The organism is Pseudovibrio sp. JE062 (genome assembly GCF_000156235.1).
Taxonomy (GTDB): Bacteria; Pseudomonadota; Alphaproteobacteria; order Rhizobiales; family Stappiaceae; genus Pseudovibrio.
Genome location: NZ_DS996813.1, coordinates 147,735 through 205,405, shown reverse-complemented (window position 1 = coordinate 205,405; position 57,671 = coordinate 147,735). Strand labels below are relative to the sequence as shown.

Sequence of the window (57,671 nt, the reverse complement as noted above, 5' to 3'; positions counted from 1 at the left end):
GCAGACTTCCGGTAACCGAGCCGTTCAACTGGAAACCGCCGCTACCGCCAAAGCCCAGTTCGATCAGTTTTGCTCCAACAACGTCTAGCGGGATGTTGCCGTTTGCAGTCAGTGAAACATTCTGAGCGCCGGCAATGCCGACTTTTCCGTTCGCTTGAAGGTTCAGTCCGGCGCCATTTGTAACCGCTGTTTTTTGATTGACCTCGTTCCCCGCAAAAGAGCCTGTGCTCGTGATTTGCAGCGGCAAAATTCTGTTATCTTTGAGCGGTTTTGCAGAGAAGTCATTCAGTGCAAGGTTCCAGCTGACTTCTGGCGTATCCACCTTGCCAAAAGCCCGTGCTTCTCCGTTGAGCGTACCGTCCAGTTCCAGAGACGGAACAAATGCATTGGCCAGCGAAAGCGGCAGTTGGTTCATCCTGGCGGTAATGTTCAGCTCAGTGCTGTCGGTGCCCGAAACTTGCAGTGATCCGCTACCGAGTTCTAGTTCAAAGGACGTGACAGTACGCCGATCTTCCAACAACGAGATGGTGGTAGGCTGCTTGAGATTGGCTTGAATGCCTTTGTAAAGTCCTTGCAATTTGCTGACTTTGATCTGAAGTCCGTTAGGTACAGCCTGCAGTACACCGCTGCTTTTTAAATTGTCATTGTTTTCCGCAAAAGCCGCATCAATCGTGAAACCAGTAGCAATGGCTGAGCTGGTTGAACCTTCAACCGGCGTTGCCTCAACAGTGAGAGCATTCAAAGCCACACCTTCAACCTCAACGCCTTCCAGCTTGATACTGGCATTGGCAGAAGGGCGTGTGAAAGCTTTGTCGATCCATCCCTTGGCCATGAAAGAGCCAACGGAGCTTTCAGCAAAACGAAGGCCTTCGCTGCTAAGATCAAACTCAACCTGAGTGTGGCCATCTTTTTGCTGGATATCGATCTCCCCTTGGGCCCGGCCTTCCATCTCAGTCAAGGCCAGCGGGGAAAGTGTGCTCAGATCATTTGCTGCAATTGAGAAGTGCCCCACCAATCCCAATGGAAGCTGGGCAAGATCATCCGCATGCGCATTACCGGAAACCTTGTTACCACCCAGATCGAACTCAAGTGTTGGAACTGAGAGTTTGCTATCTTCACTCACCAGCTTGAACTGACCGGCCAGTTCTTCTCCCTTGAAGCGCCCGCTCAGATTGATGTCCGCATTGGGGGAGGTCTCAGAGAGTTTAGCGTCTGCGGATAGCTTCAACTGCTCAAGAGGCACGCCATCCATTTCAATCCGCTCAGACTGAACCTGTAACGTCACATTTGGTGCATTGGCACTGCCTGATATTGTGCCGTTTGCAGAGAGCATACCTTGGACACGTGGCTCCAGAAGCTCAAGTTCGCGGATTAGAGCAGAGAAGGCACCTTCTGTTTGCCTATCTTGTAAGCTGCCATGGGCTTCAATCTGGCCAAAGGCATTCTCAAAGCGGAGTGTCTCCAACTGTCCATAAGACGCCAGCAAATCATTGCTATTGAGTGTGGCTGAAAGCTTAGCTGCAAACCGGCTTGGAGAAACAAGAACACGGTCCAAACTCTCATTTTGCAGGCGCACCCGGCTGCTGGTGCCTTCTAGATTTATATCACCTGATTGCTTAGTGAAATCTGCCAGAACTGCGAGTTGAGCTTCCACAGAACCAGCAAACTCTTGCTGCACAAAGCTCGAGATAAATCCGAGATCTGAAATTGAGATACTTCCCTGTGCCTGCCCGTTGCTTGGAGTAACTTCGACCAAGTTAAACCGTGCAGTCGCTCCAGCTGTCTCCGCATGAAGCTCGCTCAGCTCCAGTTTTTGCTGGTTGGGAAGAGCGGTTCCTTTCATGGAAACCGTAAAGCTCTCAAGCACTTTATTTTGTGCTGCCGCAAAGTGAGACCCGTTGACCTGAAGGTCGGCTTCCAAAGGAATGGAGATCAGCTGTTCAGATATCTTCGCTCCATCGCCTTTTGCTCTAAGAGTAATCTGGTCTACATCGACATCTTGTGTGGTCAACTGATTTGCGTTTGCAAACAAATCCCAGTTCAGGTTCTCCAGAGGCCCGGAAGCGGAAGCATTGAGAGCGAATGATCCTAGCCCAACAACTTGACCATCAGTGACGAATTGTAGAGGACGGTTGCTGCCTTCTATAGTCTGAGCCTGCATTTTTGCGATTAAGGCACCGCCATCAGCCGAGTAGTCATTTTCCACCTGCAACACAATGGTTCCGGTCGAAAGCTTAGCTTGAGCCGACAGAGGCAGATAACTCTCATTCAACGTAGCTGTTGCAAACCATGATGTTTGTCCGGCAAAGAGGCTAGAGGCCGCTGCCGGGAGAAACTGAGCCAGTTCACCTGATAGGTTCGTGGTCAGCTTTTTTTGCGTCCCGCTTTGTGAGAGCGAAACATCGCCTTCAATCGCACGGGCATTGTTCAGATCGACCTGAAGGGAGGAGGCCCAATCTGACAGAGGTCCGCCGCCTTCCATACGAAGAGCAAAGCTAGGTGCCCCTTGGAGATCCAGGAGATGTGCGGCCAAACCGTTTGCTGCCTCTGAAACAATCGCCTTGAAGTTGAAGACACTGTCAGCTGGAGCAAAGTCTACATCTAAGCTCGCCGAACCCTGTATCTCTCCAAACCGAGTGATGCTGATCTGGCCTGTAATTTTTTCTGGTGTGCTGGAATAGGCTGCTGAACCAGCGATCATAAATTGCGCAGGCATCCCGGCAATCTCTGCAGGAAGTGTAACCTCTGAGATCTGAAGCTGCTTAAGCTCAATAGAGCTGAAGGGAAGGGAGATACCCGTCTCTGCTGAGGTGGTCGGCTCTTCAGTGGTCGTTTCTGTCGCTTCAGGAAGACGTGCGAGCATCACCTGCTGTGCTGCAATCTCTTGTACATCGAGTGACCCGACCAAAAGAGCAAGAGGGGACCAGCGTATGGCAGCCTGCTGCACCGCCAGCCATTCCCCCTTCGTATCTTCAAGTGTCACGCGTTCAGCATAGATGTTACCTGCTGCAGTCAGCTGAGGTTGATCGATTGTTATGTCAGGCAGGAAAGAGCTGAGTGTTGATCCAAGAAACTGTCGTCCGGCACTAAAACTAGTCGTCACCACAAGTCCGGCATAAATCACCAGTACCAGCACAAGAAGAAGGGCCAGCAGTTTGCCAAACAGGGCAGTGATATGTCGAACCAGTTGCATTCGTTCTTTGATCTTTCTTTATTGCTGTGCGCCAGACACAGGCGCACCTATTAGAAGGCCTGACTTAAACCAATATAGACCGCAAAGGGCGGGTCATTGCGTTGAGGCTCCAACGGAACGCCCACATCCAGCCGCAGCGGACCAACAGGTGTGAAATAACGTACACCGCCACCAACGCCGACACTCAGCGGCTCATCAAAGTTTGGGAATTGTGTTGAATAGGCTGCTCCTGCATCAACAAACCCAACCAGCCCGATGGTTTCAGTAATACGTGTTCTGACTTCACCATTGAACAACACAAAGCTGCGGCCCCCGGTGACTTCATCATTGATGCGAGGCCCAACGTTTTTATAGGCATAGCCGCGAATGGTACCACCACCACCAAGGAAGAAGCGTCGTGCAGCAGGCACATCCTGAACGGCTGGCGCAATGATTGCACCAGCTGAAACCCGTCCAGCTAAAACAACACGATCTGTGCCAACAATCGGCAGATAGCTTGCAATGGAGCCTTGAGAATATAGGTTCTCAGTATCGCCAAGTACGTCATAGGCCGGTTCAAAGAACAGCTTAGCTTCAATGCCGTGGGTCGGGTTCAGCGTATCATTGCGTGTATCATAGGTCAGATCCGCAGGGATACCGAGCAGGAAGTAATCATTGTTGCCAAACACATCCCGTTCGTTGGCAAAGTAAACCTCAGCTCCAATCCGTCCACTTAAGGCCGGGGTGAAGTCGCGTGAGAGATAAGCGTCATAAGCAAATGATGTACTGCGATAGTTGTCTGGGTTTTCCTGAACAGCTGCCACGCTCGTTGAAAACGCTGTTAAAGGTCCGATTGCACCTGGTTTTTCAAAGGTGATGCGAGCCGCATATTCAATCTGCTCATTGTTAACAGCAAGCAATTGCCCGACAGCGCCAGTAACTGAAAGCCTCTCCGCTTTGCCAAATAAGTTGCGATGACGCCAGTAACCTTCAACACCAACGCCTTCGTTGCTGGAGTAATTTGCACCAAGCCCGAAGACCTTTCGAGGTCGTTCAGCGACAACAATTGTAACTGGTAACTCTCCGTTTGAATCAAGTTGGTCAGCGGGCTCAAAACGAATGCTGGAAAAGACCTCCAGATCGCGTAACCGGCGTTGTGCTTTAGATATGACATTAGCGTCCCACTGCGCACCCTGAGGAAGGTTTGCATACGTGCGAACAAACTCCGGATCCATATTGACTGTGCCTGAGACTGAAACCGGACCAAACTTGGCATAGGGACCGCTGTTAACACGCAGTTTGACCTTGAGTGCACGATTGGCATGATTGGCCAGCAACTGTCGGTCAGCAACCTTCGCAAACGGATAGCCCTCATCTTTAAGGAAACTGACGGCCTGACTTTCTGCAGTAAGCACTTTGGCAGAAAGCGCGGGTGTACCCTCTACCAAGCCAAGTGTCTGAGCATCTGGTAAATCGAGACCGTTTTTCGTAGCAGGACCTTCGTAAGAGACTTCAGCTGAGCCAAAGTGGAACTGCGGTCCGCGATTAACAACCACGAGAACAGGGATGGGGCGCTCAGTTATCTTTTCGGGATGCAAAATCGCCTGATTAAGGGGCATGCCAGCAACGTCGATCTCAACAAGCGCACCATAGTAGCCGTCTTCATAGAGCTTACCGATCAGGCGCTCAAAATCTTTTGTCGCACGAGCAAGAACACCACTTGCACCAGAAGGCAGTTTTTTGACATCCTGAACCAGTAGGCTGACGGATTGCAGCTCTTCTTCAACGTCACTTGGGGCTTCCTCATCCTCACCAGTGACGCGAAACTCTACAGTGTAGGGAGTTGGGTCTGGAACGCCCACATTCTGATCTTCGTCAGTCTCGGCTTTTTCGCCCCATAAATGATATCCAAAAAGCTCAAAGGCATGAGTTGGAGAGGCGGAACTCAGAGCAAGGAACAGGCACGCAAACAGCACAGAAAGCCGTGGCATTTTAAAAGGCCACGCCAAACTAGAGGCAAAACTGCCTCGCTTACTTGTTTGCTTGTAAAGCAACTAGGAAAAGCTCCCACAACCTTCAAATATGCAGATTGTTCTCAGTTCAAAAGCTCTTGGGATTAGCTCTGAGAGAATCTGCCCACGCGATAATTAAAATTCGCATGACTTGCCCATTGAAAGCAAACCGCAATTGTCACCTCTGTGGTAACAGCACTGAAAAATGGGGCAAGGATTTGGAGAGCTGGAAAAGTCCCGGTGAAAAAGTGCTTCACCGGGACAAATCGATCAGATTTCTTCGTCAGGACGACCAATACAGGTGTAGGAGAAGCCGTGTTTTTCAACTTCTTCTTTACCATAGATATTCCGAAGGTCGACAAGGACCGGTGAAGCCATCTCTTCTTTCAGGCGACCAAAGTCGAGAACGCGGAAGGCATCCCACTCAGTCACAATCACGAGGGCATGCGCATTCTTGGCAATCTCATAGGCGTTGCTTCCGAAAGTCACATCATCCATGAGCTCAACGGCAGCTTCCATGCCTTCTGGGTCGTAAGCGTGAATATCCGCGCCTTTGTCCTGAAGCGCCTGCACAATAGAAAGGGCAGGGCTGTCACGCATGTCATCTGTGTTTGGCTTAAAGGTTAGGCCAAGAACAGCGATCTTCTTGCCACGCACATCACCGCCAACAGCTGCAGCCACTTTCTTGGACATGGAGCGTTTGCGCTGGTCATTGATAGAACAAGTGGTCTCAATCAGACGAACAGGGCTGGAGTTGTCCTGTGCGGTTTTAACGAGAGCGAGTGTATCTTTCGGGAAGCAGGAGCCACCATAGCCAGGACCGGCATTCAGGAATTTGGAACCAATGCGGTTATCAAGGCCGATACCCCGAGCTACATCCTGAACGTTGGCACCAACTGCTTCACTCAGATCCGCAATCTCATTGATGAAGGTGATCTTCATCGCCAGGAAGGCGTTACCAGCGTACTTGATCAACTCAGAAGTACGGCGGCTGGTAAACAGCAGCGGAGAGTGATTGAGATAAAGCGGGCGATAGACTTCAGTCATAACCGCTTTGGCTCGCTCACTGGAAAGGCCAACCACGATACGGTCAGGGCGTTTAAAGTCGCTGATCGCAGCTCCTTCACGCAGGAACTCTGGGTTGGAGACCACTTCAAAGTCTGCATCTGGATTTGTCTGGCGAATAATACGCTCAACTTCATCACCAGTTCCAACAGGAACAGTGGACTTTGTCACAACAACGGTGAAGCCATCCAGTGAAGATGCGATCTCTTCTGCTGCGGCATAAACATAGCTGAGATCAGCGTGTCCATCACCACGGCGGGAAGGGGTGCCAACGGCAATGAAAACAACGTCGGCTTTACGTACGGGCTCTGCAAGCTCAGTGGTGAAGCTCAGGCGTCCAGCCTTTACATTGCTTGCAACAAGTTCTTCCAGTCCCGGCTCGTAAATTGGGATCTCACCGTTCTTCAGTTTTTCAATCTTGTCTTCTGCTTTATCTACGCAAATGACTTCGTGACCAAAATCAGCGAAACAGGTGCCTGACACCAACCCCACGTATCCGCTGCCTATTACTGTAATTATCATTGTGTCTCCTGCACGAGCCGACTGCTTTTGGGTGTGCAAATAGGTTTGTTAGAGTTGAAACGCAATAGTACATAACCTGAGATGAAACACATCCCACAGTTAGGTATAGCCCCCTGATAAAGAGGTATCCTTGCCTGAAAAAAGAATGACATTGTGGTAAAATTGTAGTCGAATTGTGACGAGTATAAGAGAGTAATGCACCTTCATTTATCTAAACTTCTAGGAGAATACATTTCTTTTATAAGTAGGAAAATAATGCCTACTAAGAATTGAATGGTTAATATGTCAATTTAGATAAAATTACATTAGTCAACTCAATTACTGTAATAAGTATAAGTACGCCCGTTTTTCTCATATTTCGAAGCTTATTTTGATTCTACTCCTTGCATATGCAGATGCTAACTTAAAATTGCTAATAGTTTATCCCAAGGATTTTTCGCGTTAAACGGGAACTCAAATATGGAGAGGATGTGGCAAAAATATGCCGCTCTGCTTTTTGTCCTACAAAATTTAAAGGTATAAAAATTTGAGGGTAAAATGCATCATTTTCCGAGAAACGGCAGAAAATAGTACCTGTAAATTGAATTAAGATAAAATTGTAAATAAAGTTTATTCTTATTTTCTATTATAATTACTATAGTTTTCTGTAGGGTTTTACTTGGTTTTGAAGGTAAAAAATCTTCAAGAGAAATTGACAGGATGTGTTTCTCTGATTTACCAGCGATATATTCATTTGGGAATGAATGGGTTGGGGTTATGTATTTAATTGTTGATGAACAACAGCTTGTAACCGATGGGTATGCATCTGGATTTGAGCGCGAAGGCATCTCGACAAGCGGCTTTAGTCCGGACGACTTTCGGGATTGGCTAAATACTGCGCCTGATACAGAGTTTGAGGCCGTCGAGGCCATTTTGATTGGTGAGATTGGCGAGCGAGATAAGTTTTCTCAGATTATTCGCCGTAGATGCTCACAGAAGCCGGTTTTGGTTCTAAATAGCAGTCCAGTACTTGAGCAGACCTTGAAACTGTTTGCTGCTGGTGTTGATGATGTTGTCCGCAAGCCGGTCCATCCGCAGGAAATCCTTGCGCGTGTAAATGCGATCAAGCGTCGAACAACAAACCAGAGCATCAATGTTGAGCTGGGTGATCTGACGGTTTACTTCGATGGAAGGGATCCTGAGATCAAGGGTAATACGCTTGCACTGCCACGCAGAGAGCGTCGTATCCTGGAATACCTTGCGCAAAACAATGGTCGCCGTTTGACAAAAACTCAGATCTACAACTTCGTCTATGGCATCTTTGAAAGTGAAGTAGACGAGAACGTGATCGAAAGCCACATCAGTAAGCTTCGCAAAAAGCTGCGCAGTCAGATGGGATACGATCCCATCGATTCAAAACGCTATCTTGGCTACATTATCAATTCGCTGTAACAACAAAAAAGGCTGCATTTGCAGCCTTTTTTGTTGTTCAGAGTAATCTCAGCAATTCTTATAGTAATTGTGCTAGCTCGTTAAAGGCATCCTGGCTTGAAGGTGCGTCTAAGCCCTGCACAAGCGCGCTATAGATTTTAGGGGCAATCTCAATGGCCTGATCCAGGAGTGGATCTACACCCTCTTTATAGCCGCCCATCATGCGTAAATCTTTTGTATCCTCAAACTTGGCGATCATAGCCTTGAGCTTCGTGATAAGCTCTCGCTCCTGAGGTGACCAGCAGCTCTGTGCAAGGCGTGAAATGGAGCCCAGCACGTTAACGGCTGGATAGCGGCCTTCCTCAGCAATATGCCTGTCCAGAACCACGTGACCATCCAACAGACCACGAATATTGTCGGCAACCGGATCGTTGTGATCATCACCGTCAACGAGAACTGAGAATATTGCGGTCATCATGCCGCTACCTTCTATTCCAGGTCCTGCACGTTCTAGGAGGAGAGGGAGCTCGGAGAAGACGCTTGGAGGGTATCCTCGCGAAAGAGCCGGTTCACCTGCTGCAAGCGCTACATCACGCAGTGCATGCGCATAACGTGTTACGCTGTCGACGATAAGAAGAACGGACTGTCCCTGATCTCTGAAGTGTTCTGCAACGGTCATCGCAGTCTTTGGAGCAAGGCGCCTCATCATCGGGCTCTCGTCGCCCGTGGCAACAACGACGACAGACTTTGAGAGTTGATCCCCAAGGGTCTCTTCGACAAACTCACGTACTTCACGACCGCGCTCACCAATCAGACCGATCACAACCGTATCGAAGGAGTTACTTCGAGCAATCATAGAAAGCAGTGTTGATTTACCAACACCAGAGCCTGCGAAGATACCAAGGCGCTGTCCATGGCAAATCGGTGTGAAGAGATCAAGGACCCGCACACCAGTCAGTGCAGCGTCTTTTACACGCGCTCTATGAACCGGGGGAGGGGGGAGATTGTTGAAAGACGCAAGCGTAGGCCCTTCAGCCATCGATCCTAGACCGTCAATCGGATGTCCAAACGCGTTGATGATGCGTCCTCTCCAGCTGTTGTCAGGGTAGAAGCTGAGTTCACCGCAGCGTTTGACTTTAATGCCCAGTCCAAGATCCGATCTGGACGCATAGGGCTTTACGAGCACGCTATCTGGTTCAATTCGGATGACTTCGCCAAACTCTTCGCCGTTGTTGCTCATATAGGAGACTTGATCTCCCAAATTGACACCGCCGGAAAGGCCTTTAACTCTGAGGTGATTAGGGGTGACCTCACAGAGGGTCCCACTTATCTCAATATTCCATGAGCTTGATGGAATCTGAGCGGTAAGTTCCTGAATGCGCGCAAGGGCGGTCATAAACAACCTATTGAAGTGTTAGCTGTGTGCAATCGTATTGCGATGTCGTTCCTGCAACTGCTTGAGCAGATCTTCAGGGAGCAAGTTCCGTGCATCCTGAGAGAGCTTCTCTACAGTCGGAAGCGTTGAGGAGGCACTTGGACCCTCAGGGGCTTCATCCACCTCTGATTTACCCGCAAGCGCTTCAATCAGCTTATCTTCGCTTCCCATAGAGATTGCTTCAGCCGATGCGATATCGCCGAACAGAGGCGGGATATCTTTAGACTGAACCGGAAGAATAGGTGTTCCCCGCTGTAGGGAGGAAGTCATATCCGGTGCAGGTTGTGGCATAGGTGGAGGAGTACTGATCTTCTGCTCAATGACATTCAAAGCTGTGGCTTTTTCTGTATTGGCGTTTTCGGCATCCAGTACACCAGTGATCTTCATTTCAGCGATGTTGCCAGCAACAAGACCAGCCATACCCAGAGGGCCGGCAATCATGCCATAAAGAGAGCTGCCCGCGACGCGAGAGCGAACAGACGCTTCATCACCGGTGATCTCGCGATAAAGCGTGTTGACGCCGGGAATATGCTGCAGGGGATTGATAATATCCAGTAGCTCTCCAAGGCTAAAGGGCTCAGAAGAAGACTTCTGAGTGACTTTAGCCGTGTTGGTTCGATCTTCGCCGGTCGTGCCATTGATTGATTGTACTGGATTAACCGCCATTAGCCTTCTCCCAGCTTACGGATAGTCTGCTGCCGGATGCTTTCAACGCTCTGCATCATCGAGTTAGTACTTTCAAATGCACGCGTGATGGTGATGAGCTTTGTGATCTCAGAGATAGGATTGATGTTAGCACCTTCCACAAAACCCTGAGCAAATCCATTCTCAGCAAAGTCCAGAACAGGTTCTGCAATCGCATCTGGAATGACACCAGAGTTGCCAGTTCGGCTCAGCTTTGCATCTTCTGGTATGGAGAAGAGCCCAAGCACACCAACTTGGCGGCCTTCCTGATAGATCGTTCCATCCTTGGAGATCTCTGGTGGGCCGCCCAGTGGATCGAGAATAATTGGTGCATTGCCGCTATCAAGAACTGGATTGCCCTCAATGCTACGAAGGATGCCGTCTACGCCGATCTGGAAACGGCCATCCCGGGTATACGCTACGCCATTGCCAGTCTGAATGCCGAGCCAGCCAGATCCTTCGATGGCAACATCCAGAGAATTCCCTGTCTGCTTAATGGCACCAGCCTGTCTGGAGATGTAATTCTCACCAGTAGAAGCGAAGGTAACAGGATCTTTGCCAGGGCGTTTAACGAGGCTGTCGAACTTAACTTCGTCCGCCCGATATCCCGCAGTTTCCATGTTGGCCACATTACGTGCAACAGTTTCCAGCCTCCGCTCAAGAGCCATCTGGCCGGAAAGGGAAACATAGAGAGAAGGAACGACCATAGTTAAGTCTCCAGATCCAAACGATAAAATCCGCAGAATTCTGCAAGCTTGGATCGCTGCTGCTATGCATAAAGCATGTACAGAGGCGATCAAAGCAAACCTATCTGCACTCAAATACGCGTAGAGAATGCGTCAGATGGCTTGTCTGAAGCTGTATGGCGGATTGCGCTGGTTTGTTTTTCTGTACGCCAGCTTCGGACAAGTAAGCCTCGCTACCACAAACTAAGAAAAGTGCTTGTCCGGTAAGTGTGTGGAGCGCAAATTGAATATTCTAGTTGGCCTCGTGATCGTTATTGGATCAATAATTGGTGGTTATGTTGCTATGGGTGGCTATATGAAGGTGCTTTGGCAACCTTTTGAGCTGCTGATTGTTGGTGGAGCTGCCTTCGGTACCTTTGTGGTGGCTAATACCTTTAAGACGATTAAGGATACCGGCCGCGGTATTCATGAGGCTTTGATGAATGCAAAGCCGAAAAAGCGTGATCATCTGGATACGCTGAGTGTGCTCTACGGGCTTATGCGAACTCTTCGTGCAAAGGGTCGTAATGATGTTGAGCAAATCATTGATAATCCGGCGGAATCTGAGCTGTTTCAGCGTTTTCCGCGGGTTCTTGCTAACGTCTCTCTTACGAGTTTTATCTGCGATTACTTCCGTCTCATTATTATTGGTAACGTGCGTCCGCATGAGATCGAGGCCCTGATGGATGAAGAGTTGCATACTCTTGGTCGTGAAGAGATGAAGCCTTATCAGGCGCTCAGTATTGCTGCTGAAACTCTTCCTGCGCTCGGTATTGTTGCGGCGGTGCTGGGTATCGTGAAGGCGATGGGGGCTATTGATCAGGAGCCGGAGATTCTTGGTAGTCTGATTGGTGCAGCTCTGGTGGGTACGTTCCTGGGTATTTTTCTTTCCTACGGCATTGTTAGTCCAATCGCCGTGAAGATCAAATCAATCCGTGAGCAGCGCTATCGTCTTTACATTGAAGTGAAGCAGACGCTTCTCGCATTCATGAATGGCGCGGCGCCTCAGATTGCGCTTGAGCATGGTCGTAAGACAATCGGTGCTGATGATCGTCCGACAATTGATGAAGTTGAAGCTGAAACTATGAATGCTGGTCCTGTGACGTCCGCAGCTGGGAGTGAAGGTTGATGGAGCCGCAAGATCTGGATGTGGGTGATGAGGTTATTAGTCCTCAAAACGCCAAAGTTGATTTGCCTTCGCGTTTGCTGGATGCAGCGGGACTGGGTGTCGATCGCCTTCCAATGCTTCATGTGGTCTTTGATCGTATGGCGCGACAGTACATCGATACGCTTCGCCAAATGGCGGCAACCGCTCCTTACTTAGCTGTGCAGTCCGTTTCAAATGAGCGAATTGGAGATGCGCTTGAGCAGTACGAGGATCGTGCAGTAGTTGCCGTTCTTCATGCTCAAGAATGGGATGCGCGCATTCTGCTTGGCTTTGATCGCACTTTCATCTTCTCCATGGTGGAGGTTCTGCTTGGCGGAGATGGGGAAGAGGAGCCATTTCTTGAGGATCGCTCTCTAACCAACGTTGAGCAGCGTCTCGCCTATCGCATGTTTGAAGAAGCAGCAACTGCGCTTGAGACTGCTTTTGAGGCAATTGCGGACACGTCTTTGAAGGTCGAGCGCCTCGAAAACCGTATGGAGTTTGCGCAGACTGGTCGTAAGAGTAATCCTTGCGTGCTGGCAAAGATGACGGCTGAGATCATTGGTCGTGAAGGCGAAATCTTCATCATTATTCCGCAGTCAGTCCTCAATCCGCTTCGTGAAAATCTGACGCAGGTTCTTTCTGGTGAGGTGGCTGGTCGCGATACGCGCTGGACCAAGCAATTCCAGCAGGAAGTGCAGCGGACTGAAGTTAAACTCACTGCTATCCTCGAAGAACAGCGTATGACGCTTGAAGAGGTTGCACAGTTCGAAGTCGGACTTGTTCTTGAGCTTAATGCTACGCCGAAAACTGCCGTTCAGCTCGAATGTAATAGCCAGCCATTGTTTAACTGCCGCCTTGGGCAGGTTGCGGGATCTTACACTGTGCGCGTTGAAGAGTTGATCGAGCAGGAAGGGGAACTTCTCGATGATATCTTATCTAATTGATGGATTTTTACTTTTTGCTCTTTTGATCACCACCTGGCGCGTCGTTGTGATGTACCGACAGCTGAAAAGGCTTTCGAGTTATCACGAAGAATACCAGCGGATTTTTGATCAGACCTCAGAGGCGATGGACAATATCGGTCTGTCTTTGCAGGAAATCCGCGTTCGTGGAGAAGAGATCCTGAGCAATCTCGGTCAGCGTATCGATGAGGCGCGTGAGGCGACCGTCGATATCTCTGGGGTGATCCTTCAGGCGCAAACTGAAATGAAGGCGCTTCAAGAGCACATTGAGTGGCTGAGCAAGAAGAGTGACGAAGTCGGTATCAGTATGGATGATGCGCCGCCGCGTCCAGGTGGAGACAGAGGGCGTAGGTCTGGTCGCTCTGCAAAGCCAGCTGCCGCGCGCGCTAAGCAGAAGCAAAAGCCGGTTTCAAGTGCTTCCTCAAATGCAGCAGCTCTGCTTCTTGCGGGTGGGTTAGGTAAGCCTGCAGCGGAAGAAAAAGCTGAAAACACTGCAGTGTCGGCAATTGATAATCAGAACGTCAGAGTAAGAAAAGTTTCTTTCGGCCAGAGCGCCACATTCCGATCTGTAAATGTAAAGGACGACGAAAGTCCTGAGAAGGAGAATGATCCGCAATGAGCAGCTCAAATGAAATGAGTGATGAAGCCCTCGCACTGCAGTGGGAAGCAGCTGCTTCTGAGGCCGAGATGGATATGGATATGGCAGCTCCGGCTGCGTCAGCCCAGCCTGCGGCATCTGCACCAGAGAAGGGCGTCAGCGATGAAAACGTTGATCGTAACCTAGATGCAGTTCTCGGTATTCCTGTCGATATGCAGGTGGTTCTTGGCTCTGCGACCATGCCAGTGGCAAGCTTGCTGAAGCTGGGTCGTGGTGCGGTAATCCCGCTTGATCACCGTGTTGGTGAGCCGGTCGATATCGTCGTGAATGGTCGTACAGTGGCGCGTGGCGAGATCGTGGTAGTTGAAGATGACAACTCCCGATTTGGCGTGTCGCTGACCGAGATCGTGGGTGCAAAAGGCAACTACGCCTAATCTCACCTGAGCTGTGCTTGATTTATATGTGTATCCGAGGCGCGTAGAGAATGAACAGTGTTGTTCCAGCTGAAATGGGAAGCGTCATTTCCAAAAAGAATGGCCATCAGAAAGCAGCAGCTTTGCTGTTGGCTATGGGAAGTGACAAGGCAACTCGTGTTCTGAAGCATTTCGATAATGATGAAATGCGGATGATCATCCGGGCTGCAGCTGATCTGGGCACAGTTCCTGCCAGCGAACTCGATGAGTTGATTGAAGAATTCATCGAGTTGTTCTCAGGCGGGGTCAACCTGTTCGGCACAGCAGAAGGTGCGGAAAGCCTTCTGAAGGGCATTCTCCCAGAAGACCAAGTCGCAGAAATTATGTCGGACGTTATGGGCTATTCCAAGCGTTCGATTTGGGACAAGGTCTCACAAATCTCGGAGCATGTTCTTTCTACTTATCTTCAGAAAGAGCACCCGCAAACGGCAGCAGTTATTCTTTCCAAAATCTCTGCCAGCGGCGCAGCGCGTGTGATTTCCCAGATCCCGCGTAGAAAGCGTAACCAGATTGTCCGCCGTATGTTGACGCTGAAGCCAATCGTGGAAGATGTCATGGAGGAGGTGCAGAAGACACTGCACGAGGACTTCATGGTGAACTTTGCGAGGACTGTGGGTACAGATGCGCACGTGCGTATGGCTGATATCCTCAACAAGATGGAACGTGACGATCTTGAAGATACATTGGGCAATCTGCGAGAGGCTCTGCCAAAATCCGCAGAACAGCTCGATGCACTGCTCTTCACCTTCGACGATATCCAAAATCTGGATCTGCGTACCAGAACTGCCATCTTTGATGATGTTACCAGTGAAGTTATCACGGCAGCTCTTAAAGGCACTAATCCAGAGTTCCGTCAGGCTATCCTTGCAAGTATGGCCTCCCGTGCACGCCGTATCGTTGAGAACGATCTGGCTTCCGGTGAGCCTATGACTCAGCGCGAAGTTATGGATGCGCGTAGAGCGATCACTGACCTTGCTCTTGAAAAAGCCAATGCAGGTGAGATCGATCTTGAGATCGGACGTGGAGAAGAAGTCTACGTCTAAAGCTTCGGCATGACTTTTTAAGTTTGTCAGACCACCTTGAGAAGCGGCAGGTTTCATGTCTGAAGATCAGGATCCCGATAGCAAGACCCAGGAGCCCACGGAGAAAAAGGTCCGTGATGCCTTGGAGAAGGGTAACATCCCAGTCTCCAAGGAAGCTTCTGTGCTTGCCTCTATGCTGGGTCTCCTGTTGATCCTGTCCTTCATTGCTGTCGATAAAGCACAGGGTCTCGTTCAGTTTCTGAAGTGGTTTCTCGATAACCCTGGTGAGATCAGTTTTGTCAGCGCGGCGGAGCCCCTTCAGTTGATGTCTGCCGTGGCGTTTGAGTTAGTCTGGTTTCTTGGTCCAATTGTGGCCCTTCTGATTTTCTTTGGCTTGGCTTCATCTTTTATGCAGAACACGCCGCGACTTGTGCTTGATCGTATTGAGCCGAAGCTAAGCAAAATCTCTTTGAAGAAGGGATTTGGTAGGCTCTTCAGCGTCAATGGCGCAATGGAGTTTATAAAGTCTCTCTTTAAATTGGTGACAGTCATCGTTGTTGCTGCGTTGGTTTTGAAATCGCAGCAAGCAGTCGCGCTAACGTCCATGTATAGCGATCCAACTCAGTTGCCGCAGCTTATTTTGTCTGTGGCGATGACGTTGCTCTCCGGTATTTGTGTAGCCACCATTTTCCTGGTTGGCTTCGATTTGGTTCTCGCCCGTTTCCAGTGGCGCAAGAACCTGCGTATGTCGCATCAGGAGCTCAAGGACGAGTTTAAACAGGCGGAAGGTGATCCGCTGATCAAAGCTCGCTTGCGTTCTCTGGCGCGTGACAGGGCGCGTAAGCGTATGATGTCATCCGTGCAGGATGCGACAGTCGTTGTTGCAAACCCGACCCACTTCGCCGTTGCGCTGTATTACGAGCGTGATGGCGACCAGGCTCCGCGGGTCGTTGCAAAAGGGCAGGATATTATCGCCCTGAAAATCAAGGAGCTCGCCTATATACATGATGTTCCGGTTGTTGAGGATCGACAATTGGCGCGTTCACTGTACGCCGCCGTAGAGATAGATCAGAGTATTCCAGAAGAATATTATCGCGCGGTAGCAGAAATTATTTCATATGTTTATTTAAAGCGCTAAACACCTAGGTGAAGCGCATTTTCGCCTTGCGAGGGTAATTTTGTCGATTAAGACCACTTTGAAGAATAATGACTTGCCAGCAAAGTCTGAAGATGTCCTGCGGGAAGCCTTAATTGCAAACGCGATGAAGCCGATTGCTGCCGAGCTGCGGCTTTGTGATTTGTCGTCGCTTGCTCGTCATATCCTTTCCAATGAATCTGCAAATCTCACTGATTTGCTGGAGTCTTCAACGGAGCTTTATTTCAAGCCAGAAACACTGATGTATGCGGGGACGTCCTCCATTGATTTGAATTGGAACGGGGACGTGACGGTTTGTCTGCATATGAAGTTCACCAATGAGGGTGTGAGCGTTATGTTCCACCTGTTCTTGTTGGCATTAAATTCAGCTGTTGATGTGAAATTTATCGCTTTTGATCAGCCTTCTGATGATCCACAGGAGAACACAAAACGGCTGGAAACTGCGCTTTCAGATGCGCGCCTAAACTCCTAAATATAATTTTTACGTTTTATTAAGTTAAAATTTTAAGATAAAAAGATATACTTGACTAACTAAGTATATCTTTTTTGCTTTTCGCGGAAATATTGATTCCACCAGCTACGGACAAGATTGCGCTGCTATCCACTTTGAGCAGTTTTTGTAGTGGAGTGGAATTTTTGGAGCCCGTATATCTTTTTAGTTTGGTTTCGCGGCAAAATTCTTGGCTGTCAGTTCGTCAGTCAACAATTTCCGAAAATATCGCGAACGTTGATACTCCTGGTTTTGCGAGTAGGGATGTCGAGCCTTTTAAGGATGTCCTGGACAAAACCAGTATGCAGATGGCTGCAACGCAAGCCGGTCACATTAGCGAAGATGGAGCGAATTCTCGTCGTGTTCGCGTGAGTGATGGTGAGGCGTGGCAGGTCACCGTTTCCGATAACTCCGTTTCCCTTGAGCAAGAGCTGATTAAGTCAGGTGAGGTCGCTAGGCAGCACTCGCTTAACACCCAATTGGTTGGGTCCTTCTACGGTTTGATGAAGTCCAGCTTAGGGAGATAAGTTTTATGATTGATCCACTTGTAGCTTCTCTGAAAATTTCCTCCTCGGGTTTGAGGGTTCAGTCGCAACGCATGCGCATTGTTTCTGAGAACTTAGCGAACGTTCAGTCGACTGGTGATACCCCTGGTGCAAACCCATACCAGCGCAAGACCATCACTTTTAAAAGTGAAGTAGATCGTGCGCTTGGAGCTAATCTTGTTGCTGTAAAAAATATCGGCTCAGACAAAGGTGATTACCGTGTTGAGTTTGATCCATCGCACCCAGCTGCAGATGAAAACGGCAACGTAAAATATCCAAACGTTAATACTCTGATTGAGCTTGCAGATATGCGTGAAGCCTCTCGTTCTTATGAGGCCGGTCTGCAGATGATGGTGAAATCCAGAGAAATGATTACCCGTACAATTGATTTGCTGAGGAGTAGGTAATGGCGGATCTTTCGGCGTTGAGCACAGTATCTCGCGTATCGACGTTTACCAGTGGTGTAAATGACGTTTCTTCTACTGCTCGCACCCGTCAATACCTGGTTGGTGCTCCTCAGGACACTCGGGCGACACAAGGCGTTCAGGGTAGCTTTGCCGATACAATGGCAGACGTGGTTCGTGAAACCGCAGGCGATCTGAAAACTGCTGAAGCAACTTCCGTCGCTGCTGTGCGCGGCGAAGTTTCTGCTCAAAAGGTGGTTGAAGCCGTAATGAAGGCAGAGCTTTCCTTGAAGAGTGCAGTTGCTGTGCGTGACAAGGTTGTTGAGGCCTATCAAGAATTCTCTCGTATGAGCATCTGATTGTTTGAGAAAAGGTTTTACTCATGAAAGCTCTTGCTATTGCTGCGACGGGTATGTCTGCTCAGCAGAAAAACCTCGAAGTTATTTCCAATAACATCGCAAACATGAACACGACTGCGTTTAAAGCATCCCGTGCAGAATTTTCTGATCTTCTTTATCAAATGGATCGTGCGGCTGGTGTTTCCAACCGTGGCGGCGCTGCTCCAGTTCCGGAAGGTATTCAGCAGGGTCTGGGTGTAAAGACTGCAGCTATCCGCGAGCTTCATTCGAAGGGGCCGCTTAATCATACTACGAATACTTTCGATCTTGCGATCGATGGTCAAGGTTGGTTTGAGGTTGTTGGTCCAGACGGTGAGGCGCTTTACACTCGTGCGGGTGCCTTCAATGTGAATGGCGAAGGTGCGCTGGTGACATTGGATGGTTATGAGGTCCAGCCTGGTATCACTGTACCTATCGATGCAGTGAAGATCACAGTTAATGAGAGTGGTGAAGTCTTTGCCACTTATGCTGACGGTAATCCTGCGACGAGCATTGGTCAGTTGAGCTTGACGAGCTTCGTGAATGATGCGGGTTTGCGGGCAATTGGCGGAAATCTGTTCCGTGAAACTGAAGCCTCTGGTGCGCCAAACACCGGCATCGCAGGCGAGGGGCCTCTTGGTGTGATCCGACAGGGTTACCTTGAGGGTGCAAACGTTGATCCGGTGAAAGAAATCACTAGCCTGATCAGCGCACAGCGCGGCTATGAGATGAACTCCAAAGTTATTCAGGCTGCCGATGATATGGCTGGAACCGTATCTAAGGGCATTCGCTAGGGCCTGAGCATGATTGCCTCAAAGCGCCTCCCTAAACTGGCATTGCTATTATGCTGCGTGCCGCTGGTAATTACATCGGCATCAGCAGCAAGTCGGCGCGAAGTTGTAAAGCTTCCTGTGCCGGCCATGATGATCTACCCGGGCGATAAAATCGAAGAAGGAATGCTTCGTGAGCACGGGTTCTTCAAAAAGTCTGTTGCGCAGCTTTCGATTGTCAATCGGATGCAGGACGTAGTTGGTCTGGAGGCGCGACGTACTCTTTTCCCTGGAAAGCCTATCCCAAAAAACGCAGTTCAGGATCCGGTTGTTGTGAAACGCGGTTCCTCTGTTCTGCTTGTGTTTAAGGAAGAGGGGCTGGAGATCCGCGCCATTGTTGAGGCGCAGGAATCCGGGGCAATTGGTGCAAACATCAGGGCACGTAACCCTGATACTGGTTTAAGTGTTTTGGGCAAAGTGCAAGAAGACGGATCTTTGCTGGCTGAAGGAGAATAAAATCGTGCGTTCTGTGAGCCGTTCTCTGGGGGCAATGTACCTTGCTTTTCTTGCATTGTTTTTGTCATTTGATAGCGCATCTGCGCTCGTTCGCATTAAGGATATAGCTGACCTGCGCGGCATGCGTTCAAACCAGCTTGTTGGCTATGGTATTGTGATCGGCCTGAACGGCTCTGGCGATACCATGCGTAACTCTCCTTTTACTGAGCAATCCCTGCAATCCATGTTGGAGCGCATGGGCGTGAATGTTCGTGAAGCGAACTTGAGTTCTCGAAATGTAGCAGCAGTTGTCGTAACAGCCGAGCTGCCACCATTCATCGGCAATGGTGCGCGGATCGACGTTTCTGTTGGTTCCTTGGGAGATGCAAAATCGCTTCAAGGCGGCACATTGCTCGTGACACCTTTGATGGGTGCTGATGGAAATGTGTATGCCGTAGCACAAGGCTCCGTGTCAGTTTCCGGTTTTTCTGCTGAAGGTGATGCAGGTAGTCTGACGCAGGGCGTGCCGACTGCTGGTAACGTACCTAACGGTGCTCTCATTGAGAAGACGCTGCCTGACTATTTCTCTTCTATGCCGCAGTTGGTTCTGGAGCTTAAAAATCCAGACTTCAAAACTGCTGTACGCGTGACTGATGCAATCAATGCGTTTTCTCTGAACCGCTATGGCCTGAAGCTCGCAAGTGAGCTTGATTACAGATCTGTCCAGGTGCAACGCCCGGCTGGCATTAGTTCAGTGCGATTTATTTCTCAGATCGAAGGCCTGATGGTTCAGCCTGATACGCCCGCTCGTGTTGTTGTCGATGAGCGTACAGGTACCGTTGTTATTGGTCAGAACGTCCGGATTTCAACAGTTGCAGTTACGCATGGCAATCTGACTGTTCGTGTTTCTGAGCGTCCGGAAGTCTCTCAGCCTAATCCGTTTGCTCAGCAGGGTGAAACCACTGTTGTGCCACGTACAGACATCGACATTCAGCAGGAAGATGGTCAGTTGCAGCTGATTGGCGGTACCGACTTGCAGACTTTGGTGCGTGGTTTGAACCGCATCGGTCTGAAGCCAAGCGGCATCATCGCAATCCTTCAGGCGATCAAGCAGGCAGGGGCTCTGCAGGCAACTCTCGTGGTCAAGTAAGACCGCACGGCAATTGGATAAGCCACGGGCAAGCTTGTGGCTTCAATGTACCGCTAAACCTATTGGAACTGAGTTGTAATGCCTCTCTTAAAGCTCTCTAAGAAGACGTTCTTTCCCCTTAAGTGTGCAGCGGTGTCTCTTGGTTTGTGTATGTCACTTGCCTCTGCAAGCGCACAAACAGCTGAAACTAAAACAGAAGATCTGAGCGCAGCAATTGAGCAAGCGAAGAACTACTGTGAAGCGATCGCTGATCAGGCAAAGGATGCTCGGATTGCATGGCAGATGCGGGCGCTCTTTGATGTTGAGCATCAGATGAAAGCTAAAATCACTGAGCTTGATGCCAAAATTGCAGAGCTGCGTAGTTGGGTGCAGCGCCGGGATGAAATCCTGCAGAGAGCTGAAGGGCATGTCGTCGATATTTATGCAAACATGCGCCCAGACGCAGCTGCGTTGCAGCTGACGTCTCTGGATGATGAGACTGCTGTTTCTATTCTTCTTCAGATGAAAGCACGTAAGGCTAGTTCAGTTCTCGCTGAACTCTCTTCTGAGCGTGCTGCATACCTGACTGACATGATGGCAGAACTTACAGCTCGTAAAGCCGGCAAACTGAATATGGGAGTTTCACAGTGAAGCGCACCTTGGTATGCATTCTCGCCGCAATTACGCTCACTGGCTGTAATGCCATGAAGAACGTCGGCAAGGAGCCGCATCTGACCCCGTTAGGGCAGGGGCTCCAGCCAAGTGTTGCAAGCCTTCCGGCAACTCCTGCGAAGAGCAGTGGACGCAGCAATCGAGCGTATCACGGCCTCTGGGCTGACGGGGAACAAGATTTCTTCCGTGATCCGCGTGCGAAGCAGGTCGGAGATGTTCTGACTGTCGCGATCAAGATCAAAGACAAAGCAAAGCTTGATAACTCAAGTGAAAGAAAACGCGATTCCTCACGCTCAACTGGCCTGAAGGGAGCATTCTCCTGGGCCGGCGTGGATTCTGGCGAAGCGGATGCAAGCATCTCTGGCACTGGCGCCACCGCGAGCAAAGGTGAAGGTGCGATTGATCGTAGTGAAGAGATTGATCTTTCTATCGCTGCTGTTGTGACCAAAGTGCTTCGAAATGGAAATCTAATCATCTCTGGCCAGCAGGAAGTGCGGGTGAACTATGAAGTTCGCGTTCTCTCTGTTGCGGGTATCGTTCGACCTGAAGATATTACAGGCCGAAATACTATACAGTACGACAAGATCGCTGAGGCGCGCGTTTCTTATGGTGGCCGAGGCCGTATGACAGAAGTGCAGCAGCCGAGCGTTGGTCAGCAAGTTATTGATATCATTAGCCCGTTCTAAGGGAGGCTCCGATGGCTATTAAAGCTCAATTGCCAAAGCCGCAGTTGCCAACCTCCGAGAACTCCTGGGTGAGTGTCGCGATAGCTGCAGCTGTTGTTACTGTTGTTGCAGGTGCTGGTGGTATGGGGATCGGTTCAACGCTTGTTGATCAGGTTCATAGCAAGTATTTAGAAGAGCAAAAGGCCGATAGCGGTGCTCTTATCAATCCGGAGTACACAGAAAGCAGTCAGATCGTTTCGCTGAAACCGATCGTGACCAACTTGCTCTCTTCGTCCAAAAACTGGATCCGTATTGAAGCATCTGTTGTTCTTATGCAGCGTGGCATCGAGGAGCAGGACCATTCGCTTCTGGTGAAGCAGGTAGAGCAGGATTTGCTACTCTATGCTCGTACGCTTGGCCCTCGTCAGTTGGAAGGTACGCGTGGCCTGCTGCGTCTGAGAGACGATCTCAACGAACGCGCAAAGATGCGTGGTGGAAAATTCGTGAAGGAACTCGTACTTGAATCCGTGGTGATTCAGTGATGCGTTATCTTGCGTTTTTTACGGGTTTCCTGAGTTTATTTGCGTTGTTTTGGGTGGCTCCAGCCTCCGCGCAGGAAATCAACCTAAGTGACCTGCTCCCGGCAGGGCAGGCATCTGCAAGTGGTCGCATTATCCAATACGTCATGATCCTGACGGTGCTGTCTTTGGCGCCAGGTATCCTGATCATGGTAACGAGCTTCACCCGTTTCGTGGTAGCTCTGTCTTTCTTGCGTTCCGGTATTGGTCTTCAAACGACACCAGCAAACATCATCCTCATCTCACTGGCTTTGTTCATGACCTTCTACGTCATGGCACCAACGTTCGATGCAGCCTGGAAGAACGGCCTTCAGCCGCTCATCAAGGAAGAGATCTCCGAGGAAGTCGCCTACGAGGAAATGACCAAGCCCTTCCGACGTTTCATGTTGGATAATGTGCGCGAGAAAGATCTGGTTCTCTTCGATGATCTGGCTGTGAGCGCATTCAACTATGAAAAAGATGCGCCAGTTGAAGAGTTGGACCTCCGTGTCCTCATCCCAGCCTTCATGATCTCCGAACTCCGCCGCGGCTTCGAGATAGGCTTCCTGATCGCCTTGCCTTTTGTTGTCATCGATATGATCGTAGCAACCATCACCATGTCCATGGGCATGATGATGCTCCCACCGACTGTGATCTCGCTCCCCTTCAAGGTGCTGTTCTTCGTCCTGATCGACGGATGGTACTTGCTAACTGGCGGGTTAATAAGGTCGTTTACATAGCGTTAAGCATAAGAAGCCCCGCTGAGGGGCTTTTTTCTTGCCTACGTAAAAGGGTCAGCTTCACATAAGTTATGTGAGTCATCGTCGATATCTGTTGCAGGCTTTGACTATTCAAAGTGCATGATGCAATTCTGCAACTCCGGCAATATGATCCGGAATGTCCCAATTCTTCTTATTAAGGGACAAATTTTATGTCTTCTCTTTTGACTAACTCCTCCGCAATGGTCGCATTGACTACCCTTCGTGGTATCAATGACAGCATGGCAACCACACAGAACCGCATTTCTACAGGTATGCGTGTTGCTGATGCATCCGACAACGCGGCTTACTGGTCTATCGCAACAACCATGAAGTCTGATAACTCAGCTCTTTCTGCTGTAAAAGACTCACTGGGTCTTGGTGCTGCGACTGTTGACGTTGCATTTACTGCAATGGACCAGACAGTTGATATCGTTAGCCAGATCAAAGATAAGCTGACAGCAGCGACAAACGGTACTGTTGACCGCGGTAAAATCCAGGCTGATATTGAGCAGCTTCAGAAGCAGCTTGAAACCATTGCGTCTTCTGCAACCTTCTCCGGTGAGAACTGGCTGCAGCAGAACATGGAAACTGACGCTCTGAACAAAGAGATCGCTGGTTCCTTTACGCGTGATGCTGCTGGTAACACTCAGATTGAGAACATTGTTGTTGACACACGTACAACCGTTCTGGTTGATACGCGTACAACAGGTGATAACACTGGTATCCTTACTTCCAACTTGGTAGGTGATACGCATGGTGCCATCACCATGACTGCCGGCGATATTGACACGCTTGTTGTACCGGCTGGTGCTGGTGGGGATGGTATACACCGTAAAGCTATGGAAGCTGCAATTCGAAATGCTTTCGAAGGTAGTGCAGACAAAGCTAACTTTGACGTGACAGACAACACTAGACCTGAATTTGCTCTGATTGCAGGTGTGGAAGCTCGCCTTGAGGAGCTTTCTGGTGTAGCAGTTGGCTCTGGCATTGATCCAATCTCCTTCCTGGATCTGGACATCTCTACGCTTGGCAACAATGCTGTAGATAACGGCATTCTTGCAGCTTACATTGACGTTGTTGATGGTCAGCTTTCTGCGATCACCGATGCGGCTACCGAACTTGGTTCTGCTAAGGCTCGTGTAGACATGCAGAAAGAGTTTGCAAGCAACCTGTCTGACGCAATTGATCGTGGTATCGGCCAGCTCGTTGATGCAGACATGAACGCTGAATCCACTCGCCTGCAAGCTCTTCAGACCCAGCAGCAGCTTGGTATTCAGGCTCTGTCTATCGCAAACTCTGGTTCCCAGAACATCCTCAGCCTGTTCCGTTAATTCGGAAAGCTCTGAGAACCTTAGAGGCTTTAAGGTCCCGGTTAGTCGCCGGGGCCTTTTCTATTCGCTGTAATGGAATGTTGCCTTGAGCACTTTCTGATGATGTAATTCGATAATCGATATATTCTGCGTGGATTTCATAAAATCTTATGGTTCGATCAGCTTGACGTAAGTTTCGTGAGTCAATCTCATTTTCTGTTACAGGCTTTGATCTTCAAAGTGCATGATGCAACTCTGTAACTCCGGCGATTTGATCCGGAATGTCCCAATTCTTTTTTGTTAAGGGGCAAGTATTATGTCTTCACTTTTGACCAACTCCTCCGCAATGGTCGCATTGACTACCCTTCGTGGTATCAATGACAGCATGGCAACCACACAGAACCGCATTTCTACCGGTATGCGTGTTGCTGATGCATCCGACAACGCGGCTTACTGGTCTATCGCAACAACCATGAAGTCTGACAACTCAGCTCTTTCTGCTGTAAAAGACTCCCTGGGTCTGGGTGCTGCGACTGTTGATGTTGCATTTACTGCTATGGACCAGACAGTTGATATCGTCAGCCAGATCAAAGATAAGCTGACAGCAGCGACAAACGGTACTGTTGACCGCGGTAAAATCCAGGCTGATATTGAGCAGCTTCAGAAGCAGCTTGAAACCATTGCGTCTTCTGCAACCTTCTCCGGTGAGAACTGGCTGCAGCAGGACATGGCAACTGATGCTCTGAACAAAGAGATCGCTGGTTCCTTTACGCGTGATGCAGCTGGTAACACTCAGATCGAGAACATCGTCGTTGACACCCGTACAACCGTTCTGGTTGATACACGTGCAACTGCAGCTGATAACACTGGCATTCTGACAGAAAACCTCATGGGCGATGCTCATGGTACGCTTGCAATGACACGAGGCGATATCAACTCTCTCGATGTTCCAGCAGGTGCTGGTGGAGATGGTATTCTCCGTAAAGCTGTCGAAGCTGCGATTGTTAAGTATTATGATGGACTTGATGATGCAGCAAAAGCTGATTTTGGTATCACTGACTCCGGTACCCCAATTGCTGATAAAAATGCGACAGAAATTGCTGCTGAAGTAACTGATCGTCTCGAGGCGCTGTCTGGTACAACTCCAACGACGCTTGAAGCTGTTTCATTCCTTGATATTGATATCTCTGAGCTTGGAAATAATGCAGTAGATAACGGCATTCTTGCAGCTTACATCGACGTTGTTGATGGTCAGCTGTCTGCAATCACCGATGCGGCTACCGAACTTGGTTCTGCTAAGGCTCGTGTAGACATGCAGAAAGAGTTTGCAAGCAACCTGTCTGACGCTATTGATCGTGGTATCGGTCAGCTCGTTGATGCGGACATGAACGCTGAATCCACTCGTCTGCAGGCTCTTCAAACCCAGCAGCAGCTTGGTATCCAGGCTCTGTCCATCGCAAACTCCGGTTCCCAGAACATCCTCAGTCTGTTCCGTTAATTCGGAAAGCTCTGAGAACCTTAGAAGCTTTAAGGTCCCGGTTAAACGCCGGGGCCTTTTGTGTTTATTTATACATTAACTATAGTCTTGCACGATCGTGAGCTGATGCGTGTTTATGTAATTATGATCAGCTTGGCGCAAGTTTGGCAGGGCAAGTTTGTTTTCTGTTACAGGCTTTGAATTTCAAAGTGCATGATGCAATTCTGTAACTCCGGCAATTGACCCGGAATGTCCCAATTCTTCTATCAAGGGACAAATATTATGTCTTCTCTTTTGACTAACTCCTCCGCAATGGTCGCATTGACTACCCTTCGTGGTATCAATGACAGCATGGCAACTACTCAGAATCGCATCTCTACTGGTATGCGTGTTGCTGATGCGTCCGACAATGCGGCTTACTGGTCTATCGCAACAACCATGAAGTCTGATAACTCGGCGCTTTCTGCTGTAAAAGACTCCCTGGGTCTTGGTGCTGCGACTGTTGACGTTGCATTTACTGCAATGGACCAGACAGTTGATATCGTTAGCCAGATCAAAGATAAGCTGACAGCAGCGACCAACGGTACAGTTGACCGTGGTAAGATCCAGGCTGATATTGAGCAGCTTCAGAAGCAGCTTGAAACCATTGCGTCTTCTGCAACTTTCTCCGGTGAGAACTGGCTGCAGCAGAACATGGAAACTGACGCTCTGAACAAAGAGATCGCTGGTTCCTTCACACGTGATGCGGCTGGTAACACTCAGATCGAGAACATTGTTGTCGATACACGTTCGACCGTACTGGTTGATACACGCGCAACAGCGGCTGATAATACAGGTATTTTGACCAGTGACTTGACTGGTGATGCAGTAACTGGTGCGACAATTGCTGGTACAGGCGATGTCAGCACGATTACCCTTGCGGGTGCAACTGACGAAGGCTTTGAAGCAAAAGCTATTCGTGCAGCTATTCTGAATACCTATGAGGGTGCTGAAGAAGGTGATGCTGCTACTGCTGGCACAAAGCTGGGTTTCACAGACGGTGATGCTGATGGTGTTCGGACCGCAGTGCAAGCACGCTTGACTGCTCTCGGTGCGAAGTCATTCTTGGAACTCGACATATCCACGCTTGGCAACAATGCAGTAGATAACGGCATTCTTGCAGCTTACATCGACGTTGTTGATGGTCAGCTTTCTGCGATCACTGATGCGGCTACCGAACTTGGTTCTGCTAAAGCTCGTGTGGACATGCAGAAAGAGTTCGCAAGCAACCTGTCTGATGCTATTGATCGTGGTATCGGTCAGCTCGTGGATGCAGACATGAACGCTGAATCCACTCGCCTGCAGGCTCTTCAGACCCAGCAGCAGCTCGGTATTCAGGCTCTGTCTATTGCAAACTCTGGTTCCCAGAACATCCTCAGCCTGTTCCGTTAATTCGGAAAGCTCTGAGAACCTTAGAAGCTTTAAGGCCCCGGTTAATCGCCGGGGCCTTTATTTATATTTATGATAAAAATTTAGATAAAATTATAATAAGTCAGGTTAGCGCAAGTTCGACAAAATATACCAGTATTTGAGATAAGCTTTCTTAAGCTTTATCTCGTGTTGGGTAGATTTGAGTTAAGCGGTGCCGGATGTTGAGTAATCAGTTGAATATCCCTGGAGTAGGGGAGCAGGAAATCGAGCATCTGGATCTCTCTGAGCTTGCGTCAGAAAAGAAGCTCGAAGGTTTGACATTTGCTCTGCGTGGCAATGAGCGTTTCTGGAGTTCTGTTGTTGCTCTTGCGCGGGATGTTCTCTTTGAGCAGGAGGGTCAATTGCGCCAGATTGACTGTGGCGCCAATACCATTGTTGCGATTAATGTAACAGCAGATCGTGTGAGTAAGCGTCTTAAGCAACAGAGTTGTGGTCTGTCGGTGAATGGCCTGCCGAGCATTCAGCGCATTTCGAATGCTGGTGTCTATCTCTAAGCAGCTTTGGTTTTTCAGCGAAAGCACCTTAGGTCGCTGAGAAACCGTGGATTTTTAATCAATGTAAATCCTGATCACGTTCGCGCAAGGTTGAAAAGCGAAGGTAGCGCCATTGATACACCTGCAGAGGTCGCAATGGCAGCTCGTGAAAACGCCGAAAAAATCTATAGTAATCTGGCAGAGTTAGGTGCAAAGCGCCTGATGGTGCTCGCATTTATTGGGTTATTTACGTTTGTTGCGATTGGCGCAGCAGCATATCTCTTGTCCCGTCCAGAGCAGGAAGTGCTCTACGCAAACCTTGAGCGGGATGATGTTACTCAAATCGGTATGGCGCTTCAGGCCAGTGGTATCCCATTTGATGTAAGTGCAGATGGCTCAGCTATTTCTGTTGGTGTTGGTGCAACGGCCCGAGCTCGTATGTTGCTGGCAGAAAAAGGCCTGCCGCGCGGTTCCGGTGCAGGTTATGAGCTCTTTGATGAGATGGGCTCCCTGGGTCTGACATCTTTCATGCAAAGTGTAACGAAGATCCGCGCCCTCGAAGGTGAAGTGGCTCGCTCCGTTCAAAGTATGCAGGGCGTAAAGGCTGCGCGTGTGCACCTTGTGCTTCCTGAGAAAGCGACGTTCCGCCGTGAAAATCAGAAGCCGACCGCTTCAGTTCTTATTCGTACCGAAGGTATTCAAACCAATTCTATCGCGCAGTCTATTCGCTATCTGGTTGCGGCAGCGGTTCCAGGTCTGACAGCAGAGGCTGTAACGGTTCTTGATACTGAAGGTCAGCTGCTTGCGGCAGGTGAAGATGCTCAAAGTGCGTCAACTGGCCGAAAAGCAATGCTGGAATCTAATCTCGCATCGCGCAAGGAAAATGCGATCCGTCAGGCGTTGGCACCTTATCTTGGTGTCAATAACTTCGAAGTCAGCGTTTCTGCATCCGTGAACACTGACAATCAGCGCGTTTCTGAGACTTCCTATGATCCGGAGACTCGTGTTGAGCGGTCCTTCCGCGTTGTGCGCGAAAATGCAACTTCACAAAATGCGAGCCTCGAAAATCCAACAACTGTAGAGCAGAATTTGCCTGAAGAGGCTGTGTCTTCTCAGTCTGGTGAGCGATCTTCTGAGGAGAATGAGCGCCGCGAAGAGTTGACCAACTACGAGATTTCTTCTCGTACCGTCGAAACCATTTTTGATGACTATCGCATCGAGCGCATGAGTATTGCGGTTCTTGTTAATCGTGATCGCCTTGTTGAGGAAATGTCTCGTCGCGTTGAAGGCCAGAAGGGTGATGCGGTTGTTGAAGGTGAAGCTGCTGATCTGACAGCTAAGGTTGAAGAGATCGAAGAGATCATCGCGACAGCAGCTGGTGTTGATACAGCACGTGGCGATAAGGTTTCCGTTTCTGCCGTAAACTTCGTTCTTGCCGGTCAGCAGCTGGCGGCTATTCCAGAGCGTACCTGGCAAGATGTGCTGATGCGCAACATGGGCTCCGTCGTGAATGCCGGCGCCATCCTTATTGTGACGCTGATGATCATCTGGTTTGGCCTGCGTCCTGCTGTTGCTTTCCTTATCCCGAAAACAGAGGTCGTCGAGGAAGGCTTGCCGGTTGGTGCAAACTCCAACAGTGCTGCTGTTCGTGATGGTGAAATCGAAGGTGAGGATGGCCAGCTGCCAGACTACTCAAATGGAGACGGTCTGAGTGGTGAAGGTGTGGATGCCACTGTCGTGAACCGCGATAATCTCCGCAAGCTGGAACGTGCTGTTGAAATGGATGACATGCAGGCAGCAATCATTCTGAAGCAGTGGATGTATGATCAGGAGCGTGCCGTATGACGCGCGGCATCAATGACTTCCTAGCTGATTTTACCACGGATACGGGCGTTACCACTAAAGACCTGCAGGATATGCAGGAAGTTATCTCCATGTTGCCCAAGGGTTACGGAGAAGGTGGTGACTGGGTCAATCGCGTATTCGAAGCCTACGAAAACGGATTTTCTGAAGGCGAAGAGGCTGCAAAATCTGGCGCCGAAGAGCGCATCAAGAAAATGAAAGAAGATCTGGAAGTCGAGCTTGCTGCACGCGAAACGGCTTTTAAGGAAGGGGAGGGTGAGAAGCTTAAACTGGCTTTTCAGGAATCCCTTGTAGAAATTGAAGATCGTCTTTCAAAAACTGTCTCTGAAATTCTTGTGCCTTTTATCGAAGAGAGTGCACGTAGTCGTGCAGTGGCATCCCTGGTGCAGGTTTTGCGTCGGCAGCTTTCTGAGACCCCGGATATTCTGATCAATGTGTCAGGGCCGGAACACCTTTTTGATTTGTTCAATAAGAAGACTGGTGAACTTTCAAACACCATTAAATTTTCTGAAAACTCCAGCACTGATCTTGAGGTGAAGGTGTCAGATATGACCCTTTCAACCGGTTTGACGGAATGGTGCGAGGAGCTTCGTAATACGCTGGGAGAGTAGTAGCCATGGCGTTGGAACCACAAGAACTGATTATCGTTCGCAGGCGTAACAGCGACATGATCACCACACCTAAATCAGGTGTTTGGAAGATTGCATACGCTGATTTTGCAACAGCAATGATGGCCTTCTTTCTTCTCATGTGGTTGGTCAATGCATCCGACGAGGCCTCTCAGCGCGGTATTGCAAGCTACTTCAATCCGATCAAGCTGGTTGATTCAACCGCGAGCCCAAAAGGCATTCGTGATCCGGAAGAAACGCCATCTCCCACTGATAGTGACGAGGGTGTCGACAACGGCAAGCCAATTGGTGCTGGTGGCACTGAAAAACAAGGTCCGACTTCCGGCGGTGGAGCTGATAAAGCAGAACCAATCTCAGACCGGGACACAGGTGAGAACTCCACGTTCGCTGGCGCCAATGCGGAAGACGGTGGTGTAAAAGCCACCAGCGTGTCCAATCGTGATTATGAGCGTGATGCCCGCTACACCGAAGCGCAGCTCTTCGATAATCCATATGCTATTCTCGCAGCACTTGCTGCTGAAGCGGAAGCAACTGTAGAGACTGATGGTTCTCCAGGCACTGGCGGTATTGGTGCTTTGAAGATGGCGAAGACACCAGTTCTCTTTGCACTTCCTAACCGCGATCCTGATGGTCAGGGCCTTGCTGATGGCACCAGTTTCCGGGATCCGTTCGATCCTTCAGGTTGGCAGGAAGATGAGCTGCCAGGTAATGCTCCGCTGCTCGCGCAAATTCCCATCCTTCATGAGAAGGAAGAGGGTATCGCTTCGAATGAGCTGACAGCTGAACAGATTAAAGTTCTTGAGGAAGCTTCAGAATTGGCGCGTGGCGGAAAAGTTCTGCCGGCAGTCGCGGGTGAAGCATCAGCTGAGAGCTCTGTTATTGTGATTGGTGATGCACCTGACGGCGAAGGTGAGAAGTTGGCCGAGGGAGAAATCCTGAAGCAACTGGCTCAAACCCAGGCTGATGAAGCAGGTGAAGATGCCGTGATGACACGCCTTGTTTTTGCTGAGGTGAAAAAAGGTGAAGCTGCGGCGAAGGTTGATGAAAAAGACGTTCCAGAGCTGGTTGAAGAAACCGAAGAAGCGCTGAAAATTGAGATTGTCGAGGCAGAACCAACTCCGGCAGAGCCTGTATCCGAACCAATAGAAGTTGCTCAGACAGATCCTGAAACTCTCCCAATGGTCCCTGCAGCCAAACCAACTGAAGCAGCTCAGGGAGCGGAGTCTGGTGATGATGAAGACGACGAAGGTGATAAACAGCTCGTCTCTATCGCAAACTCCGTCGGGGCTGCACTGGATGGCCTTAAAACTGGCGCAAGCATTGAGTTCACGCATTCCCGTGATGGCGTACTGATCCGTATTATGGACAATGACGACTTCGGAATGTTCGCAGTTGGATCTTCAGAGCCGCATCCGGATGTTGTGAAGGCAATGGAAAAGATCGCCAAGGTTCTGGAAGAAGAGAACGGTGAGATCGTCATTCGCGGTCACACAGATGCACGTCCATTCAAGTCCAAGCGTAATGATAACTGGCGCTTGTCAACAGCTCGTGCTCACATGGCCTACTTCATGCTTGTCCGTGGTGGGCTGGATGAAAATCGTATAGTTGGCATTGAAGGATACGCTGATCGCCGTTTGAAGGATGTTGAAGAGCCATACGCACCGCAAAACCGTCGCATTGAAATTATGCTGATGAAAGGGCAGGCCTGATGCCAGCGAGAACTGCAAGACGTACTGGTACTTCTCTTCTGAAATCAGCTTTGCTCTCTGCTGGCCTGCTTGTGGCTGCCGGTCCTCTCGCAATGGCACCGCAGCCTGTATCAGCACAGATGATTTCAACGGCTGACCCAGATCTGATGGTTTTGGAACTGCAGATCCTTCAGGATGAGATCATCAAGGGTAACCTTGAGGCGTACAACCTCCTGCAGCCATCGCTTATCGTCATCGGTCGTCGTTTCCTTAGGTTGGATCGCGAGTTGTGGAAACAGGAGAAGAACTCCCGCGCTGCAATCTCATTCATGCTCAGTGGTGGTTCTGGATCTGTCTTTCAGGAGCTTGCAGTTCAGGGCGTTGTGTTTAATGCAGATCCAAATCTGTTTGCAGGCGCGATGGCCTACTCGCAGGGCAACCGCCAGATGGCGCTGAACCTGCTGCTGAAGGTCGACCCGCTCACGCTTCCGGTTGCGGTTGCCGGGCAGGTAGCACTTGCACAAGCAATTCTGATCTCAAACACCGATCCCGCTGGAGCGCAGCGCTATTTCGATCTCGCGCGCCTCATGATGCCAGGAACACTGGTTGAAGAAAGTGCGCTTCGCAGGCAAGCGCCTATGGTTGCAGAGCTTGGAGATACCCAAAAGTTCGAGCGCCTGTCTCGCCGTTATCTCTTCCAGTACAGCACCTCCGTATTCGCATCTGAGTTTCGCGATACTGTCGCCGATGTGATCAGTGGATCTGAGTACCTGAAGAAAGAAGATGAATGGGACCGCGTTTTTCAATTGGTCTCAGAATTTGATGCCGAGTCCCAGAACATTCTCCTGCTTCGTTTGGCAAAAGCGGCCTTGGTCAGCGGCAACACTGCATTTGCGGTCAAAGGTAGTGAAGCCTTTCTGGAGCACGGTTCCGAGAACGCTGAGCAGATTAATGAAGCCAAACTCTATCTATCTGCGGCAAAAGCGTCTGGTGAAGATTGGGAAGAGGCGATCACAGGTTTGGTTGATGTGAAATCGACAGATCTAAGTCCCGAAAATCAACTGCTTCAGATCAGCGCTATTGCAATGGCAAACACCATTCGGGAGTGGCCGCAGCCAGAAACGCCGGATGCTTCCGAATATGTTCCTTATGTCCCCAAAGTTGGGCTGAAGAGCAAGCTTCACAATGTCGACGTTCTGAATCCGTTCGAAGATGCACTGAATGATGCCGATGAGGCACTGAAAGAGGCCGAGTTTTGATGAATACCACTCTTCCAAACATTGATCGTAGTGCACCTGTGAAAGACGCAGCAGAAGCGCGCAAGGATGCGGCCCGCAACGATAATGATAACGGCAAGGATCGTTTTGATAAGGTCATCGATAAGGTTCGTGATGACCGGAAAGTTCCTGAACGCCGCAATCCTGCTGATGACCGGAAAGCAAGCGCCGCTGACGAGAAAAACGCTTCAACTGGTTCTGAAGAGACCGAAGCCTCTGATGCGTTGAAGGAGCTGATCAAGAAGGCAAGTTCGAACACAGCTGGTGAGAATGTCGCTCAGATGCCGGATGGAGCGAAAGACGCTGGCGTAAGTGGAGAAAATCTGCCGGATCCGACTGAAGAGTTGGTAGCTAAACAGCTTGTGGCCAATGCAATCATGACCGCTGAGCAAAAAGCCGGCCTGCAGATGAGTGCGGTCACAGGTCTTGTGAATGCCTCAGGTTCGGCCTCTGCAGACAAAACAAGTGCGATGGCACAGGTGTTGAATGCACTGGGGACGCGTGATCAAAAAGCTTTAAATGGTAATGTTCAAACGTCTGCATCTAAGTCAGACATTGAGGCTGTTAAACAGGGTGCGACGGCTAACAGTGATATCAAGTCAGGCATACAATCTGCAAAGCTGGACAGCAGTGGTGCGATCAACTTGCCAAAGAATGATGGCCTCACAGTCGGCAACAAGCAAACACCTGCTGATTTCCTTCTGAAGCAGGGAGCGGCTCAGCCTGAGGCCTCTGCGAACCAGAGCGCTGGTAAGGCTGCAGGTGGTGAAGTCAAAGTTGTGAGTGTTGAGACGCATCTGCCACCAGCTGATATGGGGCGTCCAGCACATCAGGTTGCAAGTGTGCTGACGAAGCAGCTTCCAGTTGCTACATCAGCGGCCAAAGCGGCTCAGGAAGTCCTGGCACAAACAGCTGAGGCACAGGCTGCAAAGCCAATGAAGGCGCTCGAAATCCAACTGCGCCCGGATAATCTCGGTGTAGTCCGCGCGAATATTCAGATGCGCGGTGGCGAGCTGGAAATTTCCCTTATCACCAGCACTCAGGAAGCTGCTGATATGTTGAAAGGGGATCGTCAGGCTTTGGCACGTGTGCTTCAGGATGCTGGATATCGCACTGAGACTCAGAACATCACCGTCAACTTCAAAGACGAGATGTCTGATCAGATGCGTCAGCCAGGTCAAAACCAGGAGCGTTTTGGTCGTGGCAACAACAGTGACAGTGAAGCAGGTGAGGGCGGTTCTCAGCAAAACTGGGATGAGCAACCTCAGGCAGAGTTTGCTGGAACAGGGCAGAATGAAGCGAACACTCAAGATCTTCGCAGCGGCATCTATCTGTAGCCTTCTGGCAGTTTCTGCTCATGCAAGCGGAAAGAAAACTGCCATTCGGCTCTGCGAACGTCAAATGCAACACGCGGCACAAAAATATGATGTGCCGCTTGGCATCCTGTATGCGGTTGGTCTGACTGAGACTGGCCGCAAAAATTCCCTGCATCCTTATGCCCTAAACATCGCGGGGAAAGCCTATTTTGCCGATAGTGCAACTGAAGCGCTTGCAGCAATCAAGAGATCCCGCAATCGTGGCGTAAAGCTGATTGATGTTGGCTGCATGCAGATCAATATTTATTATCACCTCGATAAGTTTCAGGATCTCAAGGCAATGCTGGATCCCACCCAGAATGTGGGGTACGCAGCAAGGTTCCTTTCCGAGCTGAAGCAGCGTGAAAAAAGCTGGACAATGGCAGTCGCCAGATACCATGCAGGGCCCAACAACAATCCCGCACAAAAGCGCTATGTTTGCCGTGTTATCAAGAACATCGTCGCTTCAGGCTATGGCCGCTGGACGCCGAACTCATTAAAATTTTGTAAATAATTCAACGGGTTTCGGGTCAGGCTCAGACAAGATTAACAAGCTTTACTGCGATGAGTTAATTTTGCAATTGATGTAGCCAGGAGCAGACCATGGGCCTCTACGGAATTATGAATACCAGCGTGTCAGGTATGAACGCGCAGTCGAACAAACTCTCAACTGTCGCGGACAATATCTCCAACGCCAATACCGTAGGCTACAAACGCTACAAAACAGCATTCTCTTCCCTCGTCGGCTCTGGTGGTACGTCCGGACATGAATCCGGTATCGTGAACACAACAGTTGTTCAGACCGTTCGCCAACAAGGTGCCTTCAACTTTACCTCTCGCGGTACAGACTTGGCGATCAACGGTAAAGGTTTCTTCCAAGTTCAGGATTCTCAGGGTAGTACTTACTACACCCGCGCTGGTGATTTCGTTCTCGACAAGAATGGTCAAATGGTGAACTCAGGTGGCTACAAGTTGTTGTCTGCTGGTGGTGCGCCAGTTACTGTCGATCTTAATACTCCTGTCTGGCAGGCGAGTAGTGAGGGTGAACTTGGTGTGAACTTGGCGTCTAGTACACCTGTACGTACCGGTGCTCCGAGTTACCCGGGAAACTTTGACTACAAAACATCGGTCAGCGCTTATGATCAGAATGGTAATGTAGTTAAGATCGATCTCGTTTACTCAAAAATCGGTCAGAACATGACCGGTAGTACGGTTGATGATTCAACTTGGAAAGTTCAGGCCTACAATCAAGATACTCCGCCAGTTGAACTGGCAAACGTTGATCTGGTTTTTGATGGTGATGGTACACTTCAGACTGGTTCGCCTGATGAGTTGGCATTTACCGTGCCAAATGGTGAGACGCTGACTCTTGATCTGAGTAAGACAGTAACTGCAGGCGATAAGTTCAGCGTCAACAAGGTTGATGTAGACGGTTATGGGCCTTCAACTATTAAGACTATTCGTATTGAAGCTGATGGTCGGGTATTTGGGGTCTATGAGGGAAGTGCTGAAAAGCTACTTGATCAAATTCAGATCGTAAACTTCTCTAACCCTGACGGCTTGCAGGCAAAAAGCGGTAATGTTTATGCTGCAACAGATGCCTCCGGCGATCCGGCGGTAGGTTTCCCCGGAGATAATGGATTTGGTTCTCTCTACTCAGGTGCGGTCGAGGGGTCTAACGTGGACCTTGCTGCTGAGTTGACGGAAATGGTTCAGGCGCAACGTACCTACAGCGCGAATACGAAAGTATTCAATGCAAGTTCTGAGCTTCTTCAAGAGCTGAATAACTTACGTTAAGGGCGCTAAGTATGTCACTTACCTCCGCAATGCTTACGGCGCAGTCTTCCATTGCAGCACGCTCTGCTGAGATGGCGATTGCGTCGCGCAACGTCGCTAATGTCAATAATCCAGGCTACTCGCGCCAAGAGGCAGTGGTTCAGAATATTGTCAGTGACACTGGCTCTGTTGTTTATGTTTCGCACGCGTCGCGGATGGTCAATCAGGCGGCGTTCAAGGCAACTCTGAAGACTGGTAGTGCTGCAATTGCATCTGGCTCCTATGCCAATATGCTGGATCAGCTCAATCCATCTGGGCAGGTGCCTTTTGGTACGAGTATTGCCTCAGGAATTGGTACATTAGGTGAAGCGATCGTGTCATACGGCAACGATCCTTCAAACCAGGTATTAGGTCAGTCGGTTGTGAACTCTGCTACCGCACTGGTTGATGATATAAAGCAATCTTCTGAATCCTTGAAAGAAACTCGCCTTGAAGCTGATGCAGCAATGGGGCGTGCTGTCGACAACATCAATAACATCCTTTCAGACTTGGAAGAGGTTAACGGTAAAATCGTTACTGGTTCAAATGCTGGCCAGGATGTGAATAGCCTCATGGATCAGCGAGATGAAATGCTGCGGGTCCTTTCTGAGGAAATCGGCATTACAGTTCTCGACCAGGAAAACAATGGTGTCGCAGTTTACACTGACAGCGGTGTGACACTTTTTGAGAAGGTGGCTAGAGAAGTCTCATTTGAGACATCTTTGTCACTTGGATCAGGAGAGGTCGGTAAGAATATCTTAGTCGATGGGATCGCAGTGGCAGGGCCGGGCGCCACAATGCCGGTATCCGGAGGTGCGATCGCCGGTTATGCGAAAATTCGTGACGATACTCTTGTTACGATGCAGACACAACTCGATGAAGCTGCAGAAGCATTAGTTGATGCCTTTCAAGAGACACAGCCAGGTGGAACAGCACCTCAAGATGGCCTGTTTACTTTTGCTGCCGGTACTGGAGATCTAATTGGTCGCTTAAAAGTGCATGATGCCGTGAATCCTGCAGCTGGTGGGGATGTAAAGCTTTTGCGTGACGGTGGTATCAATGGTGCCGCGTACAAACACAACACCGGCGATAATGCAGGCTATTCTGACCTTTTAAAGAGCTACGAAGCGGCTTTAAATCAAGAGCGAACATTTGACCCAACCTCAGGTGTGAACCCAACATCAACACTGAAAGATTTCGCATCCAACACTGTCAGTTGGTTTAGTGCGGAGCGTAAGATCGCGACGGAAACATCAACACTTGATGCATCGGCTTTCAGTTCAAATGCGCAAATGCTCTCCAATAAAACAGGTGTAAATATTGACACAGAAATGCAGCGCCTCTTGACGATTGAGACTGCTTATTCTGCATCTGCACGACTGATGACAGCAGTCGATCGAATGTTCCAAGAGCTTCTGAGCGCAGTGAGGTAACTATGGTTTATACAGTATCAACATTATCTAGTTCGATCCGGCTCTCAGACTATCTGACGGAACAGCGTGCGCGGTTGGATAAAGCAGTTATTGAGAATGCCTCAAAGAAACACGCTGACATGGGATTGGCATTAGGAGCGCAAACCGGAGCTTCTACGTCTTTTCGTTCAGAGTACTCACAGCTAGAAAGTCAGTTGGATACGAACCGCCAGTTGGTGACTCGACTTGATGTGATGAACACTGCGTTGGACAACATCCACGAGAGCAATGCTGACTTCCGTTCTGATCTTATTGCTTTGAAGAGCAACTCCAACAATCTGAAGACAGCTTCTAATCTCGCATATACTGAACTGGATAAACTCACTAACGCTCTCAACACAAATGTGAGCGGCGTTTATGTGTTTGGTGGGATTAACACAGGGACTGCACCCGTAAACGACTTTAAAAGTCTGCCAGGTGGACCTGAAGTCCAGATTGAACAAGCTTTCCAAACATTCTTTGGACATTCCATTGATGATCCTGCAACAGAGTCCATTCCTGCGAAGGGTGATCCTGCTGGTAAAGACTGGGAGACTTTTCTCGATAGTGCGGGATTTAAAGACATCTTTGGCGCGGATTGGACGACGCACTGGTCTTCGGCGACTAATGAAAAAATGACGTCCACAATTGAAAATGGTGTGACGACTACCGGCTCGGGCTCTGCAAATGAAAAGGCATTTGGTGAGTTGGCCGAAGGGCTCTCTATCGTTGCAGTGTTTGGGAAGCTCAATCTCAATACTGAGGCTGAGAAGTTTATCACTGATCGTGCAGTGAACAGTTTGAACAGTGGGGTCGACAAAACCATCGTTATCGAAGCGCAAAATGGCGCGATCAAAACGAATGTTGAGCGCACTAACTCAGATATTATTGCCAAAAAAGACGTTTTGAACATGCGCATCAATGACCTTGAAAACATTGATGAAAACCGCGCAGCAGTAGAGTTAAGCCTTGCTCAGACCCAGCTTGAGGCGACTTACGCTATTACTGCAAAAATCAAAGACCTGAACATTATGAAGTATCTGTAGGTGTTTAAGGATACGAGTGAAACACTCTTGGAGTACTGAATGTATCAAATGTCATACGCCGAAACGCTTGAAGATTCTTCTGAAGATAGAAGAGGGCAAGAGCGTGAGCTGTTTTCTCTGGTAGTTGCTCAATTGCAGGCTGCAGACGAGCATGGAAGTGCATCGAGCGAAGCAGCGCAGGCTTTGACCTCAGTTCATCGCCTCTGGAGCATCTTGATCAGTGACTTAGGGAGCCCCGAAAACGGGCTTCCGGCTGAGTTGCGCGCGGATCTCATTTCAATTGGGATCTGGTGTGTCAAACAAGCTGATTTGATCCGTGAGGGGAAGTCTGACGATTTCAAGAGCCTGATTGAGATTAATGAACTTGTTCGTGACGGGTTAAGTTAAGCGAGAGGATTACTTATGCGTTTGCACCTAAAAGCAGGTGAGAAAGTATTTATCAATGGCGCTGTTTTGTCATTTGAGCAAAAGACGTCAGTGAAGCTTTTAAATGACGCAAGTTTTCTTCTTGAAGCTTATGTCATGCAGCCAGAAGACACGACGACGCCACTTCGACAGCTATATTTCTATGTCCAGAATGCGTTGATCGACCCTAAAACTGAGTTGGAAAGCCTTCATGGTGCTCTCTTGATGCTTGCATCAATCCATAGGGCTGTTGAAAATCCAGAGCTTATCGAAGGGCTAGGGATCGTCGAAAAGAAGATCAAGGATAAGAGATATTTTGACGCTCTTCGCACTTTGAAGAAGCTCTTCGCTGTTGAGATGGCTATTTGGTCTGATGAGCAGTCGAAGGGCGAAAGCGAACAGTCTGAAACTGTTGTTATGCCATTTGCTCGCGCAGTGGGCGAGAACTAAAGGAAATCGAGATGAGTGTTGACCCGGTAGGAACCGCCAATGGAGCTTCATCCAACGAGCCTGTTTTCAAGCCACAGGGCAGTGAGCAGGCGTATTTGGATTACAATGCGTTCCTGATGCTTTTCATGGAGTCTCTGAAGAGCCAAGATCCGACAGATCCGCTTGATACAGCTGAGTATATGGGCCAGCTGGCGCAGTTCTCTGCAGTAGAACAGTCCACTAAGACTAACACTCACCTGACAGCGATGCTGCAGCAGCATTCTATCAATCAGGCGAACAATCTGATTGGCGCGACTGTCGAAGTGCCAAATGCAGATGGCACTGAGACCACCACCGGTGTGATCAAGTCAGTTCAGATCCTGACTGACGGCTCTATTGCGACACTGGAAGACGGCACAAAAGTCGCTCTCGTACCAGGTATTGAGATTTCTCGCCCTCAGGCAGATCCTCAGCCTGAAGCTGATGCTTAAGGTGGAAGTGAGACCATCCGGCGATGAATGAGGCAGATGCACTCGATATTGTGCGAACAGCAATTTGGACTGTTATTACAGCGACAGGCCCCGCAGTTGCGGGCGCCATGTTCGTTGGTTTGATTATCGCCTTGTTTCAAGCTCTCACGCAAATTCAGGAAATGACACTCACGTTCATTCCTAAGATTGTTGTGATCTTTATTTTGATTGCTATGACCGGACCATTTATCGGTTCACAGATCTTCTCACTTACTGAGATGGTCTACGGTCGCATTGAGCACGGGTTCTGATCCCGGCAGTTTCAGCTTTTATTCTTCAAGCGAGGAGGGGATAGGTCAATCACGATCCCCTCCAGACCACCCTCACACAAGCTTCCTTCTTCAATGTTTCGGCCTAAGTAGCCGCAGTATGCTTATGCCGAATTGAAGGGTGCGAATGTCTCAGACCGTGACGGGGATTGCTGCTCCAAACAGCAAACGTGATATTGGATTTGCAGTCGGAATAATCTTCATTCTGTCTGTACTGTTTCTCCCCATGCCGACGTTCATGATCGACTTCGGCCTTGCAATTTCAGTCGCATTTTCCGTTCTCATTCTGATGGTGTCGCTGTGGATTCAGCGCCCGCTTGAGTTCTCCTCTTTCCCAACCATTCTTCTGATCGCAACCATGCTTAGGTTGGCGCTGAACATTGCGACAACCCGTGTCATTCTGGCGAATGGCCACGAAGGTCCATTGGCGGCTGGGTATGTTATTAATGGCTTCTCGCAGTTCGTCATGAGCGGCGACTTTGTGATTGGTCTGATTGTCTTCGCGATCCTCGTCACAGTGAACTTCCTCGTGATCACCAAAGGTGCCAGCCGTATCGCTGAGGTCGGCGCGCGTTTTACCCTGGATGGTATCCCGGGCAAGCAGATGGCGATTGATGCTGACCTGTCAGCAGGGATGATCGACGATAAAGAAGCGCAGCGCCGCCGTGCGGAACTGGAGGAAGAAAGCTCTTTCTTCGGTGCCATGGATGGTGCATCCAAGTTCGTGCGTGGTGATGCGGTCGCTGGTCTCATCATCACCGTTGTAAACGTTCTGGGCGGCATCATCATTGGCGTAACCCGCTACGGTATGGATCTAGGGGAAGCTGCCGACGTCTTCACCAAGCTCTCCGTTGGTGATGGTCTTGTCTCGCAGATCCCGGCTCTGATCGTTTCACTTGCAGCAGGTCTGCTCGTTTCCAAAGGTGGCACCAGAGGTTCAGCCGAGCAGGCTGTTCTTGGGCAGCTGGCAGGCTACCCACGGGCGCTTGCTGTTGCTGCTTTGCTGCTCATGCTGCTGTCGTTGCTGCCGGGTCTTCCATTCCTGCCGTTTGTTTTGCTCGGCGGCGCACTCGGCTTTGCGGCCTATATCATTCCGCTGCGGGTGGAAGAAGCAAAAGCTGAGCAGGCCAAAGCTGAGCTGCAGAAAGTTGAGATGGAAAAGGAAGTCAAGAAGGAGTCCGTCAAGGATAGTCTTGAACTTGCTGAAATCGAAATGCGTCTTGGTAAACAGCTCACTGCACGTCTTCTTGCAGCAAAGCCTGAGATCGGCAACCGCATCAACAAAATGCGCAAGAAGTTCGCTGAGCAATACGGCTTCGTGGTTCCGGAGATTAAGGTAACCGACAACCTCAATCTGGAGCCAAAGAGTTACGAGTTCCGCATCCACGGCACCATTGTCGCCTCTGAGAACATCAAGGTTGGCGAACTGATGGTCATCGGTGGCAATCGTGAGCTACCAGCATTGCCGGGCACAGAAACACGTGAGCCAGCGTTCGGTATGCAGGCCATGTGGATCCCGACTGCGTTTGAACATGAAGTTAAGCGTCAGGGCTATACCACGGTTGATAACCTGTCTGTGGTGCTGACACACCTGTCTGAGGTCATCAGAAACAACCTGTCTCAGCTGCTTTCCTATAAGGACATGCGTAAGCTGTTGGATCGTCTTGATCCTGCCTATACCCGTCTGATCGATGATATTTGCCCACAGCACATTTCTTACTCTGGCCTGCAGGCTGTGTTGAAGTTGCTTCTGGCGGAGCGTATCTCCATCCGAAATCTGGCGCTGATCATGGAAGCGATTGCTGAGATTGCACCGCATGCTCGCCGTCCGGAACAGATTGCAGACCACGTGCGTATCCGCATGGCTACGCAGATCTGTGGTGATATCGCAGGCGATGGCAGCCTGAAGGTTCTGCGCCTTGGCAACCGCTGGGATCTCGCATTCCATCAGGCATTGCGCCGCGATACCAATGGTGAAGTGATCGAGTTTGATATGGAGCCGCAGCAGGTCGAGGAGTTTGCTCGAGACAGTGCTGAGGTTATCCGAGAACACATTTCCTCAGGCCAGCGTTTCGCTGTGGTGGTTGCACCTGAAGCGCGCCAGTATGTGCGCATGATCACAGAACGCATGTTCCCAGCTCTGCCAATTCTTTCTCATCTGGAAGTGGCGCGCGGCGTAGATATCGAGGCATTAGGATCAATTTCGTGACCCTAGAAAATGCTCCAGAGGCGATCCTAAGCGTCTTCGTGGTATTCTGCCGCGTTGGAGCATGCCTTATGGCTATGCCAGGGTTCTCGTCACCTCGTGTCATGGTGCAGGTGCGTTTGTTCATCGCCATCTCGGCAACTCTGGCGATCTCTCCGCTCATTCTGGTGCTGGTTGAACCAATCATTTCTGCTGCATCTCTGGATGAGCTGCTGCGCATCATCTTCGTTGAGTTGTTGATCGGCTTTCTGATTGCTGCATTTGGGCGTGCTTTCTTCGGCATGCTGCAAATGATGGCGGGAGCAGCGGCTAACGCTTCAAGTTTCAACCAGCCTGCGCCGATTGTCGAAGAATTCCAGCAATTGCCACCTATGGCAGGTTTGATTACGCTCACAGCCACGGCCATGCTGTTTATCACCGGTGCTCATGCCGATGTCTTCATTGGATTGGCGGAGAGCTATCAAGCTATACCTGTGGGAGGAGACTTCGTTCCGTCTGCCGCTGTTGATCAGTTTTCAACCAAGCTCATGCAGGGACTGCTGTTGGCATTGCGCATCACCAGCCCGTTCCTGATCTATGGCATCGTTGTGAACCTGACACTCGGTCTCACCAACAGGCTCATGCCGCAGATGCCTGTTTACTTCGTTGCGCTGCCTGTTGTCGTGATGGGTGGTCTCTTTGTTCTCTGGCAGATCATCACAGAGCTTTTGCGCCTGTTTTATGCTGGTCTGGGAGACTGGTTGGTATTGCAGTAGCCCATGGATAAAGCACGCGTCACACGCCTTCGTCGCATCATGAAGGTTCAGGAACAGAAAGAGCAAATGATCAAGTACGACATTGCTGTTCTGGAAAATGAAATTCAGCGCTGCGATGAAGAAGAGGGCAAGCTGGTCAGCCACTGGGGGCAGCACGAAGGGGAACTTCGTGAGGTGATGAACCGCGCGATCTCTAGGCGCCTTGATGCAAACAACCGCAGCAAGTCTCTGAAGCAAAAGCAAAAAGGTGAGTTGCTCGAAAAGCTGCTGGATCAGAAGCGTCAAACCAACATGACTGAGAAGCATCACGATAAGGCTCTGGTCTCGTATCACCGGACCGAGGAAAAGAAGCTGCTTCAGGAGATTGCAGAGCTGCACGCAGATACCAGTAAGGTCAGGTCCAGATAAGTCTCAGAAACTAGGGTCTTTTCGACTATACATGCCCTTCTTGTGACTAATGGGAGTGCTTATGGCCATTCAGCCTGTCAGCGACCTTGTTCTGGACGTTATTAATCAAGCGGATCCTACAGAAGTGAGAGCAGCCACCCGTGCGCTTAAAGCTCCTGCCGTTGTTTCAAAAGATCTTCCGGTGTCTGAACCGTCCTGGGCGTCCAGCAGTTTCTCCAGATTTATGGCAGAAGCTGAAAGCGCCAAGGCGAAAGGGCAGGAGGGTGTTGAGCAACTCAACTCGATGGCCAACCGCTACTCTAAGAAGCTGGACAACGCTGATCTAGGCGAAAAGCTTGAAAGCGCAATCCTCCAGACCTTCGTGAAGTCCATGCTGCCGAAGGAAATGGAAACCGTTTACGGCGGTGGAACAGCTGGAACCATGTGGAAGGGCCTCATGGCTGAGCAACTCGCCAACCAACTGGCCAAGTCCGGATCTATCGGTCTGGCTGAAATGCTCCTGCCGGATACCATTCGTCCAACTCTCCCTAAAGAAGAGGCATAAATGTCTGAAGTGATCGACAGCGAACGCAACGAGCTGGTTCTGCATGAAGAAAAGCCGGTGGTTCAGGATGCCGAGCAATCAGAGGACAAGGATGCCTACATCCTGCCTGAGGATTACATCGCTCTGTCCAAAAGCATCGACCGTGTAGACAATCTGCTGAACGCAGAAAACGAAGCGCTGGTCGGCAAAGGGGATATCGATCTGGAAGAGAGTGCGTACCTGAAAGGGCGCGCTATGCTCGATCTGGATATGGCTGGTAAAGCCGTTGGCCCGGAGAACCTGCCAAGCGAGATTGTTGTCCGTCTGCAGGATCTTCAGGAAAAGCTGTCAGTCAACATGAAGCTGCTGTCTACCCAGCTGAATGCTGTGAAAGAGGTCTCAGGTCTGCTTTCTCAGGTCATGAAGGATCACGATTCCGATGGCACTTATGAATCAATGGTTGGAAGCTGGTAAGAGCGTATGTTGAAAGTTCTCGTAACCGGAGTTTGGATTTGTCTTGTAACGGTTGTTGCAGCGTATTTCACTGCACTCTACAAGACCGATTTTGATCCGATGCTGCAAAAGAATGCGCATCTGGAAGGCTTGGATTATCAAAGCACCCCGACAATCAACGTGCCGGTGCTCGAAGACGGTAAGATCCACGGTTACATCGTAGCTCAGTTTGTTTTCACCGTTGATAGTGAACTGCTTGCCAAGCTCGCCGTTCCACCACATGCATTTATTGTCGATGAAGCCTTCCGCCTGATTTACAGCAAGGCAGACAAGGAATTCGCTCAGCTGAAGAAGTCCGATCTGAAGCAGCTGACGGAAGAGGTTCGTGATCGCGTCAATGAGCGCTTCGCAACCGACATCGTGCAGGACGTCCTCATTCAGGACTTCACCTTCCACGTGCCTGCGAGTTTGAGGGACAACATCATGGAGAATGCTGCGCAGCAGGCAGCGGCTTCATGATGTATCGACGACGATTGATCAGATGAATTGCCAGTATAAGATTTTGCACCGGGCCGTTGGCGCCGTTGATGCCCAGGATGAAGGGCGTGATATCAGAGCCAACGCTGTAGTGGTCATGCGCCCTGCAGCAGCGCCGCCTTCCTATGAGATCCTTTATGCCCCTGTCATGCTCTCTCAAGTGTCCACGGGCATGTTTGAGGGCAAGACACCACACGGTGAGATCCGTGTACGCCTTTCCGGGATCTACGGTGCAAAGCGACCGGTCATTCAAAGAGATCAACCGTACCTGCTCCTGTTAGGAGCCAGTGGGCGAAACGCCCGCATTGACGTGTTTACGCCCCCAAAGAGCGGGCAATAAAAAGCGGAGCATGTGCTCCGCTTTTTGCTTTTCAGTCATCTGACCTGATTAAACGCTGTCGCCAGCCTTTTCAGCCTGCTTCACTGCAAAGTTGGTCAGGTGATCCATCATCTCAACAGTTGCAGCCTCAGCCTTCTCAGCATCGTTGTTTGCCAATGCTTCTGCCAGCTTGTGGTGACGAATAGCAGAATCTTCGAGCTTCTCAGCACCGCGGAAGGCACTCCATGCCCGGCGGCTCATGGTCTGCAGAGGAGCCACAGCGCGTGCTGTAAACGGGTTACGGGACACAGCGCAGAGCACTTCATCAAACACCTTGTCAGCGCGCAGGTAGCCCTTCACGTCGCCTGCACGTGCCTGTGCGAGGATTTCCTCAGCGCACTGGTGCAGAGCTTCACGCTCTTCCGGTGTTGCGCGTTTAACGGCAGAAGCCACCAGAAGCTGCTCCAGAGGCTTTCTGGTTTCCAGTACCAGCACATACTCGGAGGTTTCGATCTCTGAAACGAACAGCCCTTTACGAGGGCGAATGACGATCAGGCCCTCGGTTGAAAGGCGCTTGATGGCTTCGCGCACTGGGGTCCGGCCAATTCCGGTCCGTTCGCAAAGGTCGCCTTCAGTCAGGGCCATGCCCGGAGCAAGGTCAAGGTTGACGATCAACTCTTCAATCAGACGATAAGCTTTATCAGCAAGGCTCTCCTTTTTATGGGTCGCCAGAATCTGCTCAATAGCCATTGGGTTTCTTTCTCATCCAGGCTTTTTTGTTCCCAGGTGCTGCGCAAAAAGTACAGCAGTGGCAGCCCTTATAGGCGGCGGAACAGAAAATTGTATTCTTCACTCGCGTAACGTTGAGTGATCCACGAAAAAAGGGCCTGCGTTCAAGCAACAGCAGACCTGTCATCTCTTAATATCAGGTTTCCCCTTACCTGAGTATACCTATCTTTGCTGATGTTCAGCAGGAAAATAGTTTCCTCTTGGTTTAGGAAAGCCTTGTTTGCTCAGTAATGTGGAGGTTTCTGGTTGGCTGGTGCTTGTTCAACCAACTCCTGAATATCAAGCAGGTGGTCTTTCATCTGTCCCATTGCTGAAACGAGTCGGTCGATCACCTGTGCCTGATTGGAAACCACATCATTGAGCGTTTCGATCGTCTCGTTCTGATGTGCGATATGCACTTCCAGATCGTCGATCCGTTCCTCAAGACTCTTAGTCATAACTTATCCTAGAACGTGCCTTCGCCTGCAGTCTTCCACGTTAAGACGGAAGCTACACATACATGTACATGTCACTGAAACAACCTAAGCCAAAGGCAAGCAGCTTCAGTAGGCGTCGTAGCGGCAGAGGTCTTCCAAATGACCCAAATTGTCAAGTGAAGCAATTGCGGCTGCGCAATTAAAATTCAAAAATGCGCAGCTTAGTGAAGTTCTATGGCATCTCCTGTGGGTTTATCCCGTGCTTTTTTACAAAGCGGTTTCGATTTTTCGCAATATTACCTATCTGGCTAATTGCAATTTATGGTAATTTCTGATGGTTATCCTATAGGTAAAGATTAGGAAGATAACGAGAAGTGGTAAACCTGCTGACAGTTTAGTGATAGAGTGTAATCACACTGGTAAGGCTTTACGAGGACGTTAGGTAACGTCAATTGGACTTTCTCGATAAGGGGGATGCATGTCTGTCAAAAGAGAAGAAACGCGAAACCCTCTTGAGGAAGCGGAAAAAGCCAGCGATCGCTCTGATCAGGAACTGTTCGGCATTGGTGATCTGGCTGAAGAGTTCGAGATCTCAACCCGCTCCATTCGCTTTTATGAAAGCAAGGGGCTCATCTCTCCTCAGCGGGTGAATGGCGTACGCATCTATAACCGCAAGGACAGGGCGCGTCTGGCGCTAATCCTGCGCGGGAAGGCGATCGGCTCATCACTCTCCGAGATCAAGCACTTCCTCGACCTCTATGGTCAGCACGGGGAAGGGCACCGCCAGCAGCTTGAATACCTTGCCTCACGAACGGGGGAAGTCCTCAAGGAGCTCAGTGCAAGAAAAGATGCATTGGAAGTGACTATTTCTGAGATCCAGTCCATACATAACGAGTGTATGGCCAAGCTAACCGAAGAATAAACACAGCCCAAAACTGTTGGATTTACAGGCTTGTGTGACACGCTTTACGTGTGTCCGCAGGCCCGTAGTCGTATAAGCTCCTGATAGTATTGTGTAAAAACTGTATAAATATTCGTCTCCGATTCTAAAGTATAATTACCTCCTCGCGAATATGTGGTAAGAATACCTATGTAATTTCAGGTAAGTAAAAAGGAATAAAACAACCTGAAGGTGCAGTTCTAGGTAGTCGTACCGATTAGACAGTGCTTCTGAAATTTTTAATTATTTCCGAAGTCAGAAACGAAACTTAATGCTCTAAAATCATCTGTCGAAGAATTAATCGCACATGCTTGTGCGGTGTCGGTGATTTGGTTTGAGCTATGAGTGAGTAATCTCGTCGCGGAATTACGTGCAAGCCGAAATCGAAAAGCCCGAAGGATGCTCGTCCTCGCAGTCATGCGTGTGCACCTTTGCGTTGAGAAAACGGTCTTCCATCCTCCCGCTGCCTGAATAGTCCCTCACGGCAAAGATCCCTGAAGAAACTGCAGCAATAAGCAGTAGTGAAGAACAACTGGAACAAGCAAAAATAACGGAATGAGAACACTGATGTCCTTGAAGAAAAGCCTCTTGCTTGGTGGTAGCCTGTTCGCAGCAGCAGTTGTGGCTGGTCCTGTAATGGCAAAAACTCTCGTGTACTGCTCTGAAGGGTCTCCGGAAGGCTTTACACCGTCTCTCTACACCGCGGGGACCACATTTGATGCAAGCTCGCGTCAGATCTACAACAAGCTGGTAGAGTTCAAGCCAGGTACAACCGAAATAGTTCCGGCACTGGCAGAAAGCTGGGAAGTCTCCGATGATGGCAAGGAATACACCTTCCACCTTCGCAAAGGTGTCAAGTTCCACACCACAAAGTGGTTCACACCAACGCGCGACTTCAACGCTGATGATGTAATTTTTTCATTCGACCGTCAGGACAACAAAGACAATCCGTATCACAATGTGTCCGGAGGTACTTACGAGTACTTCAACGCGATGGACATGCCTGATCTGATCGACAGCATCGAAAAAGTTGACGACTACACCGTCAAGTTCAAGCTGACCCGTCCAGAAGCGCCAATGATCGCAAACCTGGCGATGGGCTTTGCTTCCATCCAGTCTGCTGAGTACGCAGACGCGATGTTGAACAGTAAGGAGACCTTCGATCAGAAGCCTGTTGGTACTGGTCCATTCCAGCTGGTTGCTTATCAGAAAGACGCTTTGATCCGTTACAAAGCGAACCCGGATTATTGGAGAGGCAAAGCCCCGCTGGACAATCTGGTGTTTGCAATCACTCCGGACGCATCTGTGCGCTACCAGAAGCTTGCAGCTGGCGAATGTCATGTGATGGCTTATCCAAACCCGGCTGATCTGGAAGCAATGTCCAAAGATCCAAACATCACCCTCCTGCAGCAGGAAGGTCTGAATGTTGGTTATCTGGCCTACAACACCCAGCAGGCACCATTTGATAATCCAAAAGTGCGTAAAGCGCTGAACATGGCGATTAACAAACAGGCCATTCTGGATGCTGTGTTCCAGGGCGTAGGGCAGGTTGCGAAGAACCCGATCCCGCCGACCATGTGGTCCTACAACAATGAAGTTGTTGATGATCCATATGATCCGGAAGCTGCAAAAGCAGCGCTGGAAGCTGAAGGTGTCACAGATCTGGAAATGAAGATCTGGGCAATGCCTGTACAGCGCCCTTACAACCCGAACGCACGCCGCATGGCTGAGCTCCTTCAGGCTGACTTCGCGAAAGTCGGTGTTGATGTTGAGATCGTGACCTATGAATGGGGTGAGTATCTGAAGCGATCTGCTGACGAGAAGCGTGACGGCGCAGTTCTGCTGGGCTGGACCGGTGACAACGGTGATCCGGACAACTTCCTCGCAGTGCTTCTGTCCTGTGACGCTGTGGGTGGCTCAAATCGTGCACAGTGGTGTAACGATGAATTTAATGAACTCGTTGAAAAAGCGAAACAGGTATCTGACGTAGATGAACGCACGAGACTTTATGAAGAAGCTCAGGTAGTATTCAAGCGTGAAGCGCCTTGGGCAACTATTGCGCATTCTCTCGTCTCTGAGCCTATTAGTGTTCGTGTTGAAAACTACAAGATTGACCCCCTCGGCGGTCATTACTTCTATGGTGTAGATCTGAAGTAGAAATAATTTTCCGCTGGACAATTTGTATCCCGGCGATGTATTCGCCGGGATACTTTTTTGGAAAAGTCTTCCATACCGCAGGTGGTTTCCTGCGGATAAACAATCCTCTGATTGGTGTGACTGAAGTATGCTTCGTCTCATATTTAAAAAACTGGGTTTGCTCGTCCCGACTTTTATCGGGGTTACATTGACCTCGTTCTTCTTTATTCGCCTGCTTCCGGGCGATCCAATTTTGCTTCTGGCTGGCGAACGCGGTGTCAGTCCTGAGCGTTACAACGAGCTGATGGTCCAGTTCGGTTATGACAAACCGGTCTGGGAACAGTATCTTTCTTATCTGGGCAATTTGTTCCAGGGCGACCTTGGCGTATCTATCGTCACAAAACAGCCGGTTCTTCAGGAGTTTATGACCCTGTTCCCGGCAACCGTAGAGCTCTCCATCTGTGCGATTATCTTCGCCGTGGTTGTTGGTCTTCCTGCAGGTATTATCGCAGCAGTAAAACGCGGTAAGACTCTGGACCACACCGTGATGACAACAGCTCTCGTTGGGTATTCTATGCCAATCTTCTGGTGGGGCCTGCTGCTGATCATCTTCTTCTCCGGCATTTTGGGATGGACGCCGGTATCAGGACGTATATCGCTGCTCTACTGGATTGAACCGGTCACCGGCTTCATGCTGATTGATACGTTGCTGGCTGATGAGCCAGGTGCATTCGCATCCGCGGTGAGTCACTTGATTCTTCCAACAGTCGTTCTTGGCACAATTCCACTGGCTGTGATCGCTCGTCAGACACGATCTGCCATGCTGGAGGTTCTGGATGAAGATTATGTGCGTACCGCGCGTGCAAAAGGTCTGTCCAACTTCCGCGTGATTGGCATTCATGCACTGCGTAATGCATTGATTCCTGTCATCACCATCATCGGCCTTCAGATCGGCGTTCTGTTCGCCGGTGCGATCCTGACTGAGAGCATCTTCTCATGGCCAGGCATCGGCAAGTGGATGGTTGATAGTATTTTCCGCCGTGACTACCCGGTCGTTCAGGGCGGTCTCTTGATGATTGCTGCAATCGTCATGATCGTGAACCTGATTGTGGACCTGATGTATGGTCTGATTAATCCGAAAATTCGGCATACGGAGTAAATCATGGCTGACGTGACACAAAATTCCGCGCCGGATACCCGGTTTGAACTTATCGTCAACTTCTGGAGACATTTCCGCACCAACAAAGGGGCTGTTGCGGGTCTGATCTTCTTTATGACGCTTGTGGTTATCGCACTTGGCGCTGTGGTCATCGCACCACACTCACCAATCGAGCAGTACCGCGATGCGCTGCTGCTGCCACCTGCATGGCAGGAAGGTGGGGACTGGTCCTACATTCTTGGCACCGATGCTGTTGGACGTGACCTGCTGTCCCGTCTGATCTACGGCAGCCAGTTCTCGCTGTTCATCGGTGTGGTGGTTGTTTCCGTAGCGCTCGTTGTTGGTGTCTGCCTTGGTCTGGTGGCTGGTACGTTTGGTGGTTGGATTGATACCATCATCATGCGCATCATGGACATCATCCTGGCGTTTCCATCCTTGCTGCTTGCTCTGGTGCTTGTTGCAATCCTCGGTCCGTCGCTCATCAATGCGATGATCGCGATCGCGATTGTTCAGCAGCCATACTACGTGCGTCTGACCCGTGCATCTGTGATGTCCGAGATGAGCCGTGAGTATGTGATGGCCGCACGCGTGTCCGGTGTTGGCACTCTGCGTCTGATGTTCGTGACCGTGCTGCCAAACTGTATGGCACCGCTCATCGTTCAGGCTGCACTGTCCTTCTCCACCGCGATCCTCGATGCAGCAGCTCTCGGCTTCCTCGGCATGGGTGCGCAGGCTCCGGATCCAGAGTGGGGCACAATGCTTGCTGAATCCCGTGAGTTCATCCTGCGTGCGCCATGGGTCGTGACCTTCCCAGGTCTTGCGATCCTGACCACCGTGCTGGCGATCAACCTGATCGGTGATGGTCTGCGTGACGCACTCGATCCTAAGCTGAAGAGGAGCTGATCATGGCCCTTCTTGAAATTGAAAACCTCACAGTTGAATTCGACACAGTCGATGGGCGTTTTCGTGCTCTGGATGGTGTGAGTTATTCCATTGAGGCAGGCGAAGTGCTTGCTGTTGTGGGCGAGAGTGGCTCCGGTAAATCCGTCGCCATGCTTGCTGTGATGGGACTTCTGGCAAACAACGGTCACCTGTGGGCGGATAAGCTGGAGTTTGAAGGCTACGACCTTCTGACCATGTCTGCAAAACAGCGCCGTGAGATCATTGGTAAAGACATTTCCATGATCTTCCAGGAGCCAATTGCCAGCCTCAACCCATGCTTCACCGTGGGCTCTCAGATCGATGAGACTCTGAAAGAGCACACCAGCATGAGCCGCGGCGAGCGTAAAGCGCGTGCGATCGAACTTCTGGAATCTGTTGGGATGCCAGAGCCGGCAAAGGCTCTGAAAAAGTACCCGCACCAGATGTCCGGTGGTCAGTGTCAGCGCGTCATGATCGCCATGGCAATTGCCTGTAAGCCAAAACTGCTGATCGCGGATGAGCCAACCACTGCGCTCGACGTGACCATTCAGAAGCAGATCCTTGATCTTCTTTTGGACCTTCAGCACGAAAGTGGCATGGGTCTGATCATGATCACCCACGACATGGCTGTAGTGGCAGAAACTGCGGACCGCGTGATTGTGCAGTACAAAGGCAAGAAGATGGAAGAGGCTGACGTCTTGTCTCTCTTCGAAAGCCCGAAAAACGCATACACCAAAGCTCTGCTGTCAGCGCTTCCGGAAAATGCGACAGGAGATCGTCTGCCAACGGTGTCTGATTTCCACCTTGGTGATGGAGGTGCATCCTAATGGCTGGCGATATCATCCTCGAAGCACGCAATCTGGTGCGTGAGTACCGGACCAAAGAAGGCCTCTTCGGCAAAGAGCACGTCAACCGTGCGCTGAAGGGTATCAGCTTCTCTCTGGAACGCGGCAAGACCCTTGCTGTTGTTGGGGAATCCGGCTGTGGTAAATCCACGCTCGCCCGTATCCTGACCCTGATCGATCCGGCAACCGAAGGTGAGCTCCTCATCGAAGGCAAGCCAATCGACATCTCCAAGGAAAAGCTGTCCAAGGATATGCGCTCCAAAGTGCAGATCGTGTTCCAGAACCCATACGGTTCTTTGAACCCGCGTCAGCGCATTGGGGACGTGCTCACTGAGCCGCTCATGATCAACACCGACATGACACCGGCAGAGCGTCGCGACAAAGCGATGGAGATGCTGGTCAAGGTTGGCCTTGGTCCGGAGCACTACAGCCGCTACCCGCACATGTTCTCCGGTGGTCAGCGTCAGCGCGTCGCCATTGGACGTGCTCTGGTGCTTAACCCGTCACTGCTCATCCTCGATGAGCCAGTTTCAGCGTTGGATCTGTCCGTTCAGGCGCAAATCCTGAACTTGCTGGCGGATCTGCAGGACGAGTTTAACCTCACTTACCTGTTCATTTCTCACGATCTGTCCGTGGTGCGCTACATCGCAGACAAGGTGATGGTAATGTACTTTGGTGAGGTGGTTGAGTACGGCACCCGCGACGAAGTGTTTGGAAATCCTCAGCATGAGTATACCCGTACACTCTTCAACGCGACGCCGCAGGCGGACATCGCGCACATCAAGGCGCGACTGGCTGCTTCTCAGTAAGCTAAATTAGCAATTTAATATACAAAGCGGCGGTTCCCAAGAGGGAGCCGCCGCTTTGTCATTCATTAACGATTTTCCCCATTCAGTGCAATGTTGAAACAAATTCTTTGAAAAATACGCAATTAAGAGGAGATTTTACCGACAATTACGTATAAGGTACTCCCGTTTGCAGCTGTTGCGTATGGGGTGTGCTGGGGAGGACACAACGCAGCGGAGGGGAGGCTCAATGTTGTGCTCTATCCGCGCTATTTCTTCCCGATAACACTCTGAACTCGGCTTTCTCCTGGTGGGGAAGCCCGTAGGCTTGAGGTGAGCCTGCGGCATGGCACTGCAAAATCCTATGAGAAGAACTGCATCAAGCAGCTTCGACAAAATGATCAAAGGCCTAAGCTTTTGCATTCACTTTAGGTGATTGGGGACACGAGAAATGAAAAAATCAATTCTTATGGGCAGTGTGTTTGCTGCGACATTGGCGTTTGCTGCACCAAGCATGGCAAAGACGCTTGTATACTGCTCAGAAGGTTCTCCTGAGGGCTTCACACCAGCTCTCTACACAGCTGGTACAACATTTGACGCGTCTTCCCGTCAGATGTTCAACCGTCTGATCGAATTTGAGCGTGGCGGCACCAACATCGTTCCAGCTCTGGCTGAAAAATGGGAAGTTTCCGAAGACGGTAAGGAATACACCTTCTATCTTCGTAAGGGCGTTAAGTTCCACACCACAAAGAACTTCACTCCAACCCGCGACTTCAATGCAGACGATGTGATCTTCTCCTTTGAGCGTCAGGGTAAAAAAGATCATCCGTACCATCTGGTATCAGGCGGTACCTATGAGTACTTCGGTTACATGGATCTGGCGAACCTGATCGAAAAAATCGAACGTGTTGACGATTACACAGTTAAGTTCGTTCTCAAGCGTCCAGAAGCACCAATGCTTGCAAACCTGGCAATGGACTTTGCTTCCATCCATTCTGCTGAATATGCAGATAACATGATGGACAACAAGGATGCATTCGACCAGAACCCTGTCGGCACCGGCCCATTCCAGATGGTTGGTTACCAGAAAGATGCGATGATCCGCTATAAAGCCCACCCGGACTACTGGGCAGGCAAAGCGCCAATCGACAATCTGGTCTTCGCAATCACTCCAGATGCATCTGTTCGCTATCAGAAGCTTAAAGCGGGCGAATGTCATGTCATGCCATTCCCGAACCCAGCTGATATTGAAGCAATGAAGGAAGATCCTGCGATCAACCTGATGCAGCAGGAAGGCCTGAACGTGGGTTACCTGGCTTACAACACCAAAGTTGCGCCATTTGATAATCCAAAAGTTCGCCGTGCTCTTAACGCAGCAATGAACAAGGATGCGATCATCGATGCAGTCTTCCAGAGTGCTGGTAAGGTTGCTAAAAACCCACTTCCACCAACAATCTGGTCATACAACGATTCTATCGAAGATGATGTTTATGACGTGGAAGCTGCAAAAGCTGCTCTGGCAGCAGAAGGCGTTAAAGATCTCAAGATGAAGATCTGGGCAATGCCTGTTCAGCGTCCTTACAACCCGAACGCACGTCGTATGGCTGAAGTTATTCAGTCTGACTTTGCTGAGGTTGGTGTAGAAGTTGAGATCGTTTCCTACGAGTGGGGTGAGTACCTGAAGCGCTCTAAGGAAGAAGATCGTGACGGCGCTGTTCTTCTCGGCTGGACCGGTGACAATGGTGACCCAGACAACTTCCTTGCTGCTCTTTTGAGCTGTGAAGGCGTTGGTGGTTCCAACCGTGCTCAGTGGTGTAATGCTGAGTTCCAGGACCTGATTTCTAAAGCGAAGCTGACTTCAGATATCGCTGAGCGTACCAAGCTCTATGAGCAGGCACAGGTGGTCTTCAAGCGTGAAGCTCCATGGGCAACCATCGCTCACTCAGTTGTATCTGAGCCAGTCTCCGTAAAGGTAGACAACTACAAGATTGACCCGTTCGGTGGTCACATCTTCTACGGTGTAGGCCTGAAGTAATTCAGAGTTCTCTGATCTACGGAAAGCCCCGGCCTTGTGCCGGGGCTTTTTTGCTTGGGCATGCGGGAGTTGAAAAACTTATCCCCCTGCCTCAAAACCATGCCCATACTAATCGCATGCCTGCGTAACGGGCTGCTGGCGGAGCGACCGTCAGTTTGTCGTAGGCTGGGCGGGGCTATCGGGAGAGGTAACGCAGCTTTCGGTGGTCCGGTGAACCGAACTTCAAACGTGGCCGCATGGTTTGAGGGGAAGGGCCCAGGAATATAGGGTATCACGCGGTGACGGATACACGAGCACCGGCAAGGAGACTTGCTTTTGCGACTGTATCTGTCAGAGACGGAGGAACTGTTTGGGCAGGGAAACCTGACTGGATAAGCCACTGTCTTTCCGGGAAACCGGCTGACGGGAGACCCGTCCTTCATGCCTTATAGGCAAAAGAGGCGACGTTGTTCATCCCAAGAAAGCCCGGGCAAGGCGAGTAGCCAATGCCGAAGACTCATTACTAACAAACAGCGCAGGTATTGCCTGCCGCCTTGCTCACCCCGATTAACTCGGGAACTCCTGCCTCACCACTGCATGGGATGCCATGCGGTGCTTTAAGTGCTTGTTTATTTGTCAAGAAATCAGTGACTAGTTCCAATTGCCAGATGGATCGGCCCACGCAGCTTAAAGTAGCATCACTCCTACACATATAATCAATGGGCTGGGAGAGCGTGAGCAGATGGACAATTACTTAAAAGAGTTTCCGAACAAAGAAGGCTACTTCGGAGAATACGGCGGTGCATTCCTGCCGCCTGAGCTGGTACCTCAGTTCGAAGAGATTGCCAAAGCCTATGACAAGATCTCAGGCGATGCTTCCTACATCAATGAGCTGCGTTACATCCGCAAACATTTTCAGGGCCGTCCAACACCTGTTTCTCACGCCCGCAACCTGTCCAATCGCATTGGGTCCGGCGCAAACATCTATCTGAAGCGTGAAGACCTCAACCACTCCGGTGCTCATAAGCTCAATCACTGCATGGCAGAAGCTCTGTTGGCCAAACACATGGGCAAAAAGAAGCTCATTGCAGAGACCGGGGCAGGGCAGCACGGCGTGGCCCTGGCAACCGCAGCCGCATATTTTGAGCTGGAATGTGAAATCCACATGGGTGAAGTGGATATTGAGAAAGAGCATCCAAACGTAGTCCGTATGCAGCTGCTCGGTGCAAAGCTTGTCCCGGTTGGTTTCGGTGGCCGTACACTGAAAGAGGCCGTGGACTCAGCCTTCACCTCCTATCTGGAGCAGGCAGATGAGGCTCTGTTCGCAATCGGCTCTGTGGTTGGCCCGCACCCATTCCCACGCATGGTGCGCGACTTCCAGCAGATTGTCGGGATCGAGGCGCGTGAGCAGTTCACGGAAATGACGGGCAACCTGCCAGACCACGCCGTGGCCTGTGTCGGCGGTGGTTCCAACGCAATGGGCCTGTTCTCCGGCTTCATTCAGGACAAGTCTGTCAAACTCCACGGTGTTGAGCCAATGGGTAAAGGCCCTGAACTTGGTCAGCACGCAGCAACCATGACATTCGGTAAGCCGGGCATGCTTCATGGGTTCAAGTGCCGCGTTCTGGAAGATGCAGAAGGCAATCCGGCGCCAGTGCACTCAATCGCATCCGGTCTGGATTATCCGGGCGTCGGTCCTGAGCATTCCTACCTGCATGACATCGGCA

58 protein-coding genes (2 of these 58 cut by a window edge) are annotated in these 57,671 nt (G+C 50.2%); 50 read left to right on the top strand and 8 right to left on the bottom strand.

The window, feature by feature from the left end; translation table 11 throughout:
- From PJE062_RS21485 to PJE062_RS21475, 3 genes are all read right to left on the bottom strand, one after another.
- On the bottom strand, positions 1-3,193 hold the 5' portion of the coding sequence (locus PJE062_RS21485) for a translocation/assembly module TamB domain-containing protein (protein WP_008551822.1). It extends 1,211 nt beyond the left edge of the window; only the first 3,193 of its 4,404 coding nucleotides appear in the window; it begins with the start codon at positions 3,191-3,193; its stop codon lies beyond the left edge, outside the window.
- 50 nt (positions 3,194-3,243) lie between these two features.
- Positions 3,244-5,163 (bottom strand): autotransporter assembly complex family protein, encoded by a 1,920-nt coding sequence (locus tag PJE062_RS21480; protein WP_008551867.1) that lies wholly within the window; start codon positions 5,161-5,163, stop codon positions 3,244-3,246.
- A 291-nt stretch (positions 5,164-5,454) separates the two neighbouring features.
- Positions 5,455-6,771, bottom strand: a complete 1,317-nt coding sequence (locus PJE062_RS21475; RefSeq protein WP_037037908.1) for a UDP-glucose/GDP-mannose dehydrogenase family protein — start codon at positions 6,769-6,771, stop codon at positions 5,455-5,457.
- A 756-nt stretch (positions 6,772-7,527) separates the two neighbouring features.
- On the opposite strand from PJE062_RS21475, the gene PJE062_RS21470 reads away from it, so the two are divergent.
- Entirely contained in the window at positions 7,528-8,202 is a 675-nt protein-coding gene (locus tag PJE062_RS21470) for a response regulator transcription factor (RefSeq protein ID WP_008551907.1), read from the top strand.
- Positions 8,203-8,260: 58 nt separating this feature from the next.
- Here PJE062_RS21470 and fliI read toward each other — a convergent pair whose 3' ends face one another.
- Genes fliI through flgF form a run of 3 tightly spaced genes read right to left on the bottom strand, consistent with a single transcriptional unit; the run spans position 8,261 to position 11,007 of the window.
- Positions 8,261-9,577, bottom strand: a complete 1,317-nt coding sequence (gene fliI, locus PJE062_RS21465) for a flagellar protein export ATPase FliI (RefSeq protein ID WP_014285225.1) — start codon at positions 9,575-9,577, stop codon at positions 8,261-8,263.
- 18 nt (positions 9,578-9,595) lie between these two features.
- Positions 9,596-10,282: a hypothetical protein gene (locus PJE062_RS21460; protein ID WP_008551756.1), complete on the bottom strand. Its 687-nt coding sequence runs from the start codon at positions 10,280-10,282 to the stop codon at positions 9,596-9,598.
- Positions 10,282-11,007 carry a flagellar basal-body rod protein FlgF gene (gene flgF, locus PJE062_RS21455; protein ID WP_008551866.1) on the bottom strand — a complete coding sequence of 242 codons (726 nt, stop codon included), beginning with the start codon at positions 11,005-11,007 and terminating at the stop codon, positions 10,282-10,284. Before flgF ends, PJE062_RS21460 begins: the two co-directional genes overlap by 1 nt.
- A gap of 262 nt (positions 11,008-11,269) precedes the next feature.
- On the opposite strand from flgF, the gene motA reads away from it, so the two are divergent.
- The 41 genes from motA to PJE062_RS21250 all read left to right on the top strand — a co-directional run bounded on the left by motA (position 11,270) and on the right by PJE062_RS21250 (position 45,960).
- Positions 11,270-12,154, top strand: coding sequence for a flagellar motor stator protein MotA (motA, locus tag PJE062_RS21450; RefSeq protein WP_008551824.1), 885 nt, complete (start codon positions 11,270-11,272; stop codon positions 12,152-12,154).
- Positions 12,154-13,119 (top strand): flagellar motor switch protein FliM, encoded by a 966-nt coding sequence (locus PJE062_RS21445; RefSeq protein ID WP_008551846.1) that lies wholly within the window; start codon positions 12,154-12,156, stop codon positions 13,117-13,119. Before motA ends, PJE062_RS21445 begins: the two co-directional genes overlap by 1 nt.
- A complete protein-coding gene (locus PJE062_RS25865; protein ID WP_050773965.1) occupies positions 13,100-13,756 on the top strand; it encodes a hypothetical protein in 657 nt (218 codons plus the stop codon). The genes PJE062_RS21445 and PJE062_RS25865 overlap by 20 nt, the downstream gene beginning before the upstream one ends.
- Before the next feature lie 68 nt (positions 13,757-13,824).
- Positions 13,825-14,169, top strand: coding sequence for a flagellar motor switch protein FliN (gene fliN / locus PJE062_RS21435; RefSeq protein ID WP_371256390.1), 345 nt, complete (start codon positions 13,825-13,827; stop codon positions 14,167-14,169).
- Between the two features lie 50 nt (positions 14,170-14,219).
- Positions 14,220-15,251, top strand: coding sequence for a flagellar motor switch protein FliG (locus tag PJE062_RS21430; RefSeq protein WP_008551790.1), 1,032 nt, complete (start codon positions 14,220-14,222; stop codon positions 15,249-15,251).
- A gap of 55 nt (positions 15,252-15,306) precedes the next feature.
- Complete coding sequence (gene flhB / locus PJE062_RS21425) at positions 15,307-16,368, top strand: flagellar biosynthesis protein FlhB (protein ID WP_008551812.1); 1,062 nt, start codon at positions 15,307-15,309, stop codon at positions 16,366-16,368.
- Positions 16,369-16,408: 40 nt separating this feature from the next.
- On the top strand, positions 16,409-16,858 hold the full coding sequence (locus tag PJE062_RS21420) for a hypothetical protein (RefSeq protein ID WP_208982429.1): 450 nt from the start codon (positions 16,409-16,411) through the stop codon (positions 16,856-16,858).
- A gap of 155 nt (positions 16,859-17,013) precedes the next feature.
- On the top strand, positions 17,014-17,403 hold the full coding sequence (flgB, locus tag PJE062_RS26180; RefSeq protein ID WP_247643141.1) for a flagellar basal body rod protein FlgB: 390 nt from the start codon (positions 17,014-17,016) through the stop codon (positions 17,401-17,403).
- An 8-nt stretch (positions 17,404-17,411) separates the two neighbouring features.
- Positions 17,412-17,828 carry a flagellar basal body rod protein FlgC gene (gene flgC, locus PJE062_RS21410; RefSeq protein WP_054785332.1) on the top strand — a complete coding sequence of 139 codons (417 nt, stop codon included), beginning with the start codon at positions 17,412-17,414 and terminating at the stop codon, positions 17,826-17,828.
- Positions 17,828-18,184, top strand: coding sequence for a flagellar hook-basal body complex protein FliE (locus tag PJE062_RS21405; protein ID WP_008552048.1), 357 nt, complete (start codon positions 17,828-17,830; stop codon positions 18,182-18,184). Before flgC ends, PJE062_RS21405 begins: the two co-directional genes overlap by 1 nt.
- Positions 18,185-18,207: 23 nt before the next feature.
- Entirely contained in the window at positions 18,208-18,996 is a 789-nt protein-coding gene (gene flgG / locus PJE062_RS21400; RefSeq protein WP_008551802.1) for a flagellar basal-body rod protein FlgG, read from the top strand.
- Positions 18,997-19,005: 9 nt separating this feature from the next.
- The gene (gene flgA / locus PJE062_RS21395) at positions 19,006-19,488 is read left to right on the top strand and encodes a flagellar basal body P-ring formation chaperone FlgA (RefSeq protein WP_037037906.1); all 483 of its coding nucleotides are present in this window, start codon (positions 19,006-19,008) and stop codon (positions 19,486-19,488) included.
- A 4-nt stretch (positions 19,489-19,492) separates the two neighbouring features.
- The gene (gene flgI, locus PJE062_RS21390) at positions 19,493-20,617 is read left to right on the top strand and encodes a flagellar basal body P-ring protein FlgI (protein ID WP_008552046.1); all 1,125 of its coding nucleotides are present in this window, start codon (positions 19,493-19,495) and stop codon (positions 20,615-20,617) included.
- A 150-nt stretch (positions 20,618-20,767) separates the two neighbouring features.
- Positions 20,768-21,247, top strand: coding sequence for a MotE family protein (locus tag PJE062_RS21385; protein ID WP_208982428.1), 480 nt, complete (start codon positions 20,768-20,770; stop codon positions 21,245-21,247).
- Positions 21,244-21,954 (top strand): flagellar basal body L-ring protein FlgH, encoded by a 711-nt coding sequence (gene flgH / locus PJE062_RS21380; protein ID WP_008551888.1) that lies wholly within the window; start codon positions 21,244-21,246, stop codon positions 21,952-21,954. The genes PJE062_RS21385 and flgH overlap by 4 nt, the downstream gene beginning before the upstream one ends.
- Positions 21,955-21,965: 11 nt before the next feature.
- Positions 21,966-22,475 (top strand): flagellar basal body-associated FliL family protein, encoded by a 510-nt coding sequence (locus PJE062_RS25860; RefSeq protein WP_050773964.1) that lies wholly within the window; start codon positions 21,966-21,968, stop codon positions 22,473-22,475.
- A complete protein-coding gene (fliP, locus tag PJE062_RS21370; RefSeq protein WP_008551779.1) occupies positions 22,475-23,230 on the top strand; it encodes a flagellar type III secretion system pore protein FliP in 756 nt (251 codons plus the stop codon). Before PJE062_RS25860 ends, fliP begins: the two co-directional genes overlap by 1 nt.
- 191 nt (positions 23,231-23,421) lie before the next feature.
- Positions 23,422-24,582 (top strand): flagellin, encoded by a 1,161-nt coding sequence (locus PJE062_RS21365; protein WP_008551770.1) that lies wholly within the window; start codon positions 23,422-23,424, stop codon positions 24,580-24,582.
- Positions 24,583-24,877: 295 nt separating this feature from the next.
- Entirely contained in the window at positions 24,878-26,059 is a 1,182-nt protein-coding gene (locus PJE062_RS21360) for a flagellin (RefSeq protein WP_008551882.1), read from the top strand.
- A gap of 261 nt (positions 26,060-26,320) precedes the next feature.
- A complete protein-coding gene (locus PJE062_RS21355; protein WP_008552012.1) occupies positions 26,321-27,469 on the top strand; it encodes a flagellin in 1,149 nt (382 codons plus the stop codon).
- 212 nt (positions 27,470-27,681) lie between these two features.
- Positions 27,682-28,002 (top strand): hypothetical protein, encoded by a 321-nt coding sequence (locus PJE062_RS21350; protein WP_208982427.1) that lies wholly within the window; start codon positions 27,682-27,684, stop codon positions 28,000-28,002.
- A 135-nt stretch (positions 28,003-28,137) separates the two neighbouring features.
- Positions 28,138-29,826: a flagellar basal-body MS-ring/collar protein FliF gene (gene fliF / locus PJE062_RS21345; RefSeq protein ID WP_008551813.1), complete on the top strand. Its 1,689-nt coding sequence runs from the start codon at positions 28,138-28,140 to the stop codon at positions 29,824-29,826.
- Complete coding sequence (locus PJE062_RS21340; protein ID WP_008551926.1) at positions 29,823-30,455, top strand: hypothetical protein; 633 nt, start codon at positions 29,823-29,825, stop codon at positions 30,453-30,455. Before fliF ends, PJE062_RS21340 begins: the two co-directional genes overlap by 4 nt.
- A 5-nt stretch (positions 30,456-30,460) precedes the next feature.
- The gene (locus tag PJE062_RS21335; protein ID WP_008552034.1) at positions 30,461-32,182 is read left to right on the top strand and encodes a flagellar motor protein MotB; all 1,722 of its coding nucleotides are present in this window, start codon (positions 30,461-30,463) and stop codon (positions 32,180-32,182) included.
- Positions 32,182-33,420: a hypothetical protein gene (locus PJE062_RS21330; RefSeq protein ID WP_037037903.1), complete on the top strand. Its 1,239-nt coding sequence runs from the start codon at positions 32,182-32,184 to the stop codon at positions 33,418-33,420. The genes PJE062_RS21335 and PJE062_RS21330 overlap by 1 nt, the downstream gene beginning before the upstream one ends.
- A complete protein-coding gene (locus PJE062_RS21325) occupies positions 33,420-34,775 on the top strand; it encodes a flagellar hook-length control protein FliK (protein WP_008552013.1) in 1,356 nt (451 codons plus the stop codon). The genes PJE062_RS21330 and PJE062_RS21325 overlap by 1 nt, the downstream gene beginning before the upstream one ends.
- Entirely contained in the window at positions 34,732-35,307 is a 576-nt protein-coding gene (locus PJE062_RS21320; RefSeq protein ID WP_008552023.1) for a transglycosylase SLT domain-containing protein, read from the top strand. The genes PJE062_RS21325 and PJE062_RS21320 overlap by 44 nt, the downstream gene beginning before the upstream one ends.
- Positions 35,308-35,396: 89 nt before the next feature.
- Positions 35,397-36,590, top strand: coding sequence for a flagellar hook protein FlgE (locus PJE062_RS21315; protein WP_008552024.1), 1,194 nt, complete (start codon positions 35,397-35,399; stop codon positions 36,588-36,590).
- A gap of 11 nt (positions 36,591-36,601) precedes the next feature.
- Complete coding sequence (gene flgK / locus PJE062_RS21310; RefSeq protein ID WP_008551781.1) at positions 36,602-38,041, top strand: flagellar hook-associated protein FlgK; 1,440 nt, start codon at positions 36,602-36,604, stop codon at positions 38,039-38,041.
- Between the two features lie 2 nt (positions 38,042-38,043).
- A complete protein-coding gene (locus PJE062_RS21305) occupies positions 38,044-39,105 on the top strand; it encodes a flagellar hook-associated family protein (protein ID WP_037037901.1) in 1,062 nt (353 codons plus the stop codon).
- A 39-nt stretch (positions 39,106-39,144) separates the two neighbouring features.
- Positions 39,145-39,492 (top strand): flagellar biosynthesis regulator FlaF, encoded by a 348-nt coding sequence (gene flaF, locus PJE062_RS21300; protein ID WP_008551915.1) that lies wholly within the window; start codon positions 39,145-39,147, stop codon positions 39,490-39,492.
- A gap of 15 nt (positions 39,493-39,507) precedes the next feature.
- Positions 39,508-39,960, top strand: coding sequence for a flagellar biosynthesis repressor FlbT (locus PJE062_RS21295; RefSeq protein ID WP_008551943.1), 453 nt, complete (start codon positions 39,508-39,510; stop codon positions 39,958-39,960).
- Between the two features lie 11 nt (positions 39,961-39,971).
- A complete protein-coding gene (gene flgD / locus PJE062_RS21290; protein WP_008552042.1) occupies positions 39,972-40,430 on the top strand; it encodes a flagellar hook assembly protein FlgD in 459 nt (152 codons plus the stop codon).
- A 23-nt stretch (positions 40,431-40,453) separates the two neighbouring features.
- Positions 40,454-40,720 (top strand): flagellar biosynthesis protein FliQ, encoded by a 267-nt coding sequence (gene fliQ / locus PJE062_RS21285; RefSeq protein ID WP_008552027.1) that lies wholly within the window; start codon positions 40,454-40,456, stop codon positions 40,718-40,720.
- Positions 40,721-40,865: 145 nt separating this feature from the next.
- Complete coding sequence (gene flhA, locus PJE062_RS21280; RefSeq protein ID WP_008551884.1) at positions 40,866-42,947, top strand: flagellar biosynthesis protein FlhA; 2,082 nt, start codon at positions 40,866-40,868, stop codon at positions 42,945-42,947.
- Complete coding sequence (locus tag PJE062_RS21275) at positions 42,944-43,699, top strand: flagellar biosynthetic protein FliR (protein WP_037037899.1); 756 nt, start codon at positions 42,944-42,946, stop codon at positions 43,697-43,699. The genes flhA and PJE062_RS21275 overlap by 4 nt, the downstream gene beginning before the upstream one ends.
- Positions 43,700-43,702: 3 nt before the next feature.
- Positions 43,703-44,107, top strand: coding sequence for a hypothetical protein (locus PJE062_RS21270; RefSeq protein WP_008551851.1), 405 nt, complete (start codon positions 43,703-43,705; stop codon positions 44,105-44,107).
- Positions 44,108-44,168: 61 nt separating this feature from the next.
- Complete coding sequence (locus PJE062_RS21265) at positions 44,169-44,651, top strand: rod-binding protein (RefSeq protein WP_008551927.1); 483 nt, start codon at positions 44,169-44,171, stop codon at positions 44,649-44,651.
- A complete protein-coding gene (locus PJE062_RS25855; protein ID WP_014285259.1) occupies positions 44,652-45,104 on the top strand; it encodes a hypothetical protein in 453 nt (150 codons plus the stop codon).
- Positions 45,105-45,110: 6 nt separating this feature from the next.
- Entirely contained in the window at positions 45,111-45,602 is a 492-nt protein-coding gene (locus PJE062_RS21255) for a flagellar basal body-associated FliL family protein (protein WP_014285260.1), read from the top strand.
- Positions 45,603-45,624: 22 nt separating this feature from the next.
- Positions 45,625-45,960 (top strand): hypothetical protein, encoded by a 336-nt coding sequence (locus tag PJE062_RS21250; protein WP_208982426.1) that lies wholly within the window; start codon positions 45,625-45,627, stop codon positions 45,958-45,960.
- A 48-nt stretch (positions 45,961-46,008) separates the two neighbouring features.
- Here PJE062_RS21250 and PJE062_RS21245 read toward each other — a convergent pair whose 3' ends face one another.
- Both PJE062_RS21245 and PJE062_RS21240 read right to left on the bottom strand, forming a co-directional pair.
- Positions 46,009-46,689 carry a GntR family transcriptional regulator gene (locus PJE062_RS21245; RefSeq protein ID WP_008551859.1) on the bottom strand — a complete coding sequence of 227 codons (681 nt, stop codon included), beginning with the start codon at positions 46,687-46,689 and terminating at the stop codon, positions 46,009-46,011.
- A 263-nt stretch (positions 46,690-46,952) separates the two neighbouring features.
- Positions 46,953-47,165, bottom strand: a complete 213-nt coding sequence (locus tag PJE062_RS21240) for a SlyX family protein (RefSeq protein ID WP_008551763.1) — start codon at positions 47,163-47,165, stop codon at positions 46,953-46,955.
- 457 nt (positions 47,166-47,622) lie between these two features.
- On the opposite strand from PJE062_RS21240, the gene PJE062_RS21235 reads away from it, so the two are divergent.
- The 8 genes from PJE062_RS21235 to trpB form a co-directional block, all read left to right on the top strand.
- On the top strand, positions 47,623-48,066 hold the full coding sequence (locus PJE062_RS21235; protein ID WP_008551968.1) for a MerR family DNA-binding transcriptional regulator: 444 nt from the start codon (positions 47,623-47,625) through the stop codon (positions 48,064-48,066).
- Positions 48,067-48,651: 585 nt separating this feature from the next.
- Complete coding sequence (locus PJE062_RS21230; protein ID WP_008551800.1) at positions 48,652-50,241, top strand: ABC transporter substrate-binding protein; 1,590 nt, start codon at positions 48,652-48,654, stop codon at positions 50,239-50,241.
- A 127-nt stretch (positions 50,242-50,368) separates the two neighbouring features.
- Positions 50,369-51,379 carry an ABC transporter permease subunit gene (locus PJE062_RS21225; protein WP_037037896.1) on the top strand — a complete coding sequence of 337 codons (1,011 nt, stop codon included), beginning with the start codon at positions 50,369-50,371 and terminating at the stop codon, positions 51,377-51,379.
- 3 nt (positions 51,380-51,382) lie between these two features.
- Positions 51,383-52,282, top strand: coding sequence for an ABC transporter permease subunit (locus PJE062_RS21220; protein ID WP_008552025.1), 900 nt, complete (start codon positions 51,383-51,385; stop codon positions 52,280-52,282).
- A 2-nt stretch (positions 52,283-52,284) separates the two neighbouring features.
- Positions 52,285-53,127, top strand: coding sequence for an ABC transporter ATP-binding protein (locus PJE062_RS21215; RefSeq protein ID WP_008552065.1), 843 nt, complete (start codon positions 52,285-52,287; stop codon positions 53,125-53,127).
- Positions 53,127-53,954: a dipeptide ABC transporter ATP-binding protein gene (locus PJE062_RS21210; RefSeq protein ID WP_008551751.1), complete on the top strand. Its 828-nt coding sequence runs from the start codon at positions 53,127-53,129 to the stop codon at positions 53,952-53,954. Before PJE062_RS21215 ends, PJE062_RS21210 begins: the two co-directional genes overlap by 1 nt.
- Before the next feature lie 427 nt (positions 53,955-54,381).
- Positions 54,382-55,965, top strand: a complete 1,584-nt coding sequence (locus tag PJE062_RS21205) for an ABC transporter substrate-binding protein (RefSeq protein WP_008551774.1) — start codon at positions 54,382-54,384, stop codon at positions 55,963-55,965.
- Between the two features lie 721 nt (positions 55,966-56,686).
- Positions 56,687-57,671 carry the 5' portion of a tryptophan synthase subunit beta gene (gene trpB, locus PJE062_RS21200; RefSeq protein ID WP_008551796.1) on the top strand. It continues 233 nt past the right edge of the window, so only the first 985 of its 1,218 coding nucleotides appear in the window; the start codon lies at positions 56,687-56,689; its stop codon lies beyond the right edge, outside the window.

Bases quoted from the DNA above. Each gene is read 5' to 3' on its own strand.
- PJE062_RS21480 (WP_008551867.1), bottom strand. From the start codon at position 5,163: ATGCCACGGCTTTCTGTGCTGTTTGCGTGCCTGTTCCTTGCTCTGAGT.
- PJE062_RS21475 (WP_037037908.1), bottom strand. From the start codon at position 6,771: ATGATAATTACAGTAATAGGCAGCGGATACGTGGGGTTGGTGTCAGGC.
- PJE062_RS21470 (WP_008551907.1), top strand. From the start codon at position 7,528: ATGTATTTAATTGTTGATGAACAACAGCTTGTAACCGATGGGTATGCA.
- fliI (WP_014285225.1), bottom strand. From the start codon at position 9,577: ATGACCGCCCTTGCGCGCATTCAGGAACTTACCGCTCAGATTCCATCA.
- PJE062_RS21460 (WP_008551756.1), bottom strand. From the start codon at position 10,282: ATGGCGGTTAATCCAGTACAATCAATCAATGGCACGACCGGCGAAGAT.
- flgF (WP_008551866.1), bottom strand. From the start codon at position 11,007: ATGGTCGTTCCTTCTCTCTATGTTTCCCTTTCCGGCCAGATGGCTCTT.
- PJE062_RS21445 (WP_008551846.1), top strand. From the start codon at position 12,154: ATGGAGCCGCAAGATCTGGATGTGGGTGATGAGGTTATTAGTCCTCAA.
- PJE062_RS25865 (WP_050773965.1), top strand. From the start codon at position 13,100: ATGATATCTTATCTAATTGATGGATTTTTACTTTTTGCTCTTTTGATC.
- fliN (WP_371256390.1), top strand. From the start codon at position 13,825: ATGGATATGGATATGGCAGCTCCGGCTGCGTCAGCCCAGCCTGCGGCA.
- PJE062_RS21430 (WP_008551790.1), top strand. From the start codon at position 14,220: ATGAACAGTGTTGTTCCAGCTGAAATGGGAAGCGTCATTTCCAAAAAG.
- flhB (WP_008551812.1), top strand. From the start codon at position 15,307: ATGTCTGAAGATCAGGATCCCGATAGCAAGACCCAGGAGCCCACGGAG.
- PJE062_RS21405 (WP_008552048.1), top strand. From the start codon at position 17,828: ATGGCGGATCTTTCGGCGTTGAGCACAGTATCTCGCGTATCGACGTTT.
- flgG (WP_008551802.1), top strand. From the start codon at position 18,208: ATGAAAGCTCTTGCTATTGCTGCGACGGGTATGTCTGCTCAGCAGAAA.
- flgA (WP_037037906.1), top strand. From the start codon at position 19,006: ATGATTGCCTCAAAGCGCCTCCCTAAACTGGCATTGCTATTATGCTGC.
- PJE062_RS21385 (WP_208982428.1), top strand. From the start codon at position 20,768: ATGTCACTTGCCTCTGCAAGCGCACAAACAGCTGAAACTAAAACAGAA.
- PJE062_RS25860 (WP_050773964.1), top strand. From the start codon at position 21,966: ATGGCTATTAAAGCTCAATTGCCAAAGCCGCAGTTGCCAACCTCCGAG.
- fliP (WP_008551779.1), top strand. From the start codon at position 22,475: ATGCGTTATCTTGCGTTTTTTACGGGTTTCCTGAGTTTATTTGCGTTG.
- PJE062_RS21365 (WP_008551770.1), top strand. From the start codon at position 23,422: ATGTCTTCTCTTTTGACTAACTCCTCCGCAATGGTCGCATTGACTACC.
- PJE062_RS21360 (WP_008551882.1), top strand. From the start codon at position 24,878: ATGTCTTCACTTTTGACCAACTCCTCCGCAATGGTCGCATTGACTACC.
- PJE062_RS21355 (WP_008552012.1), top strand. From the start codon at position 26,321: ATGTCTTCTCTTTTGACTAACTCCTCCGCAATGGTCGCATTGACTACC.
- fliF (WP_008551813.1), top strand. From the start codon at position 28,138: ATGGCAGCTCGTGAAAACGCCGAAAAAATCTATAGTAATCTGGCAGAG.
- PJE062_RS21340 (WP_008551926.1), top strand. From the start codon at position 29,823: ATGACGCGCGGCATCAATGACTTCCTAGCTGATTTTACCACGGATACG.
- PJE062_RS21335 (WP_008552034.1), top strand. From the start codon at position 30,461: ATGGCGTTGGAACCACAAGAACTGATTATCGTTCGCAGGCGTAACAGC.
- PJE062_RS21330 (WP_037037903.1), top strand. From the start codon at position 32,182: ATGCCAGCGAGAACTGCAAGACGTACTGGTACTTCTCTTCTGAAATCA.
- PJE062_RS21325 (WP_008552013.1), top strand. From the start codon at position 33,420: ATGAATACCACTCTTCCAAACATTGATCGTAGTGCACCTGTGAAAGAC.
- PJE062_RS21320 (WP_008552023.1), top strand. From the start codon at position 34,732: ATGAAGCGAACACTCAAGATCTTCGCAGCGGCATCTATCTGTAGCCTT.
- PJE062_RS21315 (WP_008552024.1), top strand. From the start codon at position 35,397: ATGGGCCTCTACGGAATTATGAATACCAGCGTGTCAGGTATGAACGCG.
- flgK (WP_008551781.1), top strand. From the start codon at position 36,602: ATGTCACTTACCTCCGCAATGCTTACGGCGCAGTCTTCCATTGCAGCA.
- PJE062_RS21305 (WP_037037901.1), top strand. From the start codon at position 38,044: ATGGTTTATACAGTATCAACATTATCTAGTTCGATCCGGCTCTCAGAC.
- flaF (WP_008551915.1), top strand. From the start codon at position 39,145: ATGTATCAAATGTCATACGCCGAAACGCTTGAAGATTCTTCTGAAGAT.
- PJE062_RS21295 (WP_008551943.1), top strand. From the start codon at position 39,508: ATGCGTTTGCACCTAAAAGCAGGTGAGAAAGTATTTATCAATGGCGCT.
- flgD (WP_008552042.1), top strand. From the start codon at position 39,972: ATGAGTGTTGACCCGGTAGGAACCGCCAATGGAGCTTCATCCAACGAG.
- fliQ (WP_008552027.1), top strand. From the start codon at position 40,454: ATGAATGAGGCAGATGCACTCGATATTGTGCGAACAGCAATTTGGACT.
- flhA (WP_008551884.1), top strand. From the start codon at position 40,866: ATGTCTCAGACCGTGACGGGGATTGCTGCTCCAAACAGCAAACGTGAT.
- PJE062_RS21270 (WP_008551851.1), top strand. From the start codon at position 43,703: ATGGATAAAGCACGCGTCACACGCCTTCGTCGCATCATGAAGGTTCAG.
- PJE062_RS21265 (WP_008551927.1), top strand. From the start codon at position 44,169: ATGGCCATTCAGCCTGTCAGCGACCTTGTTCTGGACGTTATTAATCAA.
- PJE062_RS25855 (WP_014285259.1), top strand. From the start codon at position 44,652: ATGTCTGAAGTGATCGACAGCGAACGCAACGAGCTGGTTCTGCATGAA.
- PJE062_RS21255 (WP_014285260.1), top strand. From the start codon at position 45,111: ATGTTGAAAGTTCTCGTAACCGGAGTTTGGATTTGTCTTGTAACGGTT.
- PJE062_RS21250 (WP_208982426.1), top strand. From the start codon at position 45,625: ATGAATTGCCAGTATAAGATTTTGCACCGGGCCGTTGGCGCCGTTGAT.
- PJE062_RS21245 (WP_008551859.1), bottom strand. From the start codon at position 46,689: ATGGCTATTGAGCAGATTCTGGCGACCCATAAAAAGGAGAGCCTTGCT.
- PJE062_RS21240 (WP_008551763.1), bottom strand. From the start codon at position 47,165: ATGACTAAGAGTCTTGAGGAACGGATCGACGATCTGGAAGTGCATATC.
- PJE062_RS21235 (WP_008551968.1), top strand. From the start codon at position 47,623: ATGTCTGTCAAAAGAGAAGAAACGCGAAACCCTCTTGAGGAAGCGGAA.
- PJE062_RS21230 (WP_008551800.1), top strand. From the start codon at position 48,652: ATGTCCTTGAAGAAAAGCCTCTTGCTTGGTGGTAGCCTGTTCGCAGCA.
- PJE062_RS21225 (WP_037037896.1), top strand. From the start codon at position 50,369: ATGCTTCGTCTCATATTTAAAAAACTGGGTTTGCTCGTCCCGACTTTT.
- PJE062_RS21220 (WP_008552025.1), top strand. From the start codon at position 51,383: ATGGCTGACGTGACACAAAATTCCGCGCCGGATACCCGGTTTGAACTT.
- PJE062_RS21215 (WP_008552065.1), top strand. From the start codon at position 52,285: ATGGCCCTTCTTGAAATTGAAAACCTCACAGTTGAATTCGACACAGTC.
- PJE062_RS21210 (WP_008551751.1), top strand. From the start codon at position 53,127: ATGGCTGGCGATATCATCCTCGAAGCACGCAATCTGGTGCGTGAGTAC.
- PJE062_RS21205 (WP_008551774.1), top strand. From the start codon at position 54,382: ATGAAAAAATCAATTCTTATGGGCAGTGTGTTTGCTGCGACATTGGCG.